Below are 43,201 nucleotides of genomic sequence, written 5' to 3'. Positions count from 1 at the left end.
GCATCAGTGGGAGGGGCAGGCGGGCAGGAGGGTTCGTGGTGAAGGACTTGAGCGAGGACATGAAACTCTTAGGCCCCAAAGAATGCGGTCAGCAAAAGTGAGCGCTTGCGCTCAAGGCCGGAGCTGTCTGAGGGGCGTTTGTATCAGCAAATGCACCGAGTTTCCGGCCGCCTTTTGCGTTTCAAGCAGTCTTCGGGGCCTTAGAGTTTCACGACACAGCGGTTGGACTGAACCACGAATCCTCCTGCCCGCCTGCCCCTCCCGCTGATTCACAGCCTAAAATGCAAAGCGTCCTCCTGCCTCTAATCAGCTAAACAGCAATATCCCGCAATTCCCGACAATTTTCTTGCTTTTGCTCCCCGAAAATGATATAACTATGTTGAAAAATCATTTCGGAGGACAGATATGCCAAATTTTGAAGCTTTACAACACGCGATTCCTGTGGCACCGCTGCGCATTGCTGCGCTGGAGGGATGCAGGGATCTTGCAGATTTAGTAAATCAGCATCTGATTGAATACCGTCACGAAAATCCATCTCACTTTAAGGATGATATCCTTTTTAAAGGATATGTAGAAGACAGTTACCTGGTTAACTGCTCCTGCCCCAGGTTTGGGACCGGTGAGGCAAAAGGGATCATCAGCTCCTCTATACGCGGATGCGACCTTGTTATCCTTGTTGATGTGTGTAATTACAGCCTTACATACACTGTATGCGGCCACGAAAACCATATGTCTCCCGACAATCATTTCCAGGATCTTAAACGCATTATTTCAGCGGCTAACGGAAAAGCCCGCCGCATCAATGTTGTAATGCCATTCCTGTATGAAGGACGCCAGCACAAGAGGACAAAACGTGAATCCCTCGACTGTGCCCTTGCACTTCAGGAACTGATCGACATGGGGGTTTCCAATATACTCACATTCGATGCACACGACCCAAGGGTCCAGAATGCTGTTCCTCTTTCTGGATTTGATTCGTTTATGCCTACTTATCAGTTTTTAAAAGCGCTTATACATTCTACCCCTGACCTTCGCATCGACAATGACCATCTGATGATCATAAGCCCGGATGAAGGGGCTATGAGCAGGGCGGTATACTTCTCTAATATCCTGGGTGTGGATATGGGAATGTTTTATAAGCGCAGAGACTACTCCACCGTGATCAACGGCAAGAATCCTATAGTAGCACATGAATTTTTAGGGGATTCAGTGGACGGAAAAGACGTCATTATTATTGATGATATGATATCTTCCGGAGAAAGTATGCTGGATGTGGCAAAACAGCTGAAGGAACGCAAGGCGAACAGAGTGTTCGTGTGCACCACATTCGGACTCTTTACGGACGGCTTTGAAAAATTCGATGAGTATTACGAAAAGGGATATATCTCCAGGGTCGTAACTACAAACCTGAATTACCGCAGGCCGGAGCTTCTGTCAAAACCTTATTATGAGGAAGCAGACATGTCGCGCTTCCTGGCCAGCATCATTGATTCCTTAAACCATGATGTTTCTATCGGACGCGTACAGTCTCCAACTGAAAAAATACACAAACTGCTGGAACAATATGGCAGCCGGTAAACAAAAGTCCTGCTGACAGAATTAATTATTGAATTAAAAAACAGGAGCCGGTACAAGACAGATGGCAGCTGCCACCTTTTTGTACCGGCTCTTCTGATGCCTGCCGATGATCCATTTGTTTCTGTCAAAAAATCCATCTGTTTCTGCGGAAGGTCTGGTTATCTGTCAAGGATCTCATCTAATTCCTTCTCATCTTTGATTGAAGACCATATCTTAAGACCTACATAGTAGATGGCAAAAACTCCAACTGCAAATATAACCTTTTTACCAAGGCTCACGATTCCAGTTACAACATGCTTCAGTTTATTCTTCATAGTGGTTCCTCCTCATCTTTTGCTGCACAAACAGCTGCTGTCATTCCTTTATAGTTTATGATTATGTTTTCTTTAATGTTATATCTTATGATGATATTATAGAGGGTTCCCACTTTTCATGCCATTTTTACATCTTACATTTTTCTCTTATATCCTTACATTTTCGTCACATTGACCGGCGTATTCCTAAAAATGCCGCCAGATTGCCTCTTTTACCCCCGGATGCCCTGTGTGAATAGAGCAGTTCGGGATTACAGCAGGTACAGATATCTGTCACATAAATATTCTGCTTTTTAAGGCCTGCCTCTTCCATGATAAGCTCATTTGCCTTCCAGAGATCCAGTTGGTATTTTCCGTTCTCTTTTTTATAAAAAAGAGAATCATGATACTTGTCATCGAAACTGGATGAAAACTCTTCTATCACATCTTCGCTCACTTCATAGCAGTCCTGGCAGATAGACGGCCCAACTGCCCCTATGATATCAGCCGGATTACTTCCAAATTCCCTGCACATGGCTTCCACAGTCACCTTTCCTATCTTTCCGGCAGTACCTCTCCAGCCGGAATGTGAGAGGCCGACTGCCTTCTTCACAGGATCCACAAAGAACAGCGGCACGCAGTCCGCATAAAAGGTCGCCAGTACAAGGCCCGGGCAATCTGTGATCAGCCCGTCCACATCTGAATACTCCAGAGGACGGGTAAATCCCATTCCTCTGTCTGCCTCATCTGCCCTTCTGACATTTGTCGTATGTGTCTGGTGTGAAAACACAAGGTCTTCCGGCAGAAATCCAACAGCCCGGGCAATTCTTCCGTAGTTCTCTCTTACATTTTCCTCTCTGTCGCCGCGGCTGAAGCTTAAGTTCATACTCCCCAGATGTCCTTCACTCACGCCTCCCAGCCTTGTAGAAAATCCATGGAGAAGAAACTCCATATTTTCCAAAACAGGATATGCAAGCCAGGGCACATCCCCGTTCTGCTTTATCTCAAGGACGCGAGTGTCCCCCCTTCTCTTCCATCCCAGTTCCATATATATATCTCCTTTTTTATCACTGTCATGCATATCTGACCGCTGTACTACCTGCAGTACTCAAAAGCATTTCTCAGATAAAAGAGTTCTTCACCGTCAAAAGCTGCCACATCGAACCTGACAGGCGTCTCCGCCGGCAGTCCTGATTCCGCCATATACCATGCCGCAGCACGGGATATCCTCCTCTGCTTCTTAAATCCAACTGATTCAAGCGCTTCGTAGGGGCTTCCTGCCCTGCGGTATTTCACCTCTGTAAATACAAGATACTCTCCATCTCTGCCAATAATATCGATCTCACCTGATCTGCACCTGTAATTGCGCTTCAGAATGTGCATTCCTTCTTCCTGCATATGCTGGGCTGCTTTTTCTTCATAGGCATTTCCCAGCTCTCTTTTGTTGATTTTTGCAGACTCCCCCACATCTTTCCTTCTTTCTCATTCCCGTGAGCACTGCTCTATATAAAATTCTTGATAAAGCTCTTTCTGTGAATGGGCGAAGGGCCATACTTCCTGATAGCCTCAATATGGGATGTGCTGCCGTAGCCTTTGTGCCCTGCAAACCCGTATTCAGGCATAAGACTGTCATATTCTCTCATAAGTCTGTCCCTTGTCACTTTTGCAATAATACTGGCTGCAGCTATAGAAACACTTTTGGCATCCCCCTTGATGATCGGCACCTGCCTGATGGTGATCCCGGGGATCCTGACAGCATCATTGAGCAGCAGGTCAGGTTTTACCTGCAGTTTTCCAATCGCCTCCCGCATAGCTTCATATGTAGCCTGAAGGATATTTATCTCATCGATCCTGCCGGGACCTGCCATGCCTACCCCAACTGCCACAGCCTTTTCCATTATCTCATCAAAGAGCAGCTCCCTTTTCTTCTCACTCACCTGCTTTGAATCGTTTAGCCACAATATCTGCGCGTCAGGAGGCAGAATTACTGCTGCCGCCACTACCGGCCCCGCCAGTGGTCCACGTCCTGCCTCATCGATTCCTGCTATCAGCCCCGCCTGCGCATACTCTTTCTCATATGCTTTCATGGCCTCCAGGCGTTCGGCCTCCTCCTGCAGATTCTTTAGTTTCTTCGCATACCTTTTTATTAAGCCGGCAACACCGGCCCTGGGATCGTCCGCATACTCTGCGAACAGTCCCTCAAGCCCGGTATTCCCGGCTTCTTCAAATTTCTTCTTTATATCAGCTATCTTTTCCTGCATGAATGCTCCTTGTTATTGATGTTTCAGTATTCCAAAGCTGTCAAACGGCCAAATGCGCAGCCATGCCCGTCCAATAATATTTTCACGCTTAATGCTGCCCACACTTGGTTCGCGGCTGTCGGAGCTGGCGTTTCTGTTATCCCCAAGGACAAAATATTCGTCATCAGCAAGCGTGATCGGCTCTGCCGCCAAACCGCTCTTCTCCATCACTTCTTTGCCGTAGTGCTCCTCCAGGACCTCACCGTTTATATAAATGACTCCGTCTTTTATCTGCACCGTCTCTCCCGGAAGGCCGATGATACGCTTAATATAAAACGTATTATCCTTATACTGAAAAGGAAAAACTATAATGTCAAACCTCTGCGGATCATTAAAGCGGTAGCTGATCTTATCCACGATCAGATTATCCCCGTCTGACAAGGTAGGCTCCATAGAATGACCGCTCACTTCTGTCCTCTGTCCCACATAACGTACCACCAAAAATGTGAGTACCAGGACGATCGCTACATATAAAAGCATTGTGGCAAGTTCACCCACCGTGCTCTTCTCTTTTTTTTCTTCTTTTTCCCCTTTATCGCTCATACTTCCACCACTTTCTTTTTAGTTTCTTATCACAGGCGCTTAGGCTCTCTCCGGCAGTTCCAGAGTAATCTTCCCCAGCCTTCCGCTCCTGAAATCCTCAATCACAATTGCAGACGCCTTACCATAATCCAGCTCGTTTCCCTTCAAACGGCAGGAACGGTTTTCGGCGATCTCACCTAATATATCTGCCGCACTTCCTTCTTCTGAGCAGGAATACCTCGCGCTTAATGTCCCGGGATATGCTTCTGTCAGATACTGGATCAGAGCAGCGGCCAGCTCATCCGCATTCAATATCTCATCCCTGATAGAACCTATCATGGCCAGGTTCCTCCCAACTGTCTGGTCTTCAAACTTTGGCCAGAGGATACCCGGAGTATCCAGCAGCTCCACGCTCTTATTGAGCCTAATCCACTGCTTGCCCTTAGTAACGCCGGGTTTATTTCCTGTCTTGGCACATGCCTTGCCTGCAAGAGTATTTATAAAAGTGGATTTCCCCACATTTGGGATTCCAACCACCATAGCCCTCACCGGACGGTTCAGTATGCCTCTTTTCCTGTCTCTCTCTATTTTTTCTTTACAAGCTTCCTGGACTGCACTGTTAATGGACTTCACGCCGGAACCGCTTCTGGAGTTGATCTTCACAGCAAGAATGCCCTTATCTCTGAAAAACTCCATCCACTTATCTGTCGCCCTCTCGTCAGCCAGATCAGCTTTATTCAGCAGCACGATCCTGGACTTGCTGCCGGCCAGCCTGTCAATATCCGGATTCCGGCTGCTCATCGGAACCCTTGCGTCTAAAAGCTCAATGACCAGATCGATGAGCTTGATGTCTTCCTGCATCATGCGTCTGGCCTTTGTCATGTGGCCGGGATACCATTGATAATTCATATATTTCCTTTCTACTTCACGAATCCGAAATTCTCCCAGGGAGAAATCACGAACCATACTCTTCCTTCAATATCATCCTTTTTTACCAGCCCAATATCTGCAAACCGGCTGTCTTCACTGTTATTTCTGTTATCCCCAAGAACAAAGTATTCATTCGTCCCGAGAACGATAGGTTCTTCAGCAAGGCCTGCCTCTGTCATAGGAGTATAATCCTTTTTCTCCAGATAAATCTTGTCATTAATATATATCATGCCATCCCGGATCTGAATTGTTTCTCCCGGCAGCCCTACCACCCTCTTGATATAAGAATGGCTGTTTGCGCTGCCATTTGGCTTAAAAGCTATGACATCATTTCTTTTTGGCCCGCCCAGACGGTAGGACATCTCATTCAGAAGTACAGTATCCCCTCCTGACAATGTGGTATCCATTGACTGTCCAATATTTGTTCTGGTCTGTCCAAAAAAATATACGAGCACGTAAGCAAACATGATGACGACTATAATCTGGAATGTCCATCCAAAAATGACTTTAGGCACGCTTTTTTTCGGCTTCTCCGGCACGTTCTTTCTTCTGCGCTCTCTTTCCACCATGTCTATACCTCATCTTTTTTATTTTCCGCGGCTTGCTGCGGGGTATTTAACTTGAAAACAGGGACAACATACCTAAGTACTTGTCCCTGGTCCATTCCATATTATTTCACTAATTCTTTAACTTTGGCGCTCTTTCCAACACGTTTCCTTAAGTAGTTCAGTTTTGCACGTCTTACTTTACCTCTTCTGACAACTTCAACCCTCTCAACGCTCGGGGAATGTAACGGCCATGTCTTTTCTACTCCGATACCATTAGAATTCTTTCTTACAGTAAAGGTTGCTCTTGAGCTTCCGCCCTGTTTCTTTAAAACAGTTCCTTCGAAAACCTGGATTCTTTCACGGTTTCCCTCTTTAATCTTAGCGTATACTTTAACAGTATCACCAACATTAAATACTGGTGCGTCAGCTTTTAACTGAGCTTCTTCAATCTTCTTGATAATTTCGTTCATTGTGTGCCTCCTTATATTATCGGATGTTCTTAATACATATCTGTAGCAGAGGACCATCTCTTTTCTCACAACGCATATTATTCTATCATGATTCAATTGGGATTGCAAGTATTTTTTACCTGCAAAACAAGAAAAAGGGTTACAGTTCAGCCGTCTGCTATTCAGCAGCCATCTGACCTATAACAACGCTCCGCGATGCACACAAAATGCTGTGACAGCATTTTGGCGCTGCAACTCTCGGGATTTTCGTGCATTTTGCACGAAAACACCTCGCGGAACAGTGGAAGGCTGAACTGTTACGAAAAAGGAAACACTTACGGTATAAAATGGCATATTCCGGCAACATTCTATTCTGTTTTCATACTGCAGCAGATGCACAGTGCATCCCAGGGAATATTATCCAATACCCCTAGGAAATATATTACCATGATTTTTCTGATTTGGAAAGAAAATCTTTCTCTTTTTCTGTCAGCCGGGCTTTTTCCAGCAGATCGGGCCGGCGCTGGGCGGTTCTCAGTATGGACTGCTCTCTTCTCCATTTAGCAATGTTCGCATGATGGCCTGAGAGAAGCACTTCGGGCACCTTTTTGCCATGCCATTCTTCCGGCCTGCTGTACTGGGGATATTCCAGCAGATTACCCTCAAAGGACTCTGTCTCCCCAGATTCTCCATTGCTCAGTACGCCGGGCACCATGCGCGATACAGCGTCTATCATCACCATAGCGGGAAGCTCCCCGCCTGTGAGCACATAATCGCCTATGGATACAAAATCTGTGACTACCTCTTCAAGTACACGTTCATCAATCCCCTCATAGTGGCCGCACAGAAAAACAAGATCATCTTCTTTGGCCAGTTCCTTAGCAAGCTGCTGGTTAAACACCTCTCCCTGGGGCGTCAGGTAGACGACTCTCGGCGCATAGCCGATCTTCTCTTTTACGGCTTCATAAGCTCCATAAACAGGAGCAGCCTGCATGACCATGCCTGCCCCTCCCCCGTATGGATAATCATCTACTTTATTATGTTTGTTATTGGCATAATCCCTGATATTGACCGCCTCCAGCTCCAGCAGGCCCTTCTCCATCGCGCGCCCTATAATACTTACTCCCAGTCCCTGCATGATCATCTCAGGAAAAAGTGTCAGCACATGATATTTCATTTAGTCCTCCAATCCTTCCAGAAGGTGGATCTTCATTATTCCCTTATCTATATCTGTATCCAGGATGCACTGCTTTATGGCAGGAACCAGGATCTCTTTCCCATCACTGCGCTCTATTACATAGACATCATTTGCCCCTGTCTCCATCACATCTACTAGATGTCCGTAAGAGCTGCCATCCTCTGTGACAACCTCAAGGCCAATGAGATCGGCCACATAGAATTCTCCCTCCTCAAGAGGAGTGGCATTTTCTCTTGTGACAAGAAGACTGCGTCCTTTATATTTCTCGATATCATTTATATCATCGATTCCTCTGAACTTCACGATCACAAACTGTTTAAAATATTTGACACGCTCTATTTCAAGATTAATCTGTTCTTTTCCCGTATCCAGTATTACATCTCTGATGACCTCAAATCGTTTGGGATCCTCAGTTGTGGGATAAACCTTTACTTCCCCCTTCAGCCCATGGGTGGAGGAAATCACTCCAATCTGAAAAAACTGTTCCATTCCGGATTTTCCTTTCTTGACTCAATGCTGAGGCTTTATACAGCCCGGTGACTGCCCGCCCCGGTCATATAAAAAAGCCCGGTAACCATCTCTCTGGCACCGGGTTCCATTTACAGTATATCAACTACTACCTTTTTATCTTCCTTGGCTGCTGCAGCTTTTACCACAGAACGAATAGCCTTCGCGATCCTGCCCTGTTTTCCAATAACCTTCCCCATATCGGAAGGAGCTACCTTCAGTTCCAGGACAATAGATTTTCCGGTTTCCTTTTCCGTTACTACAACCTCATCTGGATTTTCAACAAGAGACTTTGCAATTACTTCTACTAATTCTTTCATTACGGTCACCTTTTGTCCTATTTTTCAATTCCAGCTAATTTGAAGAGTTTTCCAACTACTTCTGTAGGCTGAGCTCCGTTATCAAGCCACTTCTTTGCTAATTCTTCGTTGATCTTGAACTCGCTTGGTTCAATGTTCGGATTGTAAGTACCGATCTCATCGATACATTTACCATCTCTCGGGGAACGAGAATCAGCTACAACGATTCTATAGAAAGGAGCCTTTTTCTGACCCATTCTTCTAAGTCTGATTTTAACTGCCATTACTTTCACCTCCTTGGGTTATTTATCTTTTATGTTAAAAAGGAAGTTTAAACTTACCTCTTTTACCACCTTTGCCTCCCATCATTCCAGGGACCTGTTTCATCATCTTTCTGGCCTGTTCAAACTGCTTGACCAGTTTATTTACCTCACTGATATCCACTCCTGCCCCTGCAGCGATACGCTTCTTTCTGGATGGATTAAGGATATCCGGGTTAGCTCTTTCCTTGGGCGTCATCGAAAGTATCATAGCTTCGATTCCTGCCATCTTCTTTTCATCTACAGCAGATTCCAGATCTTTCATCTTGCTGCCCATGCCGGGCATCATCGAAAGTACGCTGCTGATTCCGCCCATATTCTTCAGCTGGTTCATGCTCTCCAGATAGTCGTCAAAACCAAACTGGGCTTTCTTCAGCTTCTGCTCCATGTTCCTGGCTTTTTCTTCATCAATATTGGCCTGGGCCTTCTCAATGAGGGACATCACATCGCCCATTCCAAGAATTCTGGAGGCCATCCTGTCCGGGTAAAACTGTTCCAGGTCAGAGAGCTTCTCTCCCATACCTGTATACAGGATCGGCTTGCCGCATGTTGCCTTAATAGAAAGCGCTGCACCGCCTCTTGTATCGCCGTCCAGCTTTGTCAGTATCACTCCGTCTATGCCAACCTTCTGATTGAACATTTCAGACACATTTACTGCATCCTGCCCTGTCATGGCATCTACTACAAGTATCGTCTGGTCCACTTGAATGGAATCCTTGATCCTGATCAGCTCATCCATCATTTCTTCATCTACGTGAAGACGTCCTGCCGTATCCAGTATAACTACGTTTAAATTATGTGATCTGGCATGCTCCACGGCTGCTTTGGCTATATCCACAGGACTTATCTTGTCTCCCATAGTGAAGACTTCCACTCCCTGTTTTTCACCATTTATCTGCAGCTGCTGTATAGCCGCCGGGCGGTAAATGTCACACGCTGCCAGCAAAGGCTTTCTTCCTTTTGATTTCAGCTTTCCGGCAATCTTGGCCGCAGTAGTTGTCTTACCTGCTCCCTGAAGTCCTGCCATCATGATGACAGTAATCTCGTTGCCCGGCCTCAGCTGGATCTCTGTGGTATCGGATCCCATCAGACTGACCAGTTCCTCGTTGACGATCTTGATGACCATCTGAGCAGGATTCAGGCCATTCATGACGTCCGCACCCACCGAACGCTCCTGCACAGCTTTTATGAACTGCTTTACAACCTTAAAACTGACGTCCGCCTCTAAAAGAGCCATCTTGACTTCTTTTAATGCCGACTTGACATCACCTTCAGTCAGCCGCCCTTTGCTTCGCAGGCTTTTAAATACATTCTGCAATTTATCAGATAAGCTTTCAAATGCCATTGTCTACAACTCCTCTAAGATTTCGTTAGATATCTTCTCAATCTGCCGCACAAGTGATAAATCATCCATGCTGCCGGCCTTTTTCGTCAAACCCTGGATCTCTTCAACTCTTTGTCTGATAAAAATAAATTTCTCTACCAGATGAAGTTTTTCTTCATAGTCCGCCAGAATCTTATTGCACCGCTTTATAAGGTCGTGCACGCCCTGACGGCTGATTCCCCGCTCCTGGGCTATTTCTGAATACGAGATATCGTTCATCACTACATCTTCATAGACAGTTCTCTGGTGCTCCGTAAGAAGCTCACCATAAAAGTCATATAATAAAGTCTGCTCTACAATCTTTTCCATGCGTGCTCACCTTGAATATAATATACGATACTTTCTCAATTGTCAAGTGTTTTTTCTTGACCTATTGATTCCCCCATTTTTACCAGTGTCTCATATCCGTTTTCTGTATTTTCAAGAAGCCGGTGATCCAGCTGCACCCTGCTTTTCTCAAGAACAAGTATGATTGTAGAACCGCCGAATTCGAACCTGCCCTTCTCCTGCCCCTTCTCCACATTCCTGATTCCGTGGTAGTTCAGGATACGCCCCACCATAAGGGCTCCCACCTCCATCTGAAGCACGTCGCCAAATCTGCTGCTTCTGATCAGAGTGTACTCTCTTGTATTTTCCTTGTATACAGGCAGCGTCTCACATGCCGCCGGGTTCACAGTGTGCAGCACGCCGCTTATATGGCGGTTTGCTGACTTTCTCCCGGATACAGGATAGCAGTATCTGTGATAATCATCCACTGTCAGGCGGATGACCACAAGATAGCCGTCCTTATACTTCCCCGCCAGCTTTTTGCTCTTAAGGAGAGTCTCCAGAGTATACCTCGTATTCTTCACCCAGAATGACATACCGTTCTTAAGCTCATAGGCTGACACTTTTCCGTCTGACGGGCTCACAATATGGTGTTCATCCAGGTTTATCATGCGCTCCTCAGGCTGTATCTCCCGTGTAAAAAAGTCATTATAAGAAGTATATTTCCTTCTGACATAAGGTGACATATCAATGTGGTTTGCCTTAATAAAAGGTTTTATCAGTATCCTGGAGAACCCTGTATCCAGGACAGCTCCGGCTGCCCGGGAAAGTGCAGGATGGACCAGGGGCTTCAGCAGCAGCCTGCCCCAGACCGAGGTATATAATTTGCGCAGGAGCTTATCCTGCGCATTGTCCTCTTGATATGTATTCCCGCTCTTATCTATATATTTCATATGATTCCTCTCAATAAAATCTGAGCAGTTTTCCCAGTATAACAAGCCCGGCAACTATAATTGCGGCCATCATCTTATTTCCCGGTTTAAAGACCTTGATCCTGCTCACAAACAGAATTCCTACTGCTATCATTACCCCGATAAGCACTCTCAGGTAAATAACCTGTCCAAAATGCGGCCTTAAAAGGTATACGATAGGAAAAATGATTGCAATGGAAGTAACAGGAAGGCCCTCATAGTATTTCCTGACACCGGTGGTTTCTTTCTGCCGCTTCTCTTCCATCACATTAAAATATCCCAGACGGATCACTGCTGCCAGTACATAGAGGCACATAGCCGTTGTACCCCAAAATCCCCGAAGCCCCAGTCCGTATCCCAGAAATGCCGGGAACGCTCCGAAGCAGATCAGGTCACAAAGTGAATCTATCTGTATCCCAAATTTCTTTTCATCATCTGTCCGTCCTTTTTTTGTCCGGGCAACCTTACCATCCAGCATGTCACATATCCCTGAAACAACAAGACAGGCTATCGCAACGCTGAAGCGCTCTTCAAGCGCCTCTGTCATACCGATCACTGAACTGATAAGCCCCAGATAAGTCAGCACGACCGTGTAATTATAAAATCCTAACCACATAATGTTTTGTCCTCTCCCTTCGCTGCACGCTCACGGCGTATGGCAGCCCTAGTAATGCTGAAATGTGCGTAGACAGTCACCAGCGCACTTATGGCCAGAAGCGCATAATAGCTGATCCCGCGGCTCAGCAGCATCCCCGAAAGGACATAAGCCGGGCCAAAGACAGGCCTGAAAATGGACAGAAAAAGTCCTTCACTGATTCCCATCCCCCCCGGCAGCGGAAGCATATCCACAGCAACAGAGATAGTAGCCTGCAGGATCACAATATCAAAAGCGCTGCTTCCCGAAAAACCAAACGCCAGATACACAAGATATGTCACAAAAAAGAGACAGAACCTTTGAAAAAAGGATATCAGTATCACATTGAAGACCACCATTTTATGATCCCTGAAATAATAAGAAGATTCCTTATATACATCCATAGATTTAGAAAGCTTCTCTGTCCTCTCCTCTTTGTGCTTCAGTATCCGGGATTTCTCCAGTATCTTTAATCCGAGATGCATAAGCTTTTTTGTCAGTTTCGGCTTGAATATGAGAATAAACATCAAGGCGACACAGCCTACATTGAGCAGCACGCCCAGATCCAGAAAGAATCTGGTAGCACTCATATATTTATCCAGCAGCGGACGGCAGAACAGGAGAACTCCTATCCCCACCACCACAAGGACAAACTTATAAGTGATCGTCACGATCATGAGTACCAGCGTCGATACAGGCACTTCGATCTTATCCTTGCTCATATAGTATATCTGGGCCGGCTGTCCTCCGCTTGCCGACGGAGTGACACAGCTGTAGAAAAAGCCGATAAAACTGTATTTTATGCACTGGGTGAGGGGAACCTTTTTCTTAAGTGAATGCATCATGTAATGGATGATCACTGATTCGCTGCACACATAAATGATAACCAGCGCAATGCCCAGCCATATATAACGCTTTTTAACCTTAAGGATCGTCTCCCATATAACGCCCAGCTCCTGATCCTTCAGCAGTACATAGAAGGTCAGTACCATAAGCAGCACAAGAAATGCTATCTGAAAGATGCTTTTCTTATTTTTTTTAATAAATTCCAAAGTATTCTCTCCCTAACTGCGCATATAGCGCAGCGTATTTCATGTCACAGAAGTATTATCTGCATCACAAGAAGATTTTAGCAACAATCTGTACAACTTGCCATTAATTTTCTCAAAAAATTTCTTAATTATCTCATAATATTGGAAACGCCTGCTCAGATAAAACATGAGCTCTGCAAGGCCGATCCCGCCAATGACATCCACAATATAATGCTGTTTTGTAAATTGGGTGGAAGCGGCTACCAGCAACGCAAAAAAACAGGAAAAAGCCCGGTACCACCTGGGTATCTCTTTTCTTCCTCTGATTCCAATATAGCAGAACCAGCTCACCAGGCAATGGATCGACGGGAAAAGGTTAGACGGCATGTCCACATCATACAGCCACCTCATCAGGCCGCTCGCTGCCGAATCCCCCAATACCTCCGGCCTGATATTTGTAGTAGGCAGAAAGATGAAGAATATAAGGCATACAAGCCTGGAAGTATAGTCAGCAGTCACAAACTGATAAAAATGCTTCTTGTCAAAATGTCCCACCATAAGGTAGTTAACGATCCAGAAAATATAACATCCTAAATAGATCCATACAAAACCGGGCACAAACGGGACAGCCCTGTCTATCTCAAGAGTAAAGTCATAGTGATGCCAGTCTCTTGTCAGGTAATTTGTGCCAAAGTAGATCAGGGTATTAAACAAAAACGCGCTTGCCAGCGGAATGATACTGTCCAGCCTTGCCCATGGGTCCACATATTTTTTCAGAAAACGGTATACAGCCTGCATGATTTACAAACTCGGCCGTATAAGCTTCGGCCTGTATCCTTTTTGGTTTAATGCCTCCACGATCCGCGCTTTATGCTCAGTCCCAAAAGCTTCAAGAGTGATCCGCAGCTCCACTGCCGCATTCCTGTTTGTGCTTACAAACTGGTTATGTTCCAGCTTGATAACATTTCCCTGTTCATTCGCAATGACAGTGGCCACATTGACCAGCTCACCCGGCTTGTCAGGCAGGAGCACAGACACTGTAAAGATGCGGTCCCTCTGGATAAGCCCCAGCTGTACAACGCTTGACATGGTAATCACATCCATATTGCCCCCGCTCAGCACCGATACGACCTTCTTGCCCTGTGCATCCAGGTGCTTCAGTGCTGCTACAGTCAGTAGCCCGGAATTCTCCACGACCATCTTATGGTTTTCCACCATATCCAGGAATGCCACCACAAGCTCATCATCCTCAACAGTGATCACATCATCCAGATTCTTCACAAGATACGGGAATATTTTCTCACCCGGAGTCTTGACAGCGGTACCGTCGGCAATTGTATTCACTCCCGGAAGTGTCGTGACCTTCCCATTCTTCCTTGAAACCTGAAGGCAGTTGGCGCCTGCAGGCTCCACGCCGATGACTTTGATATTCGGATTCAGCATCTTGGCCAAAGTGGATACACCCGTGGCCAGTCCGCCTCCTCCAACAGGCACAAGTATATAATCTACAAGCGGAAGCTCCTTGACGATCTCCATGGCAATAGTTCCCTGTCCTGTAGCGACTCTCAGATCGTCAAAAGGATGGATAAACGTATAGCCCTCTTTATCAGCAAGCTCGTAAGCATGGGCGCAGGCTTCGTCATATACATCACCATAGAGCACCACCTCGGCTCCGTAGCTCTTTGTGCGGTTTACTTTGATCAGCGGTGTGGTAGTCGGCATGACAATGACAGCCTTTACGCCAAAGGCCTTGGCGGCATATGCCACTCCCTGGGCATGGTTCCCGGCTGAAGCCGTGATAAGGCCCTTGTCCTTTTCCTCCTGGCTGAGTGTGCTGATCGTATAATAGGCGCCTCTCACCTTATATGCACCTGTCAGCTGCATATTTTCAGGCTTGAAATACACCTTATTTCCGGTCTGTTCGCTGAAATACTGGCTGTATACCAGCTTTGTCTCCTGAGTGACCTGTTTTACCACCTCTGAAGCCTCTTCAAATTTCTCTAATGTTAACATAGCTTTCGACCTTTCTGACTTTATCTAGTCCTCGTCCTGTACATGGAACAGCGCATTTACAAATTCATCAGCATTGAATTTCTGGAGATCATCAATGCTCTCACCTACTCCGATATATTTTACAGGTATATGCAGCTCAGACTGGATCGCCACTGCGATCCCCCCTTTTGCCGTGCCGTCCAGTTTTGTCAGGATAATACCTGTGATATCCGCCACTTCCTTAAATTGTCTGGCCTGTGCAAGGGCATTCTGTCCCGTTGTCCCGTCTAAGACTACAAGAGTCTCCCTGTAGGCTTCCGGATACTCCCGCTCCAGGATCCTGTTTATCTTTCCCAGCTCAGACATGAGGTTCTTTTTATTGTGGAGCCGTCCGGCTGTATCACAGAGAAGCACATCCGCATGGCGTGCCTTCGCCGCTGCCACCGCGTCGTATACTACTGAAGCCGGGTCTGAGCCCTCCTGACCGCCTATGATCTCCACGCCTGCCCTGTTAGCCCACTCAGTGAGCTGTTCGCCTGCCGCTGCCCTGAAGGTATCTGCTGCAGCCAATATGACCCTTTTGCCCTGGTCCTTCAGCTTTCCTGCCAGTTTTCCCACACTTGTCGTCTTACCCACACCATTTACGCCAATGACAAGGACAACTGAAGTCTTATTTTCAAATTCATAAGCTGTCTCCCCCACGTTCATCTGCTGCTTGATACTGTCTATGAGCAGCTGCTTGCATAAAATGGGATCCTTAATTTTCTGTTCCTTAACTTTCGCCTTCAAATCTTCTATTATTGCAGTTGTAGCATTGATTCCCAGGTCACCCATCACAAGGATCTCTTCAATCTCTTCATAGAAATCTTCATCAATGCTGGAAAAGCCGCTGAAGATAGAGTCAATGCCGCATACGATGTTTGCCCTTGTCTTCGCCAGTCCGTCTACCAGGCGTTTAAAGAAACCTTTCTTCTTTTCCTCCATGTCTTCCTCCTACTTATCCAAATCATCTTCTATCAGATTCACGGATACTAGTGCCGATATCCCCTTCTCCTGCATTGTGATGCCATAGAGCCTGTCTGCCACCGACATTGTTCCCCGTCTATGTGTTATAATAATAAATTGTGTGTTCTTTGTCAACTTGTGCAGGTAATTCGCATACCTTCCCACATTTGATTCATCCAGGGCGGCTTCGATCTCATCAAGGAGACAGAAGGGCGAGGGCTTTAAGTTCTGTATGGCAAAAAGCAGGGCGATCGCTGTCAGGGCCTTCTCTCCTCCGGAGAGCTGCATCATGTTCTGAAGTTTCTTGCCCGGGGGCTGGGATACTATACGGATACCTGCTTCCAGGATATCTTCATCCTCCACAAGCTCCAGGGTACCCTTCCCTCCGCCGAAAAGCTCCTTAAACGCCTTGTCGAATTCCCTCTGTATCTGGGCGAACTTCTCTGAAAACTGAGATCTCATGCCTGCATCCAGCTCTTCTATAATTTCCATTAAAGCCTGTTCGGCCTTTATCAGGTCATCGTGCTGGGTACTCAAAAATTCATGCCGTTCTGAGAGCTCCCTGAAATCATCTATGGCATTCACATTCACATTGCCCAGGGCCCGGATTTCAGCCTTTAAAGTGTTAATGTCCTTCTTCAGCTGGGCCTGGTTTGTGTATTCTTCATTTTTCAGCTCAGCTGCCGCAGAAGGGGTCAGCTCATATTCTTCCCACATATAATTAATGTGTGTGGCTTTTCCCTCTTCCAGTTTCTCCTTCTGGGTATTTAAGCGGAAGCTCTCTTTGTCAAGCAGGGAGATTTGTTCGGAAAGCTCTTCTCTTTTATTGAAAAAGTCCTTGTGGGACTGATTCATGGTCTCCTTCTCTTTCAGAAGCTCCTCCATCAGGGATCTGGCTGTCCCTTCCTGGTCTACAGCAGCGCTGATCGTCTTTTGGATTTCTGCAATATCGCTCTGCTTTTTAACTGTCTCCTGACTGATCTGGGCGCCCTCTCTCTCATTCTCCTGAAGCTCCCCGCCAAGCCTGTCCATCTCTTTTTTAATTCTTTCCAGATTCTGGCGGATAAATCCTTCTTTCTGAGAGACATTGGCAAGCTGCAGGTGGAGGCGTTCCGTATTCTGGTTGGAGACCATGCGCAGCTGTCTCTTTTCCTCCAGCACCTTCTGCCTCTCCCCGATACTCTCCTGCAGTTCTCTTTCCTGCTCCAGAAATACATCCAGTTCCTCTTTTATCTCATCCTGCTGCTGTGCGATATCCACAACTTGGTTCTCAATCTCCCTGGATTCCTTCTTAAGCTGCTCGTACCCTGCTGAAGTCTCCTGTCTTCTGGACTCCATCTGGGAGACAGCCAGCTTTGCTGTATTCTGCTGTATGTATTTTTTCTTCAGCGCTTCATTTAGATCAACGATTTTAGTGCGCAGGTCATTCCTCTTATTCCTGACTCTGCCTATTTCCTGCTGCGCCTGCTCCATCTCTTTTCTAAGCAGGGCCACATTTTCCTGCAGCTCCTCTATCTCCCTGCGGCGTCCCAGAAGATTGCTGGAGTTCTTAAAGGCTCCTCCTGTCATGGACCCGCCCGGGCTTAAGGACTCACCCTCCAGTGTAACGATCCTCAGGCTGTGCTGGTATTTCCGTGCAAGCGCTATTGCATTATCAATATTATCCACTACAACAGTCCTGCCCAAAAGATACTGGTTAAGTCCTGCATACTTCTGCTCTGTGACAGACAGGCTGCTTGCCAGGCCGATGACTCCTTTTTCAGTGAGCGCCCTGTTCTGGGTGAAGCCATTTTTGTTTCCAATGCTGGTAAGCGGCAGAAATGTAGCCCTGCCGTATTTATTCCTCTTCAGGAAATCTATCATGCGCTTTGCAGTCTCTTCATCCTCTGTGACAATATTCTGTATACTGCCTCCCAGCGCTGTCTCAATGGCGATCTCGTAGGATTTCTCCACTTTGATGATATCCGCTACTACTCCCAGCAGTCCCGGCTCCCTGCTCTTCTGCTCCATGACCCTGCGGATACTGTTCCCATAGCCGTCGTATCTCTCTGTAATATTCTTCAGAGATTCCAGCCTGGAGGACTCCCTGTGGTAAGCCTGCTGTCCTGCGTCCAGATTCCTGTTCAGCTCATTTAATTTTTCCTGCAGGTCAGAGAGCTCTGTTTCATAGCCGTCATTCCTGTCACACAGGCTGTCTATCTCCGCTGTAACTTCATCGTATTCCCGCTTCAGATCCTGCAGAGACTCTTCCTGGTCCATCTCCTCACTTCTGAGTCTTAAGATCTTCTGCGAAAGCTCTGCCTTCCTGATCTGTATCTGTTCCAGCATGGTATCGTATCGCTGCATTCTTACCTTGGCTGCCGACCGCTGATTCATTAGAGATATGATACCGCTCTTGGCGCTTTCTATCTGTTCCTTCAGGCTGTCTATCTCCACGGTGAGGGCATCGCCCTCTTCCATGCTCACAGCTTCCTCTGCCCTGGCCTTCTCAAGCTCTGCCTTTAAGCCGCGCGCCTCTTCCATGGAGGCTTCTTTTTGTGCCTCTTTTTCTTCCAGGTCTTTTTTGATGCTTCCGGCCCTGGCCGCCAGTCTTACTTTATTCTGCTCTGCTGTATTGATCTGCTCAGTGAGGACATTTATCTGTCCCTCCAGCTGCTGTTTAAGCAGCTCGTTCTTGTTCGCCCGTTCCTTCTCATCCTCGATGCGTCCGGCCAGCGCCTCCAGCTTATCTTCCAGCTCGTCATATTTTTCTTTTGTGCCTTCATATTCCTGCCTTGTTGCAGCCAGCTGCTCCTGCGCAGCAGAGTACTTTTCCTCTGCCCCAGCAAGCTGCTGTTTTATCTGATCCATATCCAGAAGGAACATATTAACGTCAAGAGATTTCAGCTGCTCTTTTTTCTTCAGATAGATCCTGGCTGTCTCTGCCTGTCTCTCCAGCGGCCCCAGCTGCTTTGTGAGTTCTGAGAGGATATCATTTACACGGACCAGATTCTGCTTCTCATCCTCCAGCTTTTTTTGGGCCGTAGCCTTCCTCCTCTTAAACTTCACGATCCCTGCCGCTTCGTCAAAAAGCTCCCTGCGCTCCTCAGGTTTTCCGCTCAGGATCTTCTCTATCTGGCCCTGTCCAATTATGGAATACCCTTCTTTGCCAATACCTGTATCGTAAAAAAGCTCATTTACATCCTTTAACCTGCAGGCAGCTCCATTGATCAGGTATTCACTCTCACCGGAGCGGTATACCCTTCTGGTAACCGTGACCTCCTGGTACTCCACAGGCAGCTGATGGTCAGAATTATCCAGGGTGATGGCCACAGAAGCGAAACCAAGGGGCTTTCTGTTTTCTGTCCCTGAAAAGATGACATCCTGCATGCTGGCGCCGCGGAGCTGTTTTGCACTCTGCTCGCCCAGCACCCAGCGTACCGCATCGCCCACGTTGCTTTTACCGCTTCCGTTGGGCCCTACGATGCCGGTGATCCCATTGTGGAATTTAAAAACAATTTTATTTGCAAAGGATTTAAATCCCTGTACTTCCAAGCTTTTTAAATACATCTGTCTTTATTTTCCTTTCAAAGCAATTATCGCCTGGTAAGCGGCTGCCTGCTCTGCAGCCTTTTTCGTCCTTCCTGAGCCCTGTCCCACCGGCACAGCGCCTATTTTCACCTGAATAATGAAGGTCTTGTCGTGGTCCGGCCCTTCCTCTCCTATAAGCACATAGCTGATCTCGTCTTCCTTATAATCTCTCTGGACTATTTCCTGGAGAATTGTCTTGCTATCATAAAAGAGCTTTTTGTGTTCTATATCTGTCAGGATATACTTCTGAACGAACTCTTTTGCATTAACAAAACCTCCATCTAAATAAATTGCACCGATCAGAGCTTCCATCGCGTCAGAAACAATTGAGTCCCTGTTCCTTCCTCCAGTGTGCTCTTCACCTTTTCCTAAAAGCAGATACTTGTCGATCCCCAGTTCCCTGGCACAGACCGCCAGTGTTGGTTCACATACGATACTGGCCCTCAGCTTTGTCAGATCCCCCTCCGGCATTTTGGGATAATTCAAAAAAAGAAATTCACTGCTGATGATCTCCAGCACCGCATCTCCCAAAAATTCCAGCCTCTCATTGTCTTTTGTACGCTCATATTTATGTTCGTTGGCAAAAGAGCTGTGTGTCATTGCCTGAAAAAGAAGCGCTTTATCCTGAAAAACATACTCCGCCCTCTCTTCCAGCTCTTCCGGCATCCAGTTATAATGCATAATATTCCTCCCTGTTCACATAAGTCAAAAGGGTGCTGCACTGCAGCACCCTTTCTGCGCAAGTTCTGAAATTAGTTTACAGCGTTCTTAATCTGCTCTACGGCATCGCCCACCGTCACGATTTTTTCAGCTTCTTCATTCGGGATCTCAATGTCAAATTCTTCTTCAATTCCCATAATGATCTGGAATACATCCAGTGAATCAGCTCCGAGGTCATCCACAAATGTAGTGTCTAATGTGATTTCCTCCGTATCAACGTTTAATACCTCTGCGATTATTTTCTGTAACTTTTCAAATTCCATAGTACCAAATCCTCTCTTTAATTTTCAGTGCTGTCATCTTCTGCACTTAAAATAATATTTTCTCTTATTTTTTCACTGATGCCCTGTCGTGTAAACTGGACACACTGAATAATAGAGTTCTTTATCTCCACGGACTTTGAACTGCCGTGTGATTTGACTACAAGCCCATTGAGTCCTAACAGCGGTGCTCCGCCATACTGGCTTGCGTCGAAAGATTTCAGCGTAGCCTTTAAGGCTGGCTTTACAAGCAGCGCTCCGATCTTTGAGCGCAGGCTGCCCATCATGCCTTCCTTGACCTTGCTGATCAACGTAGCCCCAACGCCTTCATAAAGTTTCAGGATCACATTCCCCACAAAGGCTTCACACACAACTACGTCACAGGCACCCGACGGAATATCCCTTGCTTCTATGCTGCCTACAAAATTAATGTCCTTACATTCTTTCAGCAGCGGATATGTCCCCTTCACCAGCGCATTTCCTTTTTCTTCTTCAGCGCCGATGTTCACAATGCCGACTTTGGGATTCTTGACGCCTACTACATTTTCCATATAGATAGATCCCATTTTGGCGAACTGAACCAGATGTGATGGCCTGGCATCCACATTTGCCCCGCAGTCCACCAGAAGCGCAACACCATTTTTCGTAGGGATAAGAGGCGCCAGAGGCGGTCTTTCAATTCCCTTGATACGCCCTACGATCAGCTGGCCGCCGACCAGTACAGCCCCGGTGCTTCCGGAAGAGACAAATGCATCTGCTTCCTTTTTCTTCACCATATTCAGACCTACGACAATGGAAGAATTCTTTTTCTTGCGAATCGCTACTACAGGCGGTTCTGCAGTCTCGATCACCTCCTGCGCATCCACCACTTCAATCTGGTCCTTGTCGTAGGTGTAATTCTGCAGCTGGGCATCGACCACAGGCTTTCTGCCTGTCAGGAACACTTTGATGTCTTTTCTTTCATTTACTGCCTCTACGGCTCCCTTAACGATCTCGGCAGGCGCGTTGTCTCCGCCCATGGCATCGACCACAACCTTTACTCTTTCCTGCATAATAATTCCTCCTCGTATATCTATAGACTAATATACTAAACATCATTCAGAAAATCAATACCTGTTTTACGAATTCAGTGCCAGAAAAAAAGCATCTCGCCAGAGATGCTAAAAAAGTGTAACTGTCCAGTACCTGACCAGTTGCAAAAAGAGTACCAAATTAGTCTTCTACAGATACAATTTCTTTTTTGTTGTATGTTCCACAGTTCTTACATACTCTGTGAGACAACATAAGTTCGCCGCATTTGCTGCACTTTACCAAGTTCGGAGCAGTCATTTTCCAGTTAGCTCTTCTCTTGTCTCTTCTTCCTTTGGAAGATTTATTCTTTGGACAGATTGACATGGTTTACACCTCCTTAAATTTACTAAAGATATCACGGATTTTGGCCATTCTAGGATCTAAATCTGTGGTCTCACAGCTACAAGTCGACAGGTTCAGGTTTGTTCCGCAGACACTGCAGATTCCCTTGCAGTCCTCTTTACACAGTACCTTAACGGGCCAATTGACCAAAATCTCACCATAGACAAGCTCATCCACATCCAGGTTATAACCTTCTATATAGCTGTGTTCATCAAGCGCCTTCTGTCTTTCGCCGTCATCCATCTTCATATCAAGCTCTTTGTCAAACTCGATTACAAATTCAGTATCGACGTCCTCCAGACACCGGCTGCACGGTATCAATACATGTAGAGTTACCATGCCGCTTAACTGCAGTTCCTGATTCCCTTTATTCTTGATCGTGAGGGATACCGGTGTGCTGCTTGTGATAGGAAATTCGCCCAGCCTTGAAACAAAAGTCTCAAAACCAATCATTTCTTCTGCATGAATTTCTTTACCATCACTATTTAAAACTTTTGTCAGGTCAATCATCTCACACATCTCCTATCCATACTTGTATTATTATACAGACGGCATTATTGTTTGTCAAGTATTTTTTCTTGATAAAAATACCATCCCCAACAGCCAAATTTAAGGGATGGGCAGTACACCCATCCCCTGTATTTCTGTTTAAATCAGCGCAACTGTTTCACGGCAGATAGCAAGTTCTTCATTTGTCGGGATAACTGCGACTTTGACCTTGGAATCTGGTGTGGAAATAAGGACATCCTTACCGCGGAGCTTGTTGTTCTCTTCATCCAGCTCGATTCCCAGATATCCTAAATAAGCCATGATATCCCTGCGGACAAGAGTATCATTCTCACCAAGTCCGGCTGTAAATGCGATTGCATCAACTCCGTTCATAGCTGCCACATAGCCGCCGATATATTTGGCAACTCTGTAGTTGAAGACAGCTCTCGCACGGATGGCATTCTCATCACCTTTTTCAGCAGCATCCTCAAGATCGCGGAAATCACTTGAAATATAATCAGAAAGTCCGTAAACACCTGATTTTTTGTTCAGCATGCTCATCAGCTCATCAATATCCATATTTTCCTTATGAGCTAAAAACTCCAGGATAGCAGGATCAATGTCACCGGAACGTGTTCCCATCACAAGCCCTTCAAGAGGTGTCAGGCCCATGGAAGTGTCTACTGACTTACCGTTCACCACTGCTGATACGGAAGCTCCGTTTCCGAGATGGCATACGATGATCTTGGAATTGTTGATGTCCAGACCCAGGAAGCTGGCCAGCTCTTTAGATACAAAGCTGTGTGATGTACCGTGGAAACCGTATCTTCTGATTTTATATTTCTTGTAGTACTCATATGGAAGACCGTACATATAAGCTTTCTCAGGCATTGTCTGATGGAAGGCTGTGTCAAACACTCCAACCATGGGTACGTTCGGCATCAGTTCCTGGCATGCGCGGATACCAATAAGGTTTGCCGGATTGTGAAGAGGTGCAAGATCGTTGCATTCTTCCACTGCTGCGAGCATTTCTTCTGTAATAACAGCGCTGGATGCGAATTTTTCACCGCCGTGCACAACCCTGTGTCCTACGGCTCCAACCTCTGAAAGGCTGGCGATAACACCTGATTTTTCATTTACAAGAGCATCCAGTACCATCTGGATAGCTTCTTTATGAGTAGGCATCGGGCTCTCTGTAATTTCCTTTTCCCCGCCTGCCGGCTGGTACACAAGGCGGCTGCCTTCGATGCCGATCCTTTCGCAAAGCCCCTTAGCCAATACTGCTTCTGTCTCAGAGTTAATCAGCTGATATTTCAGTGAAGAACTTCCGCAATTGATAACTAATACGTTCATTTCAAAAATACCTCCATTTTTGATCTCTCATATTTTTAGCAGCGCATGCCCCGCGCTGCAGTATAAACGCCGTATATCCCGTTACAACCTTATTCTGCCTGGCACTGTACAGATGTAATGGCTACTACCCCTACGATATCTGCTGCTGAACAGCCTCTTGACAGGTCATTGACAGGTTTTGCAATACCCTGTGTGATAGGTCCGTAAGCTTCCGCCTTTGCAAGTCTCTGCACTAACTTATATCCGATATTTCCTGCATCCAGATCCGGGAACATCAGCACATTGGCCTTCCCTGCCACAGGGCTGTCCGGTGCTTTTGAAGCGCCTACGCTCGGAACGATAGCAGCATCCAGCTGGAATTCCCCATCCAGCTTCAGATCAGGATACTGTTCTTTTGCAATCTTCACTGCCTCAACTACCTTGTCCACATCAGCATGCTTAGCGCTTCCCATTGTGGAGTGTGAAAGCATAGCCACAACAGGCTCTTTCTCTACAAGAAGCTTGAAGGACTCTGCTGAAGATCCTGCAATAGCAGCCAGCTCTTCCGGATTCGGGTTCTGGTTCAGACCGCAGTCAGCAAAGATAAATGTACCGTCTGCGCCATATTCACAGTCAGGAACAGCCATCAGGAAAAATGCGCTTACCAGCTTTGTGCCCGGCTTTGTCTTCAGTATCTGAAGGCACGGCCTTAATGTATCAGCTGTAGAATGGCATGCACCGGAAACCATACCGTCTGCATCACCCATCTTTACCATCATGACGCCATAGTACAGGTACTGGTTAAGAAGGATCTCTTTTGCCTGCTCCGGTGTCATTCCTTTTTTCTGTCTTAATTCAACAAGCTTGTCAATATAGGCTGCTGTCTTTTCAGAAACAGCCGGGTCAACGATCTGAACCCCTGTGAGGTCAAGACCTTCGCTTCCTTTTTTAACATCTTCTTCGCTTCCTACCAGGATGATGTCCGCGATCCCTTCTTTCAGGATCTGGGCTGCCGCCTCATAAGTCCTGCGGTCTTCTGTTTCCGGCAAAACAATCGTTTTTTTGTTTGCTTTTGCCCTTTCTTTGATTACGTCAATAAATCCCATGATTTCTGACTCCTTTCGTGTTAACGTTACTTTTTGTTATAACTGTTCAGTGTCTGGATAGTTACTTTCTATTATACATGATAGGTGAAATCTTAACAATATAATTAAAATTTTAACAAACTTTTCATCCCATCCTGCCGTCTGCATGCAGTTTTTGTACTAACCAGTTATATTTTCAGATTTATTATAGCCCTATCAACTGGGAATTTCAACCTCCCCACTTGTATCTTTTGATGTACACGCAGCCCTTTCTGGGCTATAATTATAATGATTAAATTAAGAAATGGAGCCTAAAATGAAAACAGTCGGTATCATAGCAGAATATAACCCATTCCACAATGGCCACCTCTATCATATACGGGAATCCAGACGCCTTACAGGAGCCGGATATGTTGTGGTTGTCATGAGCGGAGACTTCGTGCAGCGCGGAGGCCCTGCGCTTGCCGATAAATATACAAGGACCAGGATGGCCTTATGCGGCGGCGCAGACCTTGTTCTGGAACTGCCCGCCTGCTTCTCATGTGCATCTGCCGAATACTTTGCAGGCGGAGCCCTGGCTTTGCTGGACGGCCTGGGCGTCATTGATTTCCTGTCCTTTGGCAGTGAATGCGGGGATGCATCAGCTCTTATGGAGTGTGCCTCTATCCTTCTTAAGGAGCCCCCTGTCTACCGGGCAGCCCTCAGAAAAGCCCAGAAGGAAGGGATGACCTTTCCCGCCGCCAGGAAGGAAGCTCTGTCAGCCTGCCTTTCATCCGAATCTTCATTATCCTCAAAAATACTTGATTCACCAAATAATATACTGGGGGCGGAATACTGCAGAGCTCTGCTGGCAAACAACAGCAGGATACAGCCTGTCACCATCCCCCGCAAGGGCAGCGGCTATCATAATCTTCAGCTTCCCTCCGGCGCCGGGGACACCGCTGCTTTTGCTTCAGCTTCAGCAGTCAGGAATGCGCTCGCAGTAAGTGACGTTTTCCCTGACAACTTATCTTCCCAGCTCCCTGACTGCTCACTTTCCCTGCTCAGAAAGCTGTACAGCGCAGGGAGGCTGGTATCTGAGGAAGACTTCTCACAGATCATTCATTACAGGCTTCTGCAGGCCTCCTCACCTGATGACCTGATGCCTTTCCTGGATATGACGCCTGATCTGGCCCGCAGGATCATGAATCTGCTTCCTGAATATACTGGTTACGCAGAATTTCTGTCACTGCTGAAAACAAAGCAGGTAACTCTCACAAGAGTCAGGCGCTGCCTCCTCCATCTCCTTCTGGATATCCGCACATCAGATATCAGACGGGATGGCCTCACTTTTGAGGTTCCCTATGCCCGCATCCTTGGCTTTAAAAAAAGCGCCTCACCTCTTCTGAGGGAGATCAAGACATCAGGAAACCTGCCTCTGATCACAAAAGTCGCAGATGCAGCTTCCCAGCTGCATGACCACGGCCTGCAGATGCTTCAGAAAGATATCAGGGCATCTGAGATATACCACTGTATCTGCCAGGCAAAGAGTCCCGGGCATATTTATAATGAGTACAGGATATCGCCTGTTATTGTGTGAAAATAGCCCGGCTCTCCGGGAATTCTCCCAGAAGGCCGGGCCATATTTTTAATTCTTAAAGCTGTGTATAGGCGCCGGTATCCTTCCCGTTCTGTTTACAAATGCATCACAGGAATACTGGTTCACCGGCATGATGGGCGCATATCCCAGAAGTCCGCCGAACTGTACGATCTCTCCCACATCCTTGCCGATAACAGGGATCAGGCGGACAGCCGTAGTCTTCTGATTCACCATACCGATAGCCATCTCATCTGCAATAATGCCTGAGATGGTAGTTGCCTTTGTGCTGCCAGGTATCGCGATCATATCAAGTCCCACTGAGCAGACACATGTCATGGCTTCCAGTTTCTCCAGACTGAGCGCTCCTGCCTGAACAGCATCGATCATGCCCTGATCCTCGCTGACAGGAATGAAAGCGCCGCTCAAGCCTCCCACGTAGGAAGACGCCATGACTCCGCCTTTCTTCACCTGGTCATTAAGCAGTGCCAGCGCAGCTGTGGTTCCAGGCGCTCCGGCAAACTCCAGGCCTATTTCGCATAAGATGTCTGCCACACTGTCTCCTATAGCCGGCGTTGGCGCCAGGGACAGATCCAGGATACCGAAGGGGATACCCAGCCTTTTGGAAGCTTCCTGCGCCACCAGCTGTCCCACACGTGTTACCTTAAACGCAGTCTTTTTTATCGTCTCGCAGAGCACTTCAAAGCTCTCTCCTCTGACCTGTTCCAGGGCCGTCTTTACCACTCCCGGTCCGCTGACTCCCACATTTATAATAGCATCAGCTTCTGTAACCCCGTGGAAGGCCCCCGCCATGAAGGGGTTGTCATCAGGTGCATTGCAGAACACTACAAGCTTGGCGCATCCCAGAGAATCATTTTCTTTTGTATATTCAGCTGTCTCAAGGATGATGTCTCCCATAAGCCTGACAGCGTCCATATTGATCCCGCATTTTGTGGATCCCAGATTCACGGAACTGCAGACCCTCTCAGTGCATGCCAGAGCCTGAGGGATAGAACGGATAAGGTTTTCATCACTTTTTGTCATCCCTTTTGAAACCAGAGCTGAGTATCCGCCGATAAAGTTAACACCCACTTCCTTTGCCGCCCGGTCAAGGGTCTTCGCCAGGACTACGTAATCCTCCGGTGTCTTGCAGGCACTGCCGCCCACCAGAGCAATTGGAGTAACAGATATCCTCTTGTTAACAATCGGAATCCCGTATTCTCTCTCTATCTCCTGACCTGTCTTCACCAGGTCCTTAGCAACAGTGGTGATTTTATCATAGATTTTTTTTGCAACCTTTTCCAGGTCTGAATCTGCACAATCCAGAAGGCTGATGCCCAGGGTGATCGTGCGGACATCCAGATTCTCCTGGGTGATCATCTTATTCGTCTCATTGACTTCAAACATGTTTATCATGATAGATGTTTCCTTTCTGCTTCTCGTATTCTATGCTTCTTTGATTCCTGATCAGATGCGGTGCATCTTGTTGAAGATATCCTCATGCTGGCAGCGGATAGAAACACCGATCTCCTCACCCAGCTGTTCCAGCGCCTTTGCAAGGTCACCGAATTCTTTTTTGGAGCTGTTAGTGTCCGTGATCATCATCATATTAAAGTATCCCTGTACGATCGTCTGGGAGATATCAAGAATATTGACATTATTCTCTGCCAGATATGTACACACTCTTCCAATAATTCCAACTGTGTCTTTTCCTACTACTGTGATGATTGTTTTCTTCATAGCTTTCTCCTTTTTATTCTGGAATTTATATTATGTATTGCTTATACTGCCACCATAGGTGAATTGCAGTCCCGCTTTGCCACCATGATTGGAAAATCATTTGCCCTGTATGGATTATCACCCAATGTCACTTCAGCGCACACGGTCTCATAGGCCAGCTCTTCATAGTTATTCTCCTTGCTCAGATGCCCGAGGAATACAGTCTTCAGCCTGTCGTGCAGGATCTCGCACAAAAGCCTGCCTGCGTTCTCATTCGAGAGATGACCCCGGTTCCCCAGGATACGCTGCTTTAAGGGATATGGATAACTTCCCACCTGCAGCATATTAATATCGTGGTTCGCCTCAATGAGCACTGCATCCAGATTTCTTAAATGCTCCACTGTATAGTCATTGTAGACCCCCAAATCCGTCGCCACGCCGACCGCTGAACCGCCGTGCTCCACCCTGTATGCAACAGGCTGTGCAGCGTCATGTGATATTGCAAATGGCGAGATCCTTAAGTCAGAGATGTCAAAAGTCTGATCAGCCTCGATGGGACAGTAGAGCTGTTCATCTATCCTGCCCAGTGAGCTGATGGATTTAATGGCAGCTATCGTCCCTTGTGTGGCGTAGATCGGGATATTATACTTTCTGGCCAGCACGCCCAGCCCTTTTATATGGTCTGAATGCTCATGTGTTATCAGAATACCGTCTATCTCCTTAGAAGTCCTGTCAATTGCATTAAGCCCTGCCTCGATCCGCTTGCCGCTTACGCCCGCATCAATGAGCAGGCTCGTCTTTTCCGAGCCCACGTAAATACAGTTACCGCTGCTGCCGCTGGTTATACTACAAAAATTCATGTTCTATCAGTCCCCTGTCAATTTGTTCATATGTATTTTCTACAATATTGCTGCTGTTGTCAATCACAAATTGACAATGCTGCCGGAATACATTTTCACGCAGCTGGTTTTTCATGACCTGCTTTACCTTCTCAGCCGTATATCCTCTATACTGCATCAGGCGCTGCCTCCTCACGTCCTCATCTGCGTAGACATACCAGAATTCATCACAAATACTCTCATAATGGTCTTCAATAAGAAGCGCTGCCTCCAGCACTATAAACGGAACAGTTCCGTTCCCGCGCTCTCTTTTGATCTCGGCGATTATATATTCCTTTACAGCCGGATGGACTATCTGGTTAAGCCTCTTAAGTTTTTCTTTGTCGGAAAATACGACTGCTGCCATCTTTTCCCTGTCTATCTTCTGGTCACCCCGGAGTATGCCGCTCCCGAAGCTCTCCACAATTTTATAATAACAGACCTGCCCCGGTTCCATCAGCAGGTGAGCCGCCTGGTCCGCCTGGATGACCCTTGCATGGTACATCTTGCCTATGTAATCCAGCACAGTGCTTTTGCCTGTGCCGATTCCCCCTGTTATTCCAAGTACCTTTATCTTATTTTGCCTCATACCAGTTTGCTCCCGTGTGCATATCTATTTCCAGCCTGACAGCCAGGTCGGCCGCGCCCTGCATCTCTTCCCTGAGTATTTCTTTTACATGTTCCGCCTCTTCGGCTGCCGCCTCTACAAGCAGTTCATCGTGAACCTGAAGGATCAGCCTGGAGAGGAGTCCCTCGTTTTTCATCCGCTCATTTACCCTGATCATCGCGATCTTGATGATATCAGCCGCCGTCCCCTGTATAGGCGCATTCATTGCCACACGTTCACCGAAGGAACGCTGCATGAAATTACTGGATGAGAGTTCCGGCACCGGCCTCCTGCGGCCAAACAGAGTTGTCACATATCCTTCTTTCTTGGCATTCTCCACTGTTTCATCCAGAAACTGCTTAATGCGGGGATATGTCTCAAAATACTTGTTTATATATTCAGCAGCCTCTTTCTTTGTGATACTCAGATCCTGGCTCAAGCCAAAAGAGCTGATGCCGTAAACTATACCAAAATTTACCGCCTTGGCATTCCTTCTCTGAAGAGGAGTCACTTCATCAAACGGGATATGGAACACCTGGGATGCAGTGATCCTGTGTATGTCCTGGGCCTGCCTGTAAGCATCGATCAGTGTCTTGTCCCCTGAAATATGAGCCAGCACCCTCAGCTCTATCTGAGAGTAGTCTGCATCCACGAATATAAATCCCGGGCTGGGAATGAATACCTTCCTGATCTCTCTGCCCAGCTCCATCCTCACAGGGATATTCTGAAGATTTGGCTCCGTGCTGCTGATACGGCCGGTGGCAGTTATAGTCTGGTTGAAGCTGCTGTGGATCCTGCCGTTTTCTGTAATATACACAGCCAGCCCGTCCGCATAAGTGGACTTCAGCTTTGTAAGCTGCCTGTATTCCAATATCAGAGACACTATAGGATATTCATCCGCCAGCTTATCCAGCACGTCTGCCGCTGTGGAAAACCCGCTTTTTGTCTTCTTGCCCCCGGGCAGCTTAAGCTTCTCAAATAAAATAACTCCCAGCTGCTTGGGGGAATTAATATTGAATTTTTCCCCGGCCTGCGCCCAGATACTCTCCTCCAGCTCGCCGATCCTGCCTGTCAGCTTGTCTCCATATGCCTTCAGTTCCTCCGCATTTACCATGATTCCGGCCTTTTCCATGTCGTAAAGGGTATACACAAGAGGCATTTCTATGTCTGTAAACAATTTGAACATATCAAGCTCTTTTAATCTGTCCTGGACAGGAATCGCACAGGCAAAAGCCACATATGCCATATACCCTGCGCATGCGGCAGTCTCCTCCCTTTCCGGATCATAACCGCCCTTAGCCAGCAGTTCCATCCTGGAAGGCACTATCATCTGCAGGTATTCTTTCGCCAGATCATCATAAGTGTAAGTATCCTTAAGGGGATTGATCAGATATGCGGCAATGGCCTCATCAACCACTCTTTTCCTGTCAGGGATCCTGATGAAGGACAGCTCCTCCTTCAGATTTATAGTGCCTGACATTTTTGCACTGCCTGCCGCCTGCTCCAGCCTGCCTGTCAGATACTCTGCCGTCATGGCCCCCTGTACAGGAAGGTAATAAATATCTTCTTCCCCATAACAGACTGCCAGGCCCTGAATCTGCTTCTGCCAGATCAGGAGCTGGAATCCCAGGATATCAGCATTTAGTGCACTTTCAAATATTTCATCAGCTGCTGCTGTGTCTGTTATTTTCTTAAAATGACCTGACACGCTGTTCTTTGGGCCGTCACAGTTAAATCTGGCCAGCAGGTTTTTAAATTCCAGTCTCTTGCACAGCTCAAATGCTTCCTCTGTGTAAAGATCCCCCAGTCTGGCCTCCTCAAGCGAAAACTCCACAGGGCTGTCCGTATCGATGGCTGCCAGTGTCTTGGAGAGCTGTGCCATATCATAATGTTCTCTTAGTGACTCTCTTGCCTTATTCGGCTTGATCTCCTCCAGATGTCCGTAAGCATTCTCAATAGAACCGTACTCTGCTATGATCTTTGTAGCCGTCTTTTCTCCCACGCCAGGTATTCCCGGTATATTATCTGAGGCATCTCCCATAAGGGCTTTTACATCTATAAACTCTTTAGGGGTCACCAGATATTTCTCTTTGACCTCCACCGCATTGTAATCCTCGATTTCCGTTCCTGTGCGTTTTGTCTTGGGTATCCGTATTTTAGTCTTATCAGTAGCCAGCTGCAGAAGATCCCTGTCCCCTGACACGATGGAGACATCCAGGCCTTCTGCTTCCGCGCGCTTTGCCACGGTGCCCAGCAGGTCATCAGCTTCGTATCCCTCCTTCATAAGCAGAGGTACCTTCATGGCTGTCAGCATCTCTTTCATCACAGGTACCTGCTGGTGAAGTTCCTCAGGCATGGGCTTTCTCGTCCCCTTATACGCTTCAAACATCTTGTGCCTGAAGGTAGGGGCTTTAAGATCAAAAGCTACTGCCAGATACTGTGCCTTCTCCTCATCCAGGATCTTGAACATAATATTCAAAAATCCGTATACGGCATTTGTATGCAGCCCTTCCCCGTTAGTAAGATCCGGAATTCCATAGAATGCCCTGTTTAATATACTGTGTCCATCAATCAATACTATCTTTTCACTCATATTTCCTGCTGCTGTCTCCTCACTTTTTCTGGTCATGACTCAATTTCCTGAAACGGGCCTGCTTCCAGGCTGTTTCCTTGGCTTTTCATATATTATGGATGACTCCTCCGGCTTTATGCTCTCTATGCTGTTTTGTGCTGCTGCCGGCTTGTCTTCATTTAAACCTGTCTGAGTTTCTTTCTCTATCATCTTTTCTGTCTTTTTTACAGCTTCTGTGCGTTTCTCCGTCTGTCTCTCCGTCTCAGCCTGTATCTGCGTCTCCTCCGCAGCTTTCTCTGTCTCTTTTTCAGTCTGCTTCCTTGTCTCCGGCACAGGCTGTTCTATCTCACCCGGGCCTCCGTGAAAAAGCGAATATACAGTAGTTTTCTTCATAGATCCCTCACCCCAGTACTGGAGCCTGGTCAGAAGCGCCAGGATCAGGACCGACTGTGCCAGGATGACAAGCGCATATTTATAATATCTGGCCACCCTCCTGCGGTGTACCCTGCGCTCCGATGCTTTCAGATCATCTTTCAGCATCTTCTGTATATTATAGGAGACATTTTTATCCTCATCCAGCTTTTGCAGGGCAAAGTGGATCGTGAAATATATCTCAAGCTCTTCATAGCATTCCTTGCATTCCCGGATATGCTCTATGAAGCCCTCCAGCTCTCTGTCTGTCAGCTCCCTCTTTATATAAGAAGTAATCATCTGCTGTGCTGTTTTACAATCCATCTTCTGTCTGATATCCATTCTCTGCCCCCTGTCTTCAAAGGCCTGTTTGATGTCCGTGTATCGCGTACATTTTCACTTTTTCCCGTTAATCATCAATTAGTATAACATATAAAACAGCTTCTGAAAAGGCTAATTCTCCCAGAAGCTGTTAATTGTTTTTTTAGATCATTTGTGATAATAGTTCCCGCACTCCGCAGGAGACGTACTTCCCCCATCCCTCTTCATCTGTCCTGAGCATGGTTTTCTTCAGGATTTACATGTACCATACAGTGTTTGACATCCGGAAAATGTTCTTCAATGGCGCCATGTACCTTCTCAGCTGTCTCATGCGCCCTCTTCAGTGTCTCATTGCCGTCTGCTCTGATCTCCACATCCACATAGATCCTGGCGCCAAAAAGGCGCGTCTTCAGCTGGTCTATCCCAAGCACTCCGCTCTGTGAGAGGATAACATCCCTGATTTCCTCCACAATTTCATCATCACAGGCTTTGTCTGTCATCTTCCCGATCGCATCTGCAAATATGCCGCACGCTGCTTTCAGGATGAATACACAGATGACAATACTTGCTGCAGGGTCCAGCACAGGATATCCCAGCCTCGCCCCGAAGATGCCCGCAAAGCTTCCGACGGAGGACAGGGCATCTGACCTGTGATGCCATGCATCCGCCAGCAGTGCTCCGGAGCGGATCTTTTTCGCCGCAGCCCTTGTATACCAGTACATGGCTTCTTTGACAGCTATAGATATGACTGCCGCAGCAAGGGCAAGTGTTCCCGGAACTGCAAGCTCTTTGCCCGTATCGTAAAAGATCTTAACTGCTCCCCGGTACCCTATTCCCAGTCCTGTTCCAAACAGGATCACAGCGAGTATGACCGCAGCCACACATTCCATCCGCTCATGCCCGTACTGATGCTCTTTATCTGATGCTTTATTCGCAAATTTGATACCGATCATCACGATAACAGTGCTGAATACATCAGATGCCGAGTGGACTGCATCTGAGACCATGGCGCCGGAATTTGCCGCTACCCCTGCGAATAATTTAAACAGTGACAGGATAACATTCCCGGCAATGCTTACTGTTGATACCCTCATGGCAATTTTCCGGCTATCATTTTCAGGTCCGGCTTTTATCTTCATATCCCACACCCGCCCCCTGAAACAATTCAGGCAGTGAAATTCATTATCATACTGTATGCAGGCTGGCATGTCTCTGTTAAATGATTAGTCCTGGTAGGGGGCCAGCGAAAGCCTGATAAAATATCCTTGGTCATGGCTGCAGACAGGGCATTTTTCCGGCGCTTCCTTGCCCTGGTATATAAAACCGCACTCCAGGCACATCCAGCCTTCCTCCACGTCAGAGACAAACAGCTTATTCTCATCCATATAATCAGCAAATTTTTTAAAGCGGTCCCCGTGAGTCTTTTCAATTTCAGCAATCATATGAAAGGCGCCCGCAACTTTATGGAATCCTTCTTCCTTAGCCACTTCACCAAATTTCTTGTAGACATCATCATGCTCTTCGTATTCATTGTGCTGTGCTGCCCTTAACAGGTCTTTCACATCAGGATAAATGTCTACCGGATATCCGCCGTCCACGGTAATTGTCTGTCCTGCAAGTTCCTTTAAGTAACTGTAAAAAACCCTTGCATGCTGACGCTCCTGATCAGCAGTAAAACGAAATACTGCTTCAATCACCTGAAGTTTTTCTTTTTTGGCCTGAGATGCTGCAAATGTGTATCTGTTTCTGGCCTGGCTCTCTCCTGCGAATGCACGCATCAGATTATCCTTTGTCTGGCTTGTTTTAAAATCCACTGTCATAATATCTTCCTTTCCTGCTCTAAACTTTATACACGCCTTATTATTTCCCCAGACTGCCATATTATTCCTGAAATACAGCAGTTTTTTCAAAAAATGCTTGCATAAATATATATGGTATGCTAAAATGATTTTCGGCTGATAAGTCGGCCGCTGTGGCGGAATTGGCAGACGCACTTGACTCAAAATCAAGCGGTTAACAGCCGTGCCGGTTCGAATCCGGCCAGCGGCATTAAGTAAAAAGCATACCTTAATAAAAAGACAGTCTTCCCTGAACGGAGGCTGTTTTTTTCTGTAAGTCCTCCCAAAAAGGCCGGGCCGGTCCCAAAGATTTTAGGACCAGTCCAGTCTTTTTGTCATATATAATATTTCTTACAGACCATATTAATTTTTCAACAAAAATAGGAGGTATGTAGTATGAAAATCAGTTACAGGCATTATCCTGACAGCCCCGCTGCAACCATGATAAGCGGAATAGGCAGAATGTTTTATAAAATCACATTGATCCTGGGAGCAATTTCGTTGATCGTTGGTGTACTTGGCTTTCTGACAAAGAGCAACGACGCCTCCTCCAGCCTTTATCTTGTCACCGGAGGAATTATATGCCTGGCAGCGGCAATACTTATAAGATTTTGCTCTGACAAGCTGGCTGAACATGTCAGCAGAAAAAAATAAAGCCCAGGAGCCAGAATGTGATGACCGCCTGCGCATTTAGTGATATAATGTTGCCAGACAATATTCCAAGGGGGAAACTGGCATGAATGTATATTTAAATAGTTACTTTGGCACTAAAAGAAACGGAAAAAATCCCGGAAAAAAAATAATATCCGGCAGAGAATTTAATTGGAACGGAAGACAGTGGAAAATTCCCGCTGTATATCTATGTGAAGACGGGCTGGCAGTTGATTTCTGTATTTTGGTTCCGGGAGCTGAAGCTAAAAAACACCTCTCCCGCTGGTATAATAAATGCCTGGAAAACAAGCTAACCGATGAAGAAAACGAAATATTAGAAAAGGAAAATCCATTCAGCCTGTCTTTCCATGCCGCGGCATTCCTGGGAGAAATAGAACTGCCGGGACTTGGCGCATCTTCTGTATCATGGCATCCCTGCAGTACAGGCAGAGAACATATAGCTGAAGAACTGATGGAAAGTTATGGATGCAGCCGCAAAGAAGGCTGGCTGTTTGTCAGGTCTTCCTTCGGGTGGCCTGACGGCATAAAACCAGAAACCACACAGGAACACTTAAGTTCACTACGTCTGACTCTCACTGCCCACCCAGTCTTTTATCCAGGCTTTCATTTTAAAACCGAAGAAGGCCAGACCCCTCAGGATCTGACCTTTACCCATCCTGTTACGATGGAAGTGTATACGCTGAATATTATCTCATGCGAGGCTGGAAGGCTTCCCGGTGATGTTTTTTCCCGGGACAGGGGCCTGATATATCCCAGGAATTATCTGTCCCTGTCATATAAAGTGACCCCGGACTTACCGCCTGAAGTCTTCCGCATACAGGACTGTAATCCCTGTGACCCGCCCCGCAGGGAAAAAGATGCATCCAAACATCCCCTGGCCTCTTCTGTATCCATAATAGGAGGTGGAAGCGGGCCTGTCTCCATTATTATTGCAGGCAAGAATGCAGAGGGAAGTACCTCCTATCCTGCCTGTTCTGCGCCCCGCTTTTCTCCGGTCAAATCAGTGGAATGGCGTACATCCTTCTATATAAGAGAATGCGAAGACATGACTGCAGACAATATTATTCCGTGCTGATCTCGTATTTTTGCTTTACGGTCACCCTGCTGCCTTTTCCTTTCACACTCTCGATAAAAAGCCCATATTTGATGCCGTCCACCAGCTTTATCCTGTCATTTACATTCATCAGCGCGATGCCGAATCCCCTGTTTTGGGGGATCCGGGCCTGAAGGACAGGCTTCTCCAGTTCTTTCTTCAGCTTTATGACTTCCTCTTCTTCCATGCCTTCCCCGTTATCTTCCACATAGATGAGAAGATCCTTCCCCTCCACTCTTGCACTGATTTTTATGACGCCCCTGTGGGACGCAGCCGGCAGTATTCCATGCACCCACGCGTTTTCCACAAGCGGCTGCAGCAAAAGCTTCATACATCTTACGTCTTCCAGGTGTTCTTCCATCTCCACCTTATAATCTATGCTGTCATCGTAACGGACATTGATGATGTCCACATAAGCGCGGACATGATCCAGCTCTTTCTTCAGCGTGGAAAAGGTCTCCTTACAGTTTACACTGTAGCGCATCATTTCTGAGAGATCTCTCGTCAGTTTTACAATAGGTTCGATCTCCTCTATCTGGGCAATACAATAGATATTATCCAGGGTATTATGGAGAAAATGCGGGTTGATCTGCGCCTGCAGCATGGAAAGCCTGGCCTCTTTTTCATTTAGCTCAGATAAATATTTCTTGGCGTTCAGCTCCTGGATCTTTTTCTTCATCTGATTGAACCGTTCACCTATCTGCCCGGCCTCATCATCCCCCACCACATCCAGATATGTATCATCATCTTCTTCCATTGTATGGATCATCTTATTCAGCACCTGTATGGGGAAAAGCGCCCTCCTGGATACGGCCATGGCTATCAGGATCCCTGCCAGAGCTATTATTGCTATAATGATGTCCACTGTACTTACCAGCTGGTTCACATCCTTAAACAGCTCCTTCTCCATATCTACTGTAGTCAGCACCCATCCATAAGAATCCAGTAAAGTACTTGTATAAAAAGCCCCGTCCTTTGAGTCGGTCAGGTATTCACTCCTCTTCCTGATCAGTTCAGAATAATCAAGACCCGCAGCCCGGGCAACATGTTCCTCCGTTACCCCCTTCTCATAGATCACTTCACCGTCCAGATCAGTGATGACAAGCCCTTTATTTTCTGAAAATAAATAAGAAAAAATATCTTCGATCTCAGCAAACTTTATAGCTATCATCATAAAGGGCATCGCAGCCCCTTTTGCGCCCTGTTTCTGTCCGCCCAGAGGACGCAGAAAAAGGAGCACCTCCTGCTTCTGGACATTTTTCGGAAGATAATCCTCCATGACAGGCCCATACACCACGCGCTCTCCAAGATCCTCCAGGAATTTAGCGTACCAGGCCTCATCAGAAGCCACAAATCCTTCCCTTATCACAGAATCCCCTGCATATATATAGTCGCCCTTCCCCCAGTAGAATAAAATACCATCCACTGCTTCATACAGATTGTTCGCATATACTCTCTGGAGTATCTTATCCCTGGCCTCCAGCTCCTGCTTGAGATTTTCATAGTAAGAAAGCCTGCCGTCATTCTCGGCAAGCTGCTGATAATATTCCCCCGTACCATAATTGATCATAAACTGGTTTACTCTGTCATACAGGCTTTTTAGCTCATAATCAGTCCTCTTCATCATCTGAGAGTTATATTTCACCCTCTGCTCCTTTATAAAGCTGATGAAAAAGCGGTTCATCACAATTGTATTTCCCAGAAGCACAAGCAGCAGGGCCAGCACAAAGCCTGTGATCACCTTGAGCTGCACCTTGCTTTTCCATGTCTTATAGATCATCATCCCCACCCTTCAGTTCAATCATCAGCTTTTTCTTGTAATCTCTGGGAGCCTCCCCTGTCAGCTTTTTGAAGACCTTATTAAAATAGTGGATATCCGGATACCCCACAAGCACTGCGATATCCACTATCTTTCTGTCCGTTGTCATCATCAGCTCCTTTGCCTTCTCTATCCTGTACCCCATGAGATAATTCATCAGGGTAGTCCCCATGCTCTTCTTGAACATAGAGGAGAAATAAGCTTCACTAACATGGTATTTGGCTGAGATTCCAGACAGGCTGATCTTTTCCCCGTAATTGCTGCGTATGTCCTCAGTCACCTGCCGGATGATATCATCCACATTTTTTCCTGTCACAGATACAGGCGGCTGGGGCTGCTTTGCTACAGAGCCATGGTCCTGTTCCTGTTTTTTAATATCTGGCTTTTCATTGATCCTGATTTCTTCTATGCTCCTTCTTATGGCATCGTTTAATGCCTCCCGCGCCACTGGCTTCAGCAGATAATCCACTGCTTTATAATTAAGCGCTGATTTCACATACTCGAAATCATTATAGCCGGACAGCATGATGATCTTGGTTTTCGGGGACTTCTGATATATCCTGCGGCAGAGGATGCAGCCATCCTCTTTAGGGAACCTCACATCTGAAATGATGATATGGGGACGGCACTCATCAAATAATCTTTCTGCCGCCTCAACGCTGTCAGCCTCCATGATATTTCCGATCAGGCTGCCCTGTCCGTCAATCATTTTAATGATACCCTTCCGTATCCATCTCTCATCATCTACCACAAGAATATCGTACATTCATAATCCCCTTTACAAGTTATTCCCTGCTGTACAATTCCAGGCTGTCATCATCCTCATCCAGCCAGGCTATAGTCTCCCAGATGCGCTGGCCGTTATTGGACTGCCTGCTGCCGGGAGTACTCCTGCCATTCTCCACATACCCTTTTAGAATATCCCGCAGCTGTTTGGCTATTTCCGGATATTCCCTGATCACATTCACCTTCTCGCCTATATCATTTTCCAGATTATAGAGCTGGAATCTGGGAAGGCTCTTGTCTTCCTTGCCCGGCACCGGGTCAGACCATCCGCCTGAGCCAGGACACATCTCTAATTTAAAACTGCCCTTCCGTATTGAGAGAGAGCCGTCTATGCTCTGGTGCACCAGATCCTCCCTCACCCCGCCATGGCCCTGCTCCAGCCAGAGCGGCAGGCTGCTGACACTGTCCTCGCCCATGTTATCAGGAAGGCAGCGTCCGAAATATTCTGCCATAGTAGCCATCAGGTCGCACAGGCACACAAGCTCCGTACAGACAGCGCCTTTCCTGATCATGGCCGGCCACTGTATGATCAGAGGTATCCTGTGGCCCCCCTCATATATGTCTGCCTTTGTGCCTCTGAAGACATAGCTTGGATTGTGTCCATGCTCTTTTAGTTCCCTGAAATCAGCCATGGGCGAACATCCGTTGTCTGAAGTGTAGATAAGGATAGTATCCTCATAGATCCCCTCATCCTTCAGCTTTTTCACAATTCTGCCGACAACATCGTCACAGTGGAGGACAAAATCGCCATATTCATTTGTCCCTGATTTCCCCTGAAAAGATTTCGAAGGCAGAATAGGTGTGTGCGGCGCCGGCATAGGGAAATACAGGAAGAAAGGCGCATCCTTGTACTCTTCTATCTTTTCGCACGCCTTGTCGGTCAGTTCATCCAGGACATTTTCATGGATAAATCCCGGCGCTGTGGGCCCTTCTCTCCAGAAGCCCTTGCCCTCACCTTTACTGATATGGTCCGGGAGGGCGGTGAATCTGTCATTCTCAATATAGATATAAGGAGGCATATCCAGAGAGCCGCTTATCCCATAATAATAATCAAATCCATTTGTTATCGGAGAAAAACTGACAGGCGCTGAATAATCCACACCCGTACATGCATCAAAGTCCGGTTTTTCATAAAAGTCGTCTGTCTTGGCAAAGCTCATGCCCAGATGCCATTTTCCTACAATAGCTGTGCGGTAGCCCTCCTCTTTAAACAGATGGGCTACCGTTTTTCTGCCTTCCTCGATAAGCGGTTCTGAATATCCGCCTATCACGCTGGATTTCAGACGGGAGCGCCAATTATAGCGCCCCGTCAGTATTCCATATCTGGATGGGGTGCACACCGCCGAGGTGGCGTGTGCATCTGTGAAACGCATCCCGTTTTCACACATCCCATCCAGGTTCGGAGTTTTAAAAGGACAATTTTCATTGAAGGCTGAAATGTCCCCATACCCCATATCATCAGCCAGAATATAGATCACATTTGGCTTTTTCCTGCTCTGGTCTGTCATTATTTCGTCTCCATGCCATAGTTGTTGTCTGCACTCCAGCCGTTCTCTGCCATGATCTCGCCCAGAACTTCTGTGTAAGCGCTGTTCATTGTCTCGCCCAGCTCATTTACATCGATGCCGTCTGAGAGGAAATCCTGTCCGGCTCTCTGGAAATAGTTGCGCAGTTTCTCATTGATGCCTGTGTAATATGGCATACGCAGCGGCTCTTCAACAATCGTGAAGCCTGCTAAATTATCAGGAAGCTGTGCAGATGTTGTCAGAGGGATCCTGCAGATCTCTTCTGCAAGGCGTACCTGAACTTCCGGTGATGACATGTACTGGCAGAAATCAATTGCCGCGTTTAATCTGGCTTCATCATTTTCCAGATCTTTATTTACTGCATAGATGATGTCCGGCTGTCCGCCCAGGATGATAGATTTTCCAAGCGCTGTGTCAGCTGTCTCTTTTGTGATGACAGGTATAGGCATAACTCCGTATTCAAAGCTGTCTCCTACAACAGCCTCGATGTCTGCCAGATTGATGGACATAGCCTGAACCATGGCTACTTCACCTCTCTCGAACATCTGGATAGCTGTCTTCTGGTCAAGTCCGTTATAGTCGGATGTCCAGTACTGTGAGAAATCCTTCATAAGCTCAAATCCTTTTATAAGCTCCGGCTTAGTAAAGTCGATCTTGCCTTCATCCACGCCTTTTGCGATCTCCTGAAGTTCCACATATCCGTTTCCTGATACATCCAGTTCATCCACGAGTGAGCTGTTCAGCTGGCCTGATATAGAGTTATTAAACCATAACCAAGACAAATCTGCAATAGTTGCATTCGGGAATCCAAAAGGTGTGATCCCTGAATCTTTTAATTTCTGACATGCATCCATAAATTCTGCCCATGTCTCAGGTACCTTGGCGCCTGCCTGCTCAAAAGCTGTCTTATTGTAGAAGATCCTGACTACAGATGTGCTTGACGGGTACCCTGGCACATCATTTTCTGTGAGGTACATCCTCTCCAGAATAGATTCCGGAAGTGTATCCTTCCAGGCCTTCCCTGCATCATATGCGCTTTCTTTTTCATACAGATCCTTAAAGTTATACAGATAACCGCTGTCATAATCAGTGCTCAGGTCATAAATAATACCTGTATACACATCCGGTCCCTTTCCGGCTGCAAACTGTGTTGTCAACCATGTTCTGTAGTCAGCTGACGGGAGGGCTTCAAACTGGATCTCCACCCCTGCTTTCTCTTCATACTCATCGATAATTGCATTCACTACTTCATTGGCATGTTCATTTGTATCAAGATCCTGGGCAAATACAAGTTTAATCTTCTCATCAGAATTTCCCACCTTCTGAACTTCTGTCTTTTGGACCTGGGCTGTATCCTGGTTCTTTGTCTCTTCAGGCGCCGTGCTGCTGCCTGCACACCCCGCTGCCATAGATGCCGCCAGGGACATTCCAAGTACCACTGCTGTTGCTTTTCTTAACTTCATAATCAAATCCTCCTATTTATAATATAATTTTAATAGATAACAAATTTTCAGCGCTGCGATTAACCTTTTACAGCTCCCTGTGTCAGTCCGGCCACAAATGACTTGCTGGCAAAACAGAACAGGATGATCAGCGGAAGTGACGCTGTCACATAACCCGCAAACAGAATGCCGTCTCCTTCAATAGCTGAACGTATCAGCTTTGTCAGCGCCACAGTGATTTGCTGCGTCTCTGGCCCGGATGTGGATACAAGAGGCCACAGATAATTATTCCAGGCTGAAAGCCCTGTCACGATCACCACTGTAGATATAGTAGGCTTGGAAAGAGGCACTACTATCCTGCTTAAGATATGCAGGTCCCCCGCCCCTTCCATATCTGCTGCTTCGAAGAGGCTCTTTGATATGGATTCCATGGAGCTCTTCAGCAGGAAGGTCCCGGTGGCTGCTCCCGCCGCTGCCGGAGGGAATATCAGGCCGGCGAAGGTATTGTACATACCCAGCTGGTTGATCTGTATAAACTGAGGTATCAGAAGCACAAACCCCGGAATCATCAGCATAGCGATAATACCGATATACAACAGCCCTGATGCGAAAAACTTAAATCTGATAAATGCATAGGCTGCCAGTGTGGATACAAATACCACCAGAGCGATCACGCATACGGTAACAATAAGTGAATTAAACATTGGCCTTACTATCTGTTCCCCTGCTTTTACATAATTTGTAAAATGCAGCCCCCCCATGGGTATCCATGGATTCACAACGATTTCCTTGCTCCATTTAAAAGAGTTGACAAGCAGGAGGTAAAAAGGCAGCAATGTCAGTG

The 43,201-nt window shown here is 46.8% G+C and carries 45 protein-coding genes and 1 tRNA gene (1 of these 46 only partly in view); 5 read left to right on the top strand and 41 right to left on the bottom strand.

All coding sequences use genetic code 11. The annotated features are described in order from the left end of the window. Positions 1–405 precede the first annotated feature (405 nt). A complete protein-coding gene (locus NSB28_RS07870) occupies positions 406–1,578 on the top strand; it encodes a ribose-phosphate pyrophosphokinase (protein WP_109626356.1) in 1,173 nt (390 codons plus the stop codon). Between the two features lie 158 nt (positions 1,579–1,736). Here NSB28_RS07870 and NSB28_RS07865 read toward each other — a convergent pair whose 3' ends face one another. The 28 genes from NSB28_RS07865 to pta form a co-directional block, all read right to left on the bottom strand. Beyond that, positions 1,737–1,892, bottom strand: coding sequence for a hypothetical protein (locus tag NSB28_RS07865; protein WP_187374294.1), 156 nt, complete (start codon positions 1,890–1,892; stop codon positions 1,737–1,739). Between the two features lie 166 nt (positions 1,893–2,058). Next, positions 2,059–2,919: a peptidoglycan editing factor PgeF gene (gene pgeF / locus NSB28_RS07860; protein ID WP_109626355.1), complete on the bottom strand. Its 861-nt coding sequence runs from the start codon at positions 2,917–2,919 to the stop codon at positions 2,059–2,061. A 47-nt stretch (positions 2,920–2,966) separates the two neighbouring features. Further along, the gene (locus tag NSB28_RS07855) at positions 2,967–3,338 is read right to left on the bottom strand and encodes a YraN family protein (protein ID WP_243134891.1); all 372 of its coding nucleotides are present in this window, start codon (positions 3,336–3,338) and stop codon (positions 2,967–2,969) included. A 35-nt stretch (positions 3,339–3,373) separates the two neighbouring features. Continuing rightward, a complete protein-coding gene (locus tag NSB28_RS07850) occupies positions 3,374–4,132 on the bottom strand; it encodes a ribonuclease HII (RefSeq protein ID WP_109626354.1) in 759 nt (252 codons plus the stop codon). 12 nt (positions 4,133–4,144) lie between these two features. Continuing rightward, positions 4,145–4,714, bottom strand: a complete 570-nt coding sequence (gene lepB / locus NSB28_RS07845) for a signal peptidase I (protein ID WP_109626353.1) — start codon at positions 4,712–4,714, stop codon at positions 4,145–4,147. 39 nt (positions 4,715–4,753) lie between these two features. Beyond that, positions 4,754–5,602 (bottom strand): ribosome biogenesis GTPase YlqF, encoded by an 849-nt coding sequence (gene ylqF / locus NSB28_RS07840; RefSeq protein WP_109626352.1) that lies wholly within the window; start codon positions 5,600–5,602, stop codon positions 4,754–4,756. A gap of 11 nt (positions 5,603–5,613) precedes the next feature. Further along, complete coding sequence (lepB, locus tag NSB28_RS07835) at positions 5,614–6,192, bottom strand: signal peptidase I (RefSeq protein WP_109626351.1); 579 nt, start codon at positions 6,190–6,192, stop codon at positions 5,614–5,616. 101 nt (positions 6,193–6,293) lie between these two features. Beyond that, a complete protein-coding gene (gene rplS, locus NSB28_RS07830) occupies positions 6,294–6,641 on the bottom strand; it encodes a 50S ribosomal protein L19 (RefSeq protein ID WP_109626350.1) in 348 nt (115 codons plus the stop codon). A gap of 421 nt (positions 6,642–7,062) precedes the next feature. Then, positions 7,063–7,797, bottom strand: coding sequence for a tRNA (guanosine(37)-N1)-methyltransferase TrmD (trmD, locus tag NSB28_RS07825; RefSeq protein ID WP_109626349.1), 735 nt, complete (start codon positions 7,795–7,797; stop codon positions 7,063–7,065). Further along, complete coding sequence (gene rimM, locus NSB28_RS07820) at positions 7,798–8,307, bottom strand: ribosome maturation factor RimM (protein WP_109626348.1); 510 nt, start codon at positions 8,305–8,307, stop codon at positions 7,798–7,800. It lies immediately after the preceding gene. 110 nt (positions 8,308–8,417) lie between these two features. Then, a complete protein-coding gene (locus NSB28_RS07815; protein ID WP_109626347.1) occupies positions 8,418–8,645 on the bottom strand; it encodes a KH domain-containing protein in 228 nt (75 codons plus the stop codon). Positions 8,646–8,662: 17 nt separating this feature from the next. After that, the gene (rpsP, locus tag NSB28_RS07810; protein ID WP_109626346.1) at positions 8,663–8,908 is read right to left on the bottom strand and encodes a 30S ribosomal protein S16; all 246 of its coding nucleotides are present in this window, start codon (positions 8,906–8,908) and stop codon (positions 8,663–8,665) included. Between the two features lie 34 nt (positions 8,909–8,942). After that, positions 8,943–10,289, bottom strand: coding sequence for a signal recognition particle protein (gene ffh, locus NSB28_RS07805; protein ID WP_109626345.1), 1,347 nt, complete (start codon positions 10,287–10,289; stop codon positions 8,943–8,945). 3 nt (positions 10,290–10,292) lie between these two features. Beyond that, entirely contained in the window at positions 10,293–10,637 is a 345-nt protein-coding gene (gene ylxM, locus NSB28_RS07800) for a YlxM family DNA-binding protein (protein WP_109626344.1), read from the bottom strand. 35 nt (positions 10,638–10,672) lie between these two features. Then, on the bottom strand, positions 10,673–11,548 hold the full coding sequence (locus NSB28_RS07795; RefSeq protein WP_109626343.1) for a phosphatidylserine decarboxylase: 876 nt from the start codon (positions 11,546–11,548) through the stop codon (positions 10,673–10,675). A 10-nt stretch (positions 11,549–11,558) separates the two neighbouring features. After that, on the bottom strand, positions 11,559–12,182 hold the full coding sequence (locus NSB28_RS07790) for a CDP-alcohol phosphatidyltransferase family protein (RefSeq protein ID WP_109626342.1): 624 nt from the start codon (positions 12,180–12,182) through the stop codon (positions 11,559–11,561). After that, positions 12,173–13,243, bottom strand: coding sequence for a lysylphosphatidylglycerol synthase transmembrane domain-containing protein (locus NSB28_RS07785; protein WP_109626381.1), 1,071 nt, complete (start codon positions 13,241–13,243; stop codon positions 12,173–12,175). The genes NSB28_RS07790 and NSB28_RS07785 overlap by 10 nt, the downstream gene beginning before the upstream one ends. 48 nt (positions 13,244–13,291) lie before the next feature. Beyond that, positions 13,292–14,029 (bottom strand): phosphatase PAP2 family protein, encoded by a 738-nt coding sequence (locus tag NSB28_RS07780; protein WP_109626341.1) that lies wholly within the window; start codon positions 14,027–14,029, stop codon positions 13,292–13,294. 3 nt (positions 14,030–14,032) lie between these two features. After that, on the bottom strand, positions 14,033–15,244 hold the full coding sequence (gene ilvA / locus NSB28_RS07775; RefSeq protein WP_109626340.1) for a threonine ammonia-lyase: 1,212 nt from the start codon (positions 15,242–15,244) through the stop codon (positions 14,033–14,035). 24 nt (positions 15,245–15,268) lie between these two features. Continuing rightward, positions 15,269–16,207: a signal recognition particle-docking protein FtsY gene (gene ftsY, locus NSB28_RS07770; protein WP_109626339.1), complete on the bottom strand. Its 939-nt coding sequence runs from the start codon at positions 16,205–16,207 to the stop codon at positions 15,269–15,271. Positions 16,208–16,216: 9 nt separating this feature from the next. After that, positions 16,217–19,777: a chromosome segregation protein SMC gene (smc, locus tag NSB28_RS07765; protein WP_109626338.1), complete on the bottom strand. Its 3,561-nt coding sequence runs from the start codon at positions 19,775–19,777 to the stop codon at positions 16,217–16,219. Between the two features lie 6 nt (positions 19,778–19,783). After that, positions 19,784–20,479, bottom strand: coding sequence for a ribonuclease III (gene rnc / locus NSB28_RS07760; RefSeq protein ID WP_257497628.1), 696 nt, complete (start codon positions 20,477–20,479; stop codon positions 19,784–19,786). Between the two features lie 71 nt (positions 20,480–20,550). Further along, a complete protein-coding gene (acpP, locus tag NSB28_RS07755) occupies positions 20,551–20,781 on the bottom strand; it encodes an acyl carrier protein (protein WP_109626337.1) in 231 nt (76 codons plus the stop codon). Positions 20,782–20,798: 17 nt separating this feature from the next. Then, complete coding sequence (gene plsX / locus NSB28_RS07750) at positions 20,799–21,830, bottom strand: phosphate acyltransferase PlsX (protein ID WP_109626336.1); 1,032 nt, start codon at positions 21,828–21,830, stop codon at positions 20,799–20,801. 160 nt (positions 21,831–21,990) lie between these two features. Beyond that, a complete protein-coding gene (gene rpmF / locus NSB28_RS07745; protein ID WP_109626335.1) occupies positions 21,991–22,173 on the bottom strand; it encodes a 50S ribosomal protein L32 in 183 nt (60 codons plus the stop codon). 3 nt (positions 22,174–22,176) lie between these two features. Further along, the gene (locus NSB28_RS07740) at positions 22,177–22,701 is read right to left on the bottom strand and encodes a YceD family protein (RefSeq protein WP_109626334.1); all 525 of its coding nucleotides are present in this window, start codon (positions 22,699–22,701) and stop codon (positions 22,177–22,179) included. Between the two features lie 138 nt (positions 22,702–22,839). After that, on the bottom strand, positions 22,840–24,033 hold the full coding sequence (locus tag NSB28_RS07735; protein WP_109626333.1) for an acetate kinase: 1,194 nt from the start codon (positions 24,031–24,033) through the stop codon (positions 22,840–22,842). An 89-nt stretch (positions 24,034–24,122) separates the two neighbouring features. Further along, entirely contained in the window at positions 24,123–25,118 is a 996-nt protein-coding gene (pta, locus tag NSB28_RS07730; protein ID WP_109626332.1) for a phosphate acetyltransferase, read from the bottom strand. Between the two features lie 295 nt (positions 25,119–25,413). Here pta and NSB28_RS07725 point away from each other — a divergent pair, with 295 nt between their 5' ends. Then, entirely contained in the window at positions 25,414–26,676 is a 1,263-nt protein-coding gene (locus tag NSB28_RS07725) for a tRNA(Met) cytidine acetate ligase (protein WP_257497627.1), read from the top strand. A gap of 48 nt (positions 26,677–26,724) precedes the next feature. Here the strand turns inward: NSB28_RS07725 and NSB28_RS07720 are convergent, their stop codons facing one another. The 8 genes from NSB28_RS07720 to rbr all read right to left on the bottom strand — a co-directional run bounded on the left by NSB28_RS07720 (position 26,725) and on the right by rbr (position 35,001). Beyond that, complete coding sequence (locus tag NSB28_RS07720; protein ID WP_109626330.1) at positions 26,725–28,089, bottom strand: PFL family protein; 1,365 nt, start codon at positions 28,087–28,089, stop codon at positions 26,725–26,727. Between the two features lie 51 nt (positions 28,090–28,140). Next, positions 28,141–28,413 (bottom strand): ACT domain-containing protein, encoded by a 273-nt coding sequence (locus NSB28_RS07715; protein ID WP_109626329.1) that lies wholly within the window; start codon positions 28,411–28,413, stop codon positions 28,141–28,143. Between the two features lie 41 nt (positions 28,414–28,454). Then, positions 28,455–29,252 (bottom strand): MBL fold metallo-hydrolase, encoded by a 798-nt coding sequence (locus NSB28_RS07710; RefSeq protein WP_109626328.1) that lies wholly within the window; start codon positions 29,250–29,252, stop codon positions 28,455–28,457. Then, positions 29,239–29,859: a dephospho-CoA kinase gene (coaE, locus tag NSB28_RS07705; RefSeq protein WP_243134889.1), complete on the bottom strand. Its 621-nt coding sequence runs from the start codon at positions 29,857–29,859 to the stop codon at positions 29,239–29,241. Before coaE ends, NSB28_RS07710 begins: the two co-directional genes overlap by 14 nt. Further along, on the bottom strand, positions 29,846–32,470 hold the full coding sequence (gene polA / locus NSB28_RS07700; protein WP_109626378.1) for a DNA polymerase I: 2,625 nt from the start codon (positions 32,468–32,470) through the stop codon (positions 29,846–29,848). Before polA ends, coaE begins: the two co-directional genes overlap by 14 nt. A 39-nt stretch (positions 32,471–32,509) precedes the next feature. Continuing rightward, positions 32,510–33,202, bottom strand: coding sequence for a zf-HC2 domain-containing protein (locus tag NSB28_RS07695; RefSeq protein ID WP_109626327.1), 693 nt, complete (start codon positions 33,200–33,202; stop codon positions 32,510–32,512). 203 nt (positions 33,203–33,405) lie between these two features. Further along, entirely contained in the window at positions 33,406–34,320 is a 915-nt protein-coding gene (locus tag NSB28_RS07690; RefSeq protein ID WP_257497625.1) for a cation diffusion facilitator family transporter, read from the bottom strand. Positions 34,321–34,404: 84 nt separating this feature from the next. Then, positions 34,405–35,001 carry a rubrerythrin gene (gene rbr, locus NSB28_RS07685; protein WP_109626376.1) on the bottom strand — a complete coding sequence of 199 codons (597 nt, stop codon included), beginning with the start codon at positions 34,999–35,001 and terminating at the stop codon, positions 34,405–34,407. Positions 35,002–35,147: 146 nt separating this feature from the next. On the opposite strand from rbr, the gene NSB28_RS07680 reads away from it, so the two are divergent. The 3 genes from NSB28_RS07680 to NSB28_RS07670 all read left to right on the top strand — a co-directional run bounded on the left by NSB28_RS07680 (position 35,148) and on the right by NSB28_RS07670 (position 36,766). Further along, positions 35,148–35,230: transfer RNA gene (locus tag NSB28_RS07680), tRNA-Leu, on the top strand. 185 nt (positions 35,231–35,415) lie between these two features. Further along, positions 35,416–35,673 (top strand): hypothetical protein, encoded by a 258-nt coding sequence (locus tag NSB28_RS07675; RefSeq protein WP_109626326.1) that lies wholly within the window; start codon positions 35,416–35,418, stop codon positions 35,671–35,673. An 82-nt stretch (positions 35,674–35,755) separates the two neighbouring features. Continuing rightward, positions 35,756–36,766 (top strand): hypothetical protein, encoded by a 1,011-nt coding sequence (locus NSB28_RS07670; protein ID WP_109626325.1) that lies wholly within the window; start codon positions 35,756–35,758, stop codon positions 36,764–36,766. On the opposite strand, the gene NSB28_RS07665 is transcribed toward NSB28_RS07670, so the two are convergent. The 5 genes in view from NSB28_RS07665 to NSB28_RS07645 are tightly spaced (at most 59 nt apart) and all read right to left on the bottom strand, a layout consistent with a single transcriptional unit that may run on beyond the window. Then, positions 36,753–38,567, bottom strand: a complete 1,815-nt coding sequence (locus NSB28_RS07665; RefSeq protein ID WP_109626324.1) for a sensor histidine kinase — start codon at positions 38,565–38,567, stop codon at positions 36,753–36,755. The two genes, NSB28_RS07670 and NSB28_RS07665, sit on opposite strands and share 14 nt — an antisense overlap. Beyond that, positions 38,554–39,369 carry a response regulator transcription factor gene (locus NSB28_RS07660; RefSeq protein ID WP_109626323.1) on the bottom strand — a complete coding sequence of 272 codons (816 nt, stop codon included), beginning with the start codon at positions 39,367–39,369 and terminating at the stop codon, positions 38,554–38,556. The genes NSB28_RS07665 and NSB28_RS07660 overlap by 14 nt, the downstream gene beginning before the upstream one ends. A 19-nt stretch (positions 39,370–39,388) precedes the next feature. Beyond that, entirely contained in the window at positions 39,389–40,897 is a 1,509-nt protein-coding gene (locus NSB28_RS07655) for a sulfatase family protein (RefSeq protein ID WP_109626322.1), read from the bottom strand. Further along, complete coding sequence (locus NSB28_RS07650) at positions 40,897–42,378, bottom strand: ABC transporter substrate-binding protein (protein ID WP_109626321.1); 1,482 nt, start codon at positions 42,376–42,378, stop codon at positions 40,897–40,899. The genes NSB28_RS07655 and NSB28_RS07650 overlap by 1 nt, the downstream gene beginning before the upstream one ends. Positions 42,379–42,437: 59 nt before the next feature. Then, on the bottom strand, positions 42,438–43,201 hold the 3' portion of the coding sequence (locus NSB28_RS07645; RefSeq protein ID WP_109626320.1) for a carbohydrate ABC transporter permease. The gene runs 52 nt beyond the window's last position; the window shows 764 of its 816 coding nt (coding positions 53–816); its start codon lies off the right edge, out of view — the gene reads right to left on this strand; it ends in the stop codon at positions 42,438–42,440.

Source organism: Murimonas intestini, assembly GCF_024622195.1.
Lineage (GTDB): Bacteria > Bacillota > Clostridia > Lachnospirales > Lachnospiraceae > Murimonas > Murimonas intestini.
The sequence above is the reverse complement of the archived record's forward strand: the minus strand, read 5'-3'. Positions and strand labels throughout refer to the sequence as shown.

Excerpts from the sequence above, each read along its gene's own strand:
- NSB28_RS07655 (WP_109626322.1), bottom strand. The coding sequence starts at position 40,897 with ATGACAGACCAGAGCAGGAAAAAGCCAAATGTGATCTATATTCTGGCT.
- polA (WP_109626378.1), bottom strand. The coding sequence starts at position 32,470 with ATGAGTGAAAAGATAGTATTGATTGATGGACACAGTATATTAAACAGG.
- NSB28_RS07780 (WP_109626341.1), bottom strand. The coding sequence starts at position 14,029 with ATGCAGGCTGTATACCGTTTTCTGAAAAAATATGTGGACCCATGGGCA.
- NSB28_RS07675 (WP_109626326.1), top strand. The coding sequence starts at position 35,416 with ATGAAAATCAGTTACAGGCATTATCCTGACAGCCCCGCTGCAACCATG.
- NSB28_RS07660 (WP_109626323.1), bottom strand. The coding sequence starts at position 39,369 with ATGTACGATATTCTTGTGGTAGATGATGAGAGATGGATACGGAAGGGT.
- NSB28_RS07650 (WP_109626321.1), bottom strand. The coding sequence starts at position 42,378 with ATGAAGTTAAGAAAAGCAACAGCAGTGGTACTTGGAATGTCCCTGGCG.
- pta (WP_109626332.1), bottom strand. The coding sequence starts at position 25,118 with ATGGGATTTATTGACGTAATCAAAGAAAGGGCAAAAGCAAACAAAAAA.
- coaE (WP_243134889.1), bottom strand. The coding sequence starts at position 29,859 with ATGAGGCAAAATAAGATAAAGGTACTTGGAATAACAGGGGGAATCGGC.
- rnc (WP_257497628.1), bottom strand. The coding sequence starts at position 20,479 with ATGCATTATAACTGGATGCCGGAAGAGCTGGAAGAGAGGGCGGAGTAT.
- NSB28_RS07790 (WP_109626342.1), bottom strand. The coding sequence starts at position 12,182 with ATGTGGTTAGGATTTTATAATTACACGGTCGTGCTGACTTATCTGGGG.
- ylqF (WP_109626352.1), bottom strand. The coding sequence starts at position 5,602 with ATGAATTATCAATGGTATCCCGGCCACATGACAAAGGCCAGACGCATG.
- NSB28_RS07710 (WP_109626328.1), bottom strand. The coding sequence starts at position 29,252 with ATGAATTTTTGTAGTATAACCAGCGGCAGCAGCGGTAACTGTATTTAC.
- lepB (WP_109626351.1), bottom strand. The coding sequence starts at position 6,192 with ATGGTGGAAAGAGAGCGCAGAAGAAAGAACGTGCCGGAGAAGCCGAAA.
- NSB28_RS07735 (WP_109626333.1), bottom strand. The coding sequence starts at position 24,033 with ATGAACGTATTAGTTATCAATTGCGGAAGTTCTTCACTGAAATATCAG.
- rpsP (WP_109626346.1), bottom strand. The coding sequence starts at position 8,908 with ATGGCAGTTAAAATCAGACTTAGAAGAATGGGTCAGAAAAAGGCTCCT.
- NSB28_RS07870 (WP_109626356.1), top strand. The coding sequence starts at position 406 with ATGCCAAATTTTGAAGCTTTACAACACGCGATTCCTGTGGCACCGCTG.
- rpmF (WP_109626335.1), bottom strand. The coding sequence starts at position 22,173 with ATGTCAATCTGTCCAAAGAATAAATCTTCCAAAGGAAGAAGAGACAAG.
- NSB28_RS07865 (WP_187374294.1), bottom strand. The coding sequence starts at position 1,892 with ATGAAGAATAAACTGAAGCATGTTGTAACTGGAATCGTGAGCCTTGGT.
- NSB28_RS07740 (WP_109626334.1), bottom strand. The coding sequence starts at position 22,701 with ATGATTGACCTGACAAAAGTTTTAAATAGTGATGGTAAAGAAATTCAT.
- rplS (WP_109626350.1), bottom strand. The coding sequence starts at position 6,641 with ATGAACGAAATTATCAAGAAGATTGAAGAAGCTCAGTTAAAAGCTGAC.
- ylxM (WP_109626344.1), bottom strand. The coding sequence starts at position 10,637 with ATGGAAAAGATTGTAGAGCAGACTTTATTATATGACTTTTATGGTGAG.
- NSB28_RS07695 (WP_109626327.1), bottom strand. The coding sequence starts at position 33,202 with ATGGATATCAGACAGAAGATGGATTGTAAAACAGCACAGCAGATGATT.
- NSB28_RS07715 (WP_109626329.1), bottom strand. The coding sequence starts at position 28,413 with ATGAAGAAAACAATCATCACAGTAGTAGGAAAAGACACAGTTGGAATT.
- lepB (WP_109626353.1), bottom strand. The coding sequence starts at position 4,714 with ATGAGCGATAAAGGGGAAAAAGAAGAAAAAAAAGAGAAGAGCACGGTG.
- rimM (WP_109626348.1), bottom strand. The coding sequence starts at position 8,307 with ATGGAACAGTTTTTTCAGATTGGAGTGATTTCCTCCACCCATGGGCTG.
- pgeF (WP_109626355.1), bottom strand. The coding sequence starts at position 2,919 with ATGGAACTGGGATGGAAGAGAAGGGGGGACACTCGCGTCCTTGAGATA.
- rbr (WP_109626376.1), bottom strand. The coding sequence starts at position 35,001 with ATGACAGTGGATTTTAAAACAAGCCAGACAAAGGATAATCTGATGCGT.
- NSB28_RS07815 (WP_109626347.1), bottom strand. The coding sequence starts at position 8,645 with ATGAAAGAATTAGTAGAAGTAATTGCAAAGTCTCTTGTTGAAAATCCA.
- acpP (WP_109626337.1), bottom strand. The coding sequence starts at position 20,781 with ATGGAATTTGAAAAGTTACAGAAAATAATCGCAGAGGTATTAAACGTT.
- NSB28_RS07690 (WP_257497625.1), bottom strand. The coding sequence starts at position 34,320 with ATGAAGATAAAAGCCGGACCTGAAAATGATAGCCGGAAAATTGCCATG.
- trmD (WP_109626349.1), bottom strand. The coding sequence starts at position 7,797 with ATGAAATATCATGTGCTGACACTTTTTCCTGAGATGATCATGCAGGGA.
- NSB28_RS07725 (WP_257497627.1), top strand. The coding sequence starts at position 25,414 with ATGAAAACAGTCGGTATCATAGCAGAATATAACCCATTCCACAATGGC.
- NSB28_RS07850 (WP_109626354.1), bottom strand. The coding sequence starts at position 4,132 with ATGCAGGAAAAGATAGCTGATATAAAGAAGAAATTTGAAGAAGCCGGG.
- ffh (WP_109626345.1), bottom strand. The coding sequence starts at position 10,289 with ATGGCATTTGAAAGCTTATCTGATAAATTGCAGAATGTATTTAAAAGC.
- plsX (WP_109626336.1), bottom strand. The coding sequence starts at position 21,830 with ATGCAGGAAAGAGTAAAGGTTGTGGTCGATGCCATGGGCGGAGACAAC.
- ftsY (WP_109626339.1), bottom strand. The coding sequence starts at position 16,207 with ATGGAGGAAAAGAAGAAAGGTTTCTTTAAACGCCTGGTAGACGGACTG.
- NSB28_RS07665 (WP_109626324.1), bottom strand. The coding sequence starts at position 38,567 with ATGATGATCTATAAGACATGGAAAAGCAAGGTGCAGCTCAAGGTGATC.
- NSB28_RS07795 (WP_109626343.1), bottom strand. The coding sequence starts at position 11,548 with ATGAAATATATAGATAAGAGCGGGAATACATATCAAGAGGACAATGCG.
- ilvA (WP_109626340.1), bottom strand. The coding sequence starts at position 15,244 with ATGTTAACATTAGAGAAATTTGAAGAGGCTTCAGAGGTGGTAAAACAG.
- NSB28_RS07670 (WP_109626325.1), top strand. The coding sequence starts at position 35,756 with ATGAATGTATATTTAAATAGTTACTTTGGCACTAAAAGAAACGGAAAA.
- NSB28_RS07720 (WP_109626330.1), bottom strand. The coding sequence starts at position 28,089 with ATGATAAACATGTTTGAAGTCAATGAGACGAATAAGATGATCACCCAG.
- smc (WP_109626338.1), bottom strand. The coding sequence starts at position 19,777 with ATGTATTTAAAAAGCTTGGAAGTACAGGGATTTAAATCCTTTGCAAAT.